This is a genomic window from Lysobacter sp. BMK333-48F3 (genome assembly GCF_019733395.1).
GTDB lineage: Bacteria > Pseudomonadota > Gammaproteobacteria > Xanthomonadales > Xanthomonadaceae > Lysobacter.
The window spans coordinates 4,124,440-4,182,110 of record NZ_JAIHOO010000001.1; the positions used below are offsets into that span (position 1 = coordinate 4,124,440).

The window sequence follows — 57,671 nt, forward strand, 5'->3', positions numbered from 1 at the left end:
TCGGCACTTCGAACCGGATCCGGCCGCGGTACATGGTGAACAGCCAGTTGAAGATCTTCGCGCCCGTCGGGATCGAGATGATCATCGTGGTGATGCCGAAGAACGAGTTGACGCTGGCGCCCGAGCCCATGGTGAAGAAGTGGTGCAGCCACACCAGGTAGGACAGGATGGTGATCACCACCGTCGCGTAGACCATCGAGGCGTAGCCGAACAGGCGCTTGCCGCTGTAGGTCGAGACGACCTCGGAGAAGATGCCGAAGCAGGGCAGGATCAGGATGTAGACCTCCGGGTGGCCCCAGATCCAGATCAGGTTCACGTACATCATGGGGTTGCCGCCCAGATCGTTCGTGAAGAAGTTGGTGCCCGCGTAGCGATCCAGCGACAGCAGCACCAGCACCGCGGTCAGCACCGGGAACGCGGCCACGATCAGCACGTTGGTGCACAGCGAGGTCCAGGTGAACACCGGCATCTTCATCATGCTCATGCCCGGCGCGCGCATCTTGACGATGGTCGCGATCAGGTTGATGCCGGATAGCAATGTGCCGACGCCTGCGATCTGCAGCGCCCATATGTAGTAGTCGACGCCGACCCCTGGACTGTAGGCGATGCCCGACAGCGGCGGATAGGCCAGCCAGCCGGTGGTGGCGAACTCGCCGACGAACAGCGAGACCATCACCAGCGCGGCGCCGCAGGCGGTCATCCAGAAGCTGAAGTTATTGAGGAACGGGAAGGCCACGTCGCGCGCGCCGATCTGCAGCGGCACCACGTAGTTCATGAAGCCGGTGACCAGCGGCATCGCCACGAAGAAGATCATGATCACGCCGTGGGCGGTGAAGATCTGGTCGTAGTGGTGCGGCGGCAGGTAGCCGGCGTTGTCGCCGAACGCCATCGCCTGATGCAAACGCATCATGATCGCGTCGGCGAAACCGCGCATGAGCATGACCAGCCCCAGCACGATGTACATGATGCCGATCTTCTTGTGATCGATGCTGGTGAACCACTCGTTCCAGAGGTAGCCCCAGAGCTTGTAGCGGGTAAGCAGGGCGACCACGCCGATGCCGCCCAGCGCGACCATGGCGAAGGTCGCGATCAGGATCGGTTCGTGCAGCGGGATCGATTCCCAGCTGAGCCGGCCGAAGATCAGGTGGGCGGGGTGGGGTTGTTCTGTCATCTTGACTCCGAAGGTCCGCTGCCGGACCTGGCGCCCGCGGGCGCGCTGGCTAAACGAATGCGGTGGCTGAGCGGCGGCTGCGCGGCTTAGGGCGCGAGAGTGGCGACGCCCCAGTTCGGGGTCGCGGCGTTGGGCGAGGTCAGGCACATCGCCGACGCCACGTACGGACCGCCGCGCAGGTCGCCGATGCGGCGCTGGGCGAGCGCGTCGGTGCTCAGGCCGAGGCCGCCGGCGGCGTCGATCGCCATCATCTCGTCCATGCACATCCGGCTGGAGTCGACGCAGCGGTTGAGGATCGCCTGGTACAGGCCCGGCGCGACCGCGCCGTAGCGGCGTACCGGTTCCTTCTCGCTGGGCTTTTCCAGCTCCAGGTAGCCGGCGCGCTCCAGGGTCGTGCCGCTGGCGCGGTTCTTCGCCACCCAGGCGTCGAAGCCGGCCTGGTCCAGACCGTGGAAGCGGAAACGCATGTGCGAGAAGCCGGCGCCGCTGTAGTTGGCGGAGAAGCCCTCGAAGTCGCCGGGCTTGTTGATCACCGCGTGCAACTGGGTCTGCATGCCCGGCATGGCGTAGATCTGGCCGGCCAGGGCGGGAATGTAGAAGGAGTTCATCACCGTCGAGGCGGTGATCTTGAACTGGATCGGCCGGTCGACCGGCGCGGCCACTTCGTTGATCGTGGCGATGTTCTGTTCCGGGTACAGGAACAGCCACTTCCAGTCCATCGCCACCACTTCGATCACCAGCGGCTTGACGTCGGCGGCGACCGGCTGGCCGGGCTTGATCCGGTCGAGCGGACGGTAGGGATCCAGGGTGTGGGTGCTGACCCAGGTGATCGCGCCGAGGACGATGATGATCAGCAGCGGCGCCGACCAGATCACCAGCTCGAGCTGGGTGGAGTGGTCCCAATCCGGCTTGTAGGTCGCCTTGGTGTTCGAAGCGCGGTAGCGCCAGGCGAAGAACAGCGTCAGCGCGATCACCGGCACGATGATCAGCAGCATCAGCACGGTCGAGATCACGATCAGGTTGCCTTGCTGCTGGGCGATATCGCCCGACGGGTTCAGCACCACGGTGTTGCAGCCGGCCAGCGCCAGCGCGGCGCCGGCGACGAGCAAGGGTCGGAACAGAGTCTTGAGAGCGTTCATTAATCTGACGCGTAGGCACGAGCGGGGCCGCGACGGCCGCGGCGATGGGCGCGATCCTAAAGGCCGGGCGCGGCGCGGACGATTGGACGTTTTGTCCCATGCGCTGCGCTGCAGCATCGACGAGGCGGGCGGCGGGCGAGGGCGGGGCCGTCGCGCCGTCTTCACGAAACCCAACAACGGCGCGGCCTGGCGCTGAACAGGGCGTCCGCGGGACGGTATTGGCGTCGTCCGCAGACCGGAGTAACGTCGGAGAGGCGGGTTAAGCGACCCGCCCGTTCCGGCACAGCCGCCGACCACGGACCGCAACCCGTACCGAGCGCCCGCCTATGATGCCTATGCCCAGCCATGCCCTCCCGGAGTCGTCCCGCACCGTTTCCGTCCATGGCCCCGAGCCGCACGGCGAGGTCAAGCCGGGCGAGATCGCGGTCGGGGTGGTGATCGGGCGGGCCTCGGAGTACTTCGACTTCTTCGTCTACGGCATCGCTTCGGCGCTGGTCTTCCCCTCGGTGTTCTTCCCCTTCCTCGACAAGCTCGAGGGCACCCTGTGGTCGTTCGCGATCTTCGCCCTGGCCTTCGTCTCGCGGCCGCTGGGCACGGTGCTGTTCATGTGGATCCAGCGCCGCTGGGACCGCAGCACCAAGCTGACCGCGGCCCTGTTCCTGCTCGGCAGCTGCACCGCCGGCATCGCCTTCCTGCCCGGGTTCGCCAAGATCGGCAGCCTGTCGATCGTGCTGCTGGCCCTGTTCCGGCTCGGCCAGGGCGTGGCCCTGGGCGGCTCCTGGGACGGCCTGCCCTCGCTGCTGGCGCTCAACGCGCCCAAGGAGCGGCGCGGCTGGTACGCCATGCTCGGCCAGCTCGGCGCCCCGGTCGGCTTCATCATCTCCGCGGCCCTGTTCGCCTACCTCTACGGCGCGCTGTCGCCGACCGACTTCTTCGACTGGGGCTGGCGCTATCCGTTCTTCGCCGCCTTCGCGATCAACGTGGTGGCCCTGTTCGCCCGCCTGCGCCTGGTGCTGACCCACGAGTACGAACGCGAACTGGGCGAGCACGAGCTGGAGCCGACCCCGGTGCTGGAACTGGTCGGGGCCAAAGGCCGGCACGTGGTGATCGGCGCCTTCGCCGCCCTGGCCAGCTATGCGCTGTTCCATATCGTCACCATCTTCCCGCTGTCGTGGATCCTGCTGTACTCGGACCAGTCGGTGCCGCAGTTCCTGGCGGTGCAGATCGTCGGCGCCTTCCTCGCCGCCGGCGCGGTGGTCGCCTCGGGCTCCATCGCCGACCGTTTCGGCCGGCCGCGCACCCTGGCCGCGCTGGCCGCGGCGATCGCGATGTTCAGCGGTTTCGCGCCGACCCTGCTCGGCAGCGGCGCGATCGGGCAGGACGCCTTCATCCTGATCGGCTTCGTCCTGCTCGGCCTGTCCTACGGCCAGGCGGCCGGCTCGGTGACCGCGAACTTCGGCTCCAAGTACCGCTACACCGGCGCCGCGCTGACCTCCGACCTGGCCTGGCTGATCGGCGCCGCGTTCGCGCCGCTGGTCGCGCTGGGCCTGTGCGCCCGCTTCGGCCTGGCCTTCGTCGGCGTCTACCTGCTGTCGGGCGCGGTCTGCACGATGGCCGCGCTGGCGGTCAACCGGGCGCTCAAGCTGCGCAGCTGATCCCGCCCGCGCCGGCGACGCCGGCGGATCGACCACGACGGCCTGCGCTTGCGCGGGCCGTCGTGTTTTGCGAGGTCGTCAAGGCATGAGTTGCGGAACGGGCCGGAGCCCGGCGCTGCAGCGGATCGGCAACGGCCGGTAGTGCCGCGCGTCGCCATGCGTCTTCGCATATATATATATAGGCCTACGTCGCGCGACGCCCGGCGTAACCCGGCGCCGATTTTCTTTTTGCCGAATTTGGCGGATTGCGCTCGCGGGTTCATGCCGTCTCGACGGCAGGCTGAGACGGCGATGCGTCGCATGCCCCGTCGCTCGAACTCGCGATCGTGGCGGCGATGCGCGTTGCGGGCCGTCGCCGAATCCGCTGGCGACGTTCGCTTCGTCGTTGCGCATACGTCGGCGTACGCGATCGTGCGCCCGCTGTCGGCGTGGCTGGCGCTCCAGAGCAGCGGCTGCGCGTCGCAACGGCGGCCCTCGCGCGCAACCGTATCGTTCGCCGGTCGCGCAGCGACCGCGTGTGACGCGCATTCGTGGCGAACGGTCCGCGCAATCGCCGAAGCGACGGCTGCGGCGAAGAATGCGGCGCCGCATGTCGCGCCGACGCGGCGCGAGAAACCGGCCGTTAATCGCCGATAACGAATCGCATGCACATGCATTGCGGTCGAGGCAGGTGCGGTGCGACCGGATATTGCAGGTCATCGGCAAGCGATACGCGCATTCGAGTTGCGCAAGAATTGCCGCGAATTCGCGGGGTTTGCGCAGTGGCGTCGACGTTCTCTGTCCGAGTGCGCGTTCGGTTCGCACCTGAATGTGACGAAGCCACGCGAACGAGTTGAATGGAAACAAGCCGTCCGCGCAGAGTTTGATCGGGTACTCCGTTTGCAAACTTGCACCGCATCGTGCGTAAAGAATTTTCAACACGACGATATATGTTATCGGCGCAGTCAGCGTACCCAAGCCTGTTGCGCTAGCCGGATTCACGAAGCGCCACGCGCTTCCAAGCCACGCGACCGAAGCTCGCCACGAGTAGTACCCGCGACGCATGGCGCGCGGGAACCAGAGAGAGCGCACGTATGCAGGAGGCGACCGTCGAGCAAGCGCCGACATCGTCGAGCGAACAGCCGAGCACGCCATCGCCGCAAGCGCCGTCGCACGCGCGCTCGACATTCGGGCTGCTGTGGCTGAGCGAGACCGCGTTCGACCTGGGCACCACCCTGGTCAGCTTCGCGGTCGGCGTATGGATTTTTTCGCAATCGGGATCGACCCAGGATTATTCGTTGTCGGTGCTCGCCGCGGCCTTGGCGGCGATGCTGGCGACGCCGTTCGCCGGCGCGTTCGCCGACCGCTACGACCGGCGCTGGGTGGTGCTGTGCTGCGATCTCGGCGCGATCGCAGGCACCTTCGCGATCGCGCTGGCCCTGGTGTACGGACGCATCGGCATCGCCGCGCTGTATCTCTATGCGGCGGCGGCCTCGGCGCTGGGCGCTTTGCGCAGACCCGCGATCCGCGTCGCGATCAGCCGGTTCGTGCCCAAGGACCGCTTCGCCCAGGTCGGCGGCCTGACCGGCATTTCGCGCGCCTTGGTCCAGGTCGGGGCGCCCACCGCGGCCGGCTTCCTGATGGCGCGCCTGGGCCTGCAGGGCGTGATGGCGACGCAGCTGTGCCTGCTGTTGGCCGGCGCGGCGCTGGTGTTCGCGGCGTTGACCCGCGCCGGCGACGGCGTGCGCGGCGGCGAGGCGGTCGCGGCGGCGACGCTGCTGGGAGGCGCCAGGAACAGTCTCGGCGGCGCGTTCGACTATCTGCGCGAGCAGCCGCTGATGCGCGCCTTGCTGCTGTACGGGGCGCTGGTGCAATGCCTGATGGTGCTGGCGACGACGCTGCTGACGCCGATGGTGCTGTCGACCCATTCCAGCGACGTGCTCGGCCTGGTCATGTCGGTCGGCATCGTCGGTGGGTTGCTCGGCTCGGTGCTGGTGGCGACGGCCTGGATCCGTCGCGAGTTGATGCGCTGGATCCTGGTCTGCGACGCCCTGCAATGCGCGGCGGTGTTGGTCGCGGGCTACGCCACCGGCCCGGCATGGTGGTGTGCGGCCGCGTTCGTCTGCCTGTTCTGCGGCAGTACGTCGGTGGCGTGCTCGCATGCGCTGTGGATGCGCAAGGCGCCGTTATCGCGCCAGGGCAGCGTGTTCGCCCTGATCGCCGCCAGCAACATGCTGGTGATGTGCGTCGTGCTGCTGTTCGGCGGCTGGCTGGCCGACGCGGTGCTGGAGCCGGCCTTGCGCGAAAGCGGTGCGCTCAGCGCCACGGTCGGCGGCTGGTTCGGCACCGGGCGAGGGCGCGGCATCGGTTTTCTGTTCTTCCTTAGCGGTGCGATCGGCCTGACGTTGACCTCGATCGCGCTGGGCAATCGCCGCCTGCGCCGGCTCGAAACCCTGGTGGCGGACCGCAGCGATCCCTGATCGCGCCGGCGCCGCTCCACCCACGCGATTCCGCCAGGTACGCGACGGCACGGCGCGCATCGGCAACCGACTCTTCCGACTTTCCATTCAATCGACCCCATGAGCAGCGAAGTCCTCCATCCTTTAAGCTCTCCCCAGCACGCCGTGTGGCTGGACCAGTCGCTGGCGCCGGATCTGCCTTGTTACAACATCGGCACCGCGGTGCTGTTCGAGGGGCCGGCCGACCCCGATCGTTTCGAGGCGGCCGTGCGCCAGGTCGCGCAACGCCATGCCGCGTTGCGGATCGTGCTCGAACGCAGCGGCGACGGCGTCCGGCAGCGTTTCGCCGACATCGCCGGGGCTAGCCTGCAGCGGATCGACCTTTGCGGCCGCGCCGATGCCGAGGAGCTCGCCTGGCAGCGCATGCGCGCGGCGTTCGATGCGCCGTTCGACTTGTACGGCCAGCCGTTGTGGCGCATGCAGTGGTTGCAGGTGACGCCGCAGCGCGCCTATTGGCTGCTGTGCTTCCATCATCTGGTCGCCGACGGCTGGGCCGTGGCGCTGATCGGACAGGCGGTCAGCCAGGCCTACAACCGTCTGTCGCGCGGCGAAGCGCCCGAGCCCGAAGACGGCTCGGACGACGAAGCCGACTATCGCGATTTCATCGCCCGCGACGCCGAGTACCTGGCTTCGCCGCGCTACGCCAAGGACCGCGAGTTCTGGACCCAGCGCTACGCTCGGCTGCCCGATCCTCTGTTCGAGCAAGCGCCCGGGCGGCGCGGCCGCTTCGATCGGCGTTTCGGCCAAGCGGTGTGGTCGCTGGAGCGCGCGCGCTACCAGCGTCTGAGCGACGTCGCCGCCGCCCAGGGCGGATCCGGCACGCACTTCATCGCCGCCGCGCTGGCCGTGTACTTCGCCCGCATCGCCGGCCGCGAGGACGAAGTGGTGATCGGCATGCCGGTGCACAACCGCACCGGCGCCGCGCAACGGCGCACGGTCGGCATGTTCGCCGCAGCGATGCCGGTCGGCATCACGGTCGATGCGCGGGCGCCGTTCGCTGCGGTGTTGGCGCAGACGGCGGCGGAGACGAAGCGCTGCTACCGGCACCAGCGATACCCCTTGGCGGACCTGCATCGCGAGCTGCTCAGCGGGGTCGGCGACCGTCGCGGCCTGTTCGACCTGTCGCTGTCGATGGAAGGGTTCCAGGGCGATCTCGAAATGGACGGCGCCGCCAGCACGGCGTATCCGTTGCACAACGGCTACGAGCGCCAGCCGTTGGCGGTCTACGTGCGCGATTACGAGCAGCAGCGCCCGGTCCGGATCGAGTTCAACTACGACCCGGACGCGTTCGGCGAGCACGACATGGCCGCGCACTTGCGGCGGTTGGAGCGGCTGGTCCTGGCCGCGATCGAGACCCCTGAAGCCGCGGTCGGCGACCTGCCGCTGATGGACGAAACCGAGCGCACACTGGTCCTGCATCGGTTCAACGAACCGCAGTTGGACACCGGTGCGCCGCAGCCGATGCATCGGATGTTCGAAAGGCATGCGCAGGCCACGCCCGACGCGATCGCGGTGCAGCACGAAGACCAGGCCCTGAGCTACGGCGAGCTCAACCGGCGGGCCAATCGCCTGGCCCATCATCTGCGCGGGCTCGGCGTCGGCCCGGACGCGCTGGTCGCGATCGGCCTGGAGCGCGGGCTGGACCTGGTCGTCGCGATCCTGGCCACGCTCAAGGCCGGCGGCGCTTACGTGCCGCTGGACCCGGTCTATCCCGACGAGCGCCTGCTGCACATGTTGGACGACAGCGCGCCGGTCGCCTTGATCGGCGATGAGGACTTGATCCGGCGCCTGCAGCCTTCGGCCGACTGCCGCCTGGTGCGGATGGACTCGGCCGAGGCGGAGCGGCCGTGGGCGCGCGCGAGCAGCGACAACCCCGAAGTCGAGGGGCTGACCCCGGCGCACCTGGCCTACGTGATCTACACCTCCGGTTCGACTGGCCTGCCCAAGGGGGTGATGGTCGAACACGCCCAGGTCAGCCGCCTGTTCGCCGCGACCCAGGCCGATTTCGGTTTCGGCCGCGACGACGTCTGGACCCTGTTCCATTCCTTCGCCTTCGACTTCTCGGTGTGGGAACTGTGGGGCGCGCTGATCCACGGCGGACGCCTGATCGTGGTGCCGCATGCGATCAGCCGGGCGCCGGCCGAGTTCCATCGCCTGGTCTGCGAGCAGGGCGTGACCGTACTCAACCAGACCCCGAGCGCGTTCCGCCAGTTCGTCGCCGCCGGCCAGGCCGCGCCGCGCCCGCATGCGTTGCGCTACGTGATTTTCGGCGGCGAAGCGTTGGAGATGGCGAGCCTCAAGCCGTGGTACGCGCAGCCGCACAATCTCGCCACGCGCCTGGTCAACATGTACGGCATCACCGAGACCACGGTGCACGTGACCTACCGGGCGCTGCAGCCGGCCGATGCGGAGCGACCCGGCGCCAGCCCGATCGGCACGCGCATCGGCGACCTCAGTCTGTACGTGCTAGACCCGCAGGGCCGGCCGCTGCCGGTCGGCTGCACCGGCGAGATGTACGTCGGCGGCGCCGGCGTGGCCCGCGGCTATCTGCGCCGCCCGCAACTGGATGCGCAGCGTTTCCTGCCCGACCGGTTCAGCGGCGCGCCGGGGGCGCGCATGTACCGCACCGGCGATCTCGGCCGCTACCTGGCCGACGGCACGCTGGAGTACTTCGGCCGCAACGACCAGCAGGTCAAGATCCGCGGCTTCCGCATCGAGCTGGGCGAGATCGAAGCGCAGCTGAGCCAAGTCGAGGGTGTCGGCGAAGCGGTCGTGGTCGCGCGCGCGGACGTGCCGGGCGACCAGCGCCTGGTCGCTTACCTGGTCGCCGGCGACGACGCGCCGCTGCCGGAACCGGCGCGTCTGCGCGAGGCCTTGCGCGACCGACTGCCCGATTACATGCTGCCGGCGGCGTATGTGCGCCTGCCGGCGTTGCCGCTGACCGCAAACGGCAAACTGGACCGCAAGGCGCTGCCGGCGCCGGACGACCAGGCTTATCGGCAGCGCGCCTACGAAGCGCCGCGCGGCGGCGCCGAACAGGCCTTGGCGCGGATCTGGGCCGAGCTGCTCGGCGTCGAACAGGTCGGTCGCGACGACAACTTCTTCGAGCTCGGCGGCCATTCCATCCTCGCCGTGCAGCTGGTCGAACGCCTGCAGCGCGAAGGCCTGCCGACGACCATCCGCGATCTGTTCTCGGCGCCCAGCCTGGCCGCGCTGGCCGCGAACCTGGCCGGGCAAGGGCAGGGCGAGCCCGTCGCGGTGCCGGCCAACGCCATCGCCGAGGGCTGCGAGCGCATCGTCCCCGAGATGCTGCCGTTGGTGCGCCTGGATCAGGCCCAGATCGACCTGGTCGCCGCCGCAGTGCCGGGCGGCATGGCCAATATTCAGGACATCTATCCGCTGGCGCCGCTGCAGGAAGGCATCCTGTTCCACCACCTGCTGCAACGCGACAGCGATGCCTACGTTCTGCCGGCGCTGCTGCGCTTCGACGACCGCGCCCGCCTGGACCATTTTCTGGACGCATTGCAGCGGGTCATCGCACGTCACGACATCTTGCGCACGTCGGTTCAATGGGAGGGGCTGGACGAACCGGTGCAGGTAGTCTGGCGCCGCGCCGAAATGAATCTGCACACGCTGGCGCTGGACCCTGCCCGCGGCGACGTGCAGGCGCAGTTGCAGGACCGGGCCGATCCGCGCCGAGCCCGACTGGACCTGCGCCGCGCGCCGATGCTGCAGGCCTATGCCGCTTTCGATCCGGCAGGCGGGCATTGGCTGCTGCAGTTGCTGCATCACCACCTGACCCTGGATCACACCACCACCGAACTGATCCTGCACGAAGTGGTCGCGCTGCTGCAGGGGCGTGGCGACGAGTTGCCGGCGCCGGTGCCTTTCCGCGACTTCGTCGCGCGGGCGCGCCATGGCGTGGGCGAGGCCGAACACGAGGCTTACTTCCACGCCATGCTCGGCGATCTGGACGAGCCGACCGCGCCGTTCGGCTTGCTCGACGTGCAGGGCGACGGCTCGCAGGTCGAGCAGGCGCGGCGCACGTTGCCGGCGGAACTGTCGGCGCGGTTGCGACGCCTGGCCCGCGCCCACGGCGTCGGCGCGGCCAGTCTGTTCCATCTGGCCTGGGCCCAGGTGCTGGGGCAGTGCAGCGGCCGCGACGACGTGGTGTTCGGCACCGTGCTGTTCGGACGCATGCAGGGCGGCGCCGGCATCGACCGCGCCATGGGTATGTTCATCAACACCTTGCCGGTGCGCATCGTCCTGGGCGGACGCGACGCGGCGCAAGCGTTGCGCGAAACCCACGAGCGCCTGAGCGGGTTGTTGCGCCACGAGCAGGCCTCGCTGACCCTGGCCCGCCGTTGCAGCGGACTCGGCGCGGGCGCGCCGATGTTCTCGGCGCTGCTCAACTACCGCCATAGCCGCGCCGAAACGTTCGGCGAGAGCCGCATCGCCGACGGCATCCAGTACCTCGGCGGGCGCGATCTGACCAATTATCCCTTCAGCCTGTACGTCGACGACCTCGGCAGCGACTTCGTGCTGACCGCCGAGATCCATGCCTCGGTCCGCGCCGAGCGCATCGCCGATTTCGTCGAGCAGGCGCTGACCGCCCTGGCGCAGGCGCTGGAACGATCTTCCGATGCGCCGCTGAGCGCGCTCGACGCGCTGCCGGCGGCGGAGCGCCAGTGCGTGCTCTACGGTTACAACGACACCCGCCGCGACTATGCCGCGCCGGCCTTGGTCCACGAAGCCTTCGAGCAGCAGGCCGCGGCGCATCCGGAGCGGATCGCGCTGGAACTGGACGGTGCGCAACTGAGCTATCGCGCGCTCAACGAACAGGCCAACCGCCTGGCGCGGCATCTGCGCGGCCTCGGCGTCGGCCCCGACCAACGCGTGGCGATCTGTGTCGAACGCAGTCTGGCGATGGTGGTGGCGATCCTGGCCACGCTGAAAGCCGGCGGCGCTTACGTGCCGCTGGATCCGGCCTATCCGGACGAGCGCCTGGCGCAGATGCTGCGCGACAGCCGGCCGGCGGCAGTGCTGAGCCAGCACCGGCTGTTGCCGCGGCTGGCGCCGGGCGAGGCCGCGCTGGTGCTGCTCGACGAGGCGGCGCCGGCCTGGGCCAAGGCCTCGGCCGCCAACGTGCACGGCGGCGAGCTGGGGCTGAAGCCCGAGCACCTGGCCTACGTGATCTACACCTCCGGCTCGACCGGCGTGCCCAAGGGCGTGGCGATGCCGCATCGCGGCCTGGTCAACCTGCTGGCCTGGCAGCGCGAACAGTTGCCGGAACCGGCGCGGACCCTGCAGTTCGCCGCGCTGGGCTTCGATGTCGCGTTCCAGGAAATCTTCAGCACCCTGGGCAGCGGCGGCACCCTGGTGCTGCTGCACGAAGAACTGCGCCAGGATCTGCCGGCGCTGGCCGAGTGGTTGGCGCAGGAGTCGATCGAACGGCTGTTCCTGCCGTACATCGCTCTGAGCACGCTCAGCGAACTGTGGTCGCAGCGCGCCGAGCCGCTGCCGATGCTGCAGGACCTGATCACCGCCGGCGAACAACTGCGCATCACCCCGGCGATCCGGCGCATGTTCGCCAAGCACCCGCAGGCGCGGCTGCACAACCACTACGGCCCGACCGAAAGCCACGTGGTCAGCGCGCATACCCTGGACGGCCCGGCCGAACACTGGGAAGACCTGCCGCCGATCGGCCGGCCGATAGGCAACAGCCGGGTCTATCTACTCGATGCGCAGCGGCGGCCGGTGCCGGTCGGCGTCGCCGGCGAGCTGTACCTGGGCGGGGTGCAGGTCGCGCAGGGCTATCTGCAGCGGCCAGAGCTGAGCGCGCAGCGCTTTCTGGCCGACCCCTTCGACCGCCGCGGCGGCGGCCGCATGTACAAGACCGGCGATCTCGGCCGCTGGCGCGAAGACGGCACGATCGAGTACCTGGGCCGCAACGATTTCCAGGTCAAGGTGCGAGGCTACCGGATCGAGCTGGGCGAGATCGAGGCGCAGCTGACGCGCGCCGACGGCGTGCGCGAGGCGGTGGTGATCGCCCGCGACGGGCGTCCGGGCGAAACCCGGCTGGTCGCCTATCTGATCGTCGAGCCCGGCGCAGCGAAGCCGGAGGCGGCGCAACTGCGCGCGCAGCTGAGCCAGCGCCTGCCGGACTACATGCTGCCGGCCGCTTACGTGGTCCTGGAGGCCTGGCCGCTGACCCCGAACGGCAAGCTCGAACGCAAGGCGCTGCCGGCGCCGGACGGCGAATCCTACGGCCGCCGCGCCTATGCCGAACCGCAGGGCGAGGTCGAACAGGCCCTGGCCGCGATCTGGTCGCAGTTGCTGGGCGTGGAGCGGGTCGGACGCGACGACGACTTCTTCGAACTCGGCGGACATTCCTTGCTGGCGATCCGGTTGTTGGAACAACTGCGCCGCCGCGGCTGGTCGACCGATATCCGTTCGCTGTTCGCTCATCCCACCTTGGCCGCGCTCGCCGCTGCGGTCCAGGGCGAGGGCGGAGAGGCGAGGGTGGCGGTGCCGCCGAACCGGATCCCGCCCGGCTGCGAGGCGATCGCGCCGGCGATGCTGCCGCTGGTCGCGCTCGACGCCGCGGCGATCGAGCGCATCGTCCGCGCCACGCCGGGCGGCGCGGCCAATATCCAGGACATCTATCCGCTGGCGCCGCTGCAGCAGGGCATCCTGTTCCACCACCTGCTGCAGAGCGAGACAGATACCTACGTTCTGCCGACCCTGCTGGAGTTCGACGACCGCGCCCGCTTGGACCGCTTCGTCGCCGCTCTGCAGCGGGTCGTCGCGCGCCACGACATCCTGCGCACCGCCGTGCATTGGGAAGGCCTGGCCGAGCCGGTGCAGGTGGTCTGGCGCCGCGCCGGGCTGGAGCTGCGTACGCTGGAGTTGGCGCCGGGGCCGCAGCCGGCCGAGCAGCGTCTGCGCGAACATCCGCAGGTGCGCGGCTCGCGCATCGACGTGCGCCGCGCGCCGATGCTGCACGGCTACGCCGCCCGCGCCGAGCGCGGCGAACGCTGGCTGTTGTTGCTGGCCTATCACCACCTGGTGATGGACCACACCACCCTGGAACGGCTGGTCGAGGAGATCGCCGCGATCGAACGCGGCGACGAGGCCGAGCTGCCGGCGCCGGTGCCTTTCCGCGACTTCGTCGCCCAGGCCCGGCTCGGCATCGGCGAGCGCGAGCATGAGGGCTTTTTCCGCGCCATGCTCGGCGATCTGGACGAGCCGACCGCACCGTTCGGCCTGCTCGACGTGCAGGGCGACGGTTCGCAGATCGAACAGGCGCAACGCCGCTTGCCGGCCGAGCTGGCGGCGCGGCTGCGTCGGCAGGCGACGGCGCACGGCGTCGGCGCGGCCAGCCTGTTCCATTTGGCCTGGGCCCAGGTGCTGGGGCAGTGCAGCGGCCGCGACGACGTGGTATTCGGCACCGTGCTGTTCGGGCGCATGCACGGCGGCGCCGGCGCCGACCGCGCGGTCGGCATGTTCATCAACACCTTGCCGCTGCGCTTGCGGTTGGGCGGACGCAGTGCGCGCCAGGCGTTGCGCGAGACCCACGAGCGCCTGAGCGGCTTGTTGCGCCATGAGCACGCCTCGTTGGCGCTGGCCCAGCGCTGCAGCGCGATGGAAGCGCATACACCGCTGTTCTCGGCCCTGCTCAATTACCGCCACAGCCAGGTCGGCAGCGGCGCCCACACCCGGGTCCTCGACGGCGTGCGCCTGCTGGACGTGCGCGACCGCACCAATTATCCGTTCGGCCTCTACATCGACGACTCGGGGCGCGATTTCGAACTGACCGTGCAGGTCGCGGCCTCGGTCCGCGCCGAGCGCATCGCCGATTTCGTCGAGCAGGCGCTGACCGCCCTGGCGCAGGCGCTGGAACGATCTTCCGATGCGCCGCTGAGCGCGCTCGACGCGCTGCCGGCGGCGGAGCGCCAGTGCGTGCTCTACGGTTACAACGACACCCGCCGCGACTATGCCGCGCCGGCCTTGGTCCACGAAGCCTTCGAGCAGCAGGCCGCGGCGCATCCGGAGCGGATCGCGCTGGAACTGGACGGTGCGCAACTGAGCTATCGCGCGCTCAACGAACAGGCCAACCGCCTGGCGCGGCATCTGCGCGGCCTCGGCGTCGGCCCCGACCAACGCGTGGCGATCTGTGTCGAACGCAGTCTGGCGATGGTGGTGGCGATCCTGGCCACGCTGAAAGCCGGCGGCGCTTACGTGCCGCTGGATCCGGCCTATCCGGACGAGCGCCTGGCGCAGATGCTGCGCGACAGCCGGCCGGCGGCAGTGCTGAGCCAGCACCGGCTGTTGCCGCGGCTGGCGCCGGGCGAGGCCGCGCTGGTGCTGCTCGACGAGGCGGCGCCGGCCTGGGCCAAGGCCTCGGCCGCCAACGTGCACGGCGGCGAGCTGGGGCTGAAGCCCGAGCACCTGGCCTACGTGATCTACACCTCCGGCTCGACCGGCGTGCCCAAGGGCGTGGCGATGCCGCATCGCGGCCTGGTCAACCTGCTGGCCTGGCAGCGCGAACAGTTGCCGGAACCGGCGCGGACCCTGCAGTTCGCCGCGCTGGGCTTCGATGTCGCGTTCCAGGAAATCTTCAGCACCCTGGGCAGCGGCGGCACCCTGGTGCTGCTGCACGAAGAACTGCGCCAGGATCTGCCGGCGCTGGCCGAGTGGTTGGCGCAGGAGTCGATCGAACGGCTGTTCCTGCCGTACATCGCTCTGAGCACGCTCAGCGAACTGTGGTCGCAGCGCGCCGAGCCGCTGCCGATGCTGCAGGACCTGATCACCGCCGGCGAACAACTGCGCATCACCCCGGCGATCCGGCGCATGTTCGCCAAGCACCCGCAGGCGCGGCTGCACAACCACTACGGCCCGACCGAAAGCCACGTGGTCAGCGCGCATACCCTGGACGGCCCGGCCGAACACTGGGAAGACCTGCCGCCGATCGGCCGGCCGATAGGCAACAGCCGGGTCTATCTACTCGATGCGCAGCGGCGGCCGGTGCCGGTCGGCGTCGCCGGCGAGCTGTACCTGGGCGGGGTGCAGGTCGCGCAGGGCTATCTGCAGCGGCCAGAGCTGAGCGCGCAGCGCTTTCTGGCCGACCCCTTCGACCGCCGCGGCGGCGGCCGCATGTACAAGACCGGCGATCTCGGCCGCTGGCGCGAAGACGGCACGATCGAGTACCTGGGCCGCAACGATTTCCAGGTCAAGGTGCGAGGCTACCGGATCGAGCTGGGCGAGATCGAGGCGCAGCTGACGCGCGCCGACGGCGTGTGCGAGGCGGTGGTGATCGCCCGCGACGGGCGTCCGGGCGAAACCCGGCTGGTCGCCTATCTGATCGTCGAGCCCGGCGCAGCGAAGCCGGAGGCGGCGCAACTGCGCGCGCAGCTGAGCCAGCGCCTGCCGGACTACATGCTGCCGGCCGCTTACGCGGTCCTGGAGGCCTGGCCGCTGACCCCGAACGGCAAGCTCGACCGCAAGGCGCTGCCGGCGCCGGACGGCGAATCCTACGGCCGCCGCGCCTATGCCGAACCGCAGGGCGAGGTCGAACAGGCCCTGGCCGCGATCTGGTCGCAGTTGCTGGGCGTGGAACGGGTCGGACGCGACGACGACTTCTTCGAGCTCGGCGGACATTCGTTGCTGGCGATCCGGTTGATCTCGCAGGTGCGGGAGCGGCTCGATGCCGAGCTGGCCTTGTCGAGCCTGTTCGCCCAACCGCGCTTGGCCGCGCTGGCCGTCGCGGTGGCCGCGGCTGGACGCAGCGCGCTCGCGCCGATCCCGCTCGCCGGCCGCTCGCAGCCCCTGCCCTTGTCGCCGGCGCAGCAGCGGCTGTGGTTCGTCGCCGGCGTCGATCCGCTGGCCAGCGCCGCGTATCACGTCCCCGGCGCGCTGCGTCTGCGCGGCGCACTCGATCGTGCGGCGCTGCGCGCGGCACTGGACCGCGTCGTGGCGCGGCACGAATCGCTGCGTACCCGTTTCGTCGCTATCGACGGTCAACCCTGGCAAACGATCGATCCGCCGCGCGGGTTCGCGTTGAGCGAGCAGGACGCGGGCGGTCTGACTCCGCAACAGATCGAAGATTTGTGCCGCGAAGCCGCGGCGCAGCCCTTCGACCTCGCCGCGGGGCCGCCGATTCGCGGCCGCCTGCTGCGCGTCGCCGCCGACGAGCACGTGCTGCTGGTGACGATGCACCACATCGTGTCCGACGGTTGGTCGCTGAGCGTGCTGATGCGCGAAGTCGCCACCGCCTACAGCGCGTTGCGTGAAAACCGCGACCCGCCGGAGCCGGCGCTGCCGGTGCAGTACCCCGATTATGCGGTCTGGCTGCAGCACCGCCTGGACGCACCGGAGGCGCAGGCGCAGTTGGCGTCCTGGGTCGAACACTTGCGCGGCGCGCCGTCGCTGGTCGAGCTGCCGACCGACCGGCCGCGGCCGCCGTTGCAGGACTACCGCGGCGCCAGCCTCGACGTCGGCTTGGACGCGGCGGCGAGCGAAGCCGTGCGCAACCTGGCCCAACGTCATGGCGCTACTGCGTACATGGTGGTGCTGGCGGCCTGGGCGGCGGTAGTCGCGCGCTACAGCGGCCAGCGCCGGGTAGTGCTCGGCAGCTCGCACGCCGGCCGCGACCGGGTCGAGATCGAGCCGCTGATCGGTTTCTTCGTCAACACCCAGGCGATCCAGATCGACCTGGACGCGGCGGCGAGCGTAGGCGAGCTGCTGGCGCAGGTGCGGCAGGAGGCGCTGCGGGCGCAGGAACGCCAGCAGGTGCCGTTCGAACGGCTGGTCGAGGCCCTGAACCCGCCGCGCTCGATGGCGCACTCGCCGGTGTTCCAGCTGATGCTGACCTGGCACAACACCCCGGATGTGCGCCTGGAGCTGGCCGGGTTGGAGGTGGAGCGGGTCGAGAGCCTGCCCGCCAGCGCCCAGTTCGATCTGGCGCTGGACCTGCAGGAGCGGGACGGGCGCGTGCTCGGCAAACTCAACTACGCGACCGCGCTGTACGACGAGGCGACCGTGCGCCGGCATTGGGAAGGCGTGGCCGCGATGTTGCGCGGCATGGCCGCCGACGACGGTCAGCCGGTCGAGCGGATCGACTTGCTGGACGCGCCGCAGCGCCAACAGTTGCTGCAGGACTTCGCCTTCGGCGGCGCGGCCGTGCCGGCGCATGCGTTCGTGCAGACCGCGTTCGAACGCCAGGCGGCGCAACGGCCGGACGCGGTCGCGATCGAGCACGACGGCGAAGCCTGGACATACTCCGAGCTGGACCGGCGCGCCAATCGCCTCGCGCATTACCTGCGCGGACTCGGTCTGCAGGCCGACGACCGGATCGCGCTGTGCCTGCAGCGCGGACCGGAGCTGATCGTTGCGGTCCTCGCCACGCTCAAGGCCGGCGCGGCCTACGTGCCGTTGGATCCTGCGCATCCGGACCAGCGACTGGCCTGGCTGTTGCAGGATTGCGCACCGGCGGCGCTGTTGACCCAAAGCGCCTTGCGCGGGCGTCTGCAGCCTCCCGCGGGTTGCCGCGCGATCGCGCTCGACGCCACCGCCTGGGAGCATGCGCCCTGGGCGGCGGCGCCGGCGCATGCGCCGGATCTGCGGGCCTGGGCCGGCGACGGCTCGCACTTGGCCTACGTGATCTACACCTCCGGATCGACCGGCACGCCCAAGGGGGTGATGGTCGAGCATCGCCAGTTCGCGCACCAGGTCGCGGCCCTGCAGTCGCTGTACAGCTTCGTGCCGGAAGACCGTGTGCTGCAGTTCTCCGGGCTCAGCTTCGACGTCGCCGGCGAGGAGATCTTCGGTGCGCTCAGCCACGGCGCCACGCTGGTGCTGCGCACCGACGACTGGCTGGCCGAACCGCAGCGCTGGTGCGAGCTATGCGACGGTCACCGCCTGACCGTCGCCAACCTGCCGACCCTGTTCTGGCAGCGCCTGGCGCAGACGCCCGCGGCGAGCCTGCCGGCGCGGCTGCGCCAGATCGTGATCGGCGGCGACGCGGTCGGCGCAGCCGCGCTCGAAGCCTGGTGGCGCCGCGACGGCCATCTTCCGGCGTTGGCCAATGCTTATGGCCCGACCGAAACCACCATCAACGCCAGCGTGGCCCGCTGCCGCGCCGACGACCCGCCGGGCAGCATCGGCCGGCCGGTCGCCAATGCGCGCATCTATCTGCTCGATCCGCAGGGGCAGCCGGTACCGCTCGGCGCGGTCGGCGAAATCTGCATCGGCGGTGCCGGCGTGGCGCGCGGCTATCTGCATCGCCCGGAGCTGACCGCGCAGCGCTTTCTGGCCGATCCCTTCGCGCCGCCCGGCGCGCAGGCGCCGAGGATGTACCGCAGCGGCGATCTCGGCCGCTGGCGCAACGACGGCACGATCGAGTTCCTCGGCCGCGACGACCAGCAGGTCAAGCTGCGCGGATTCCGCATCGAGCTCGGCGAGATCGAGGCCGAACTGGCGCGCCTGGACGGCATCGCCGAGGCGGCGGTGATCCTCGACGCAGGGCAGGGCGAGGACCGCCGTCTGCTGGCCTATGTGGTCGCCGCCGGCGAGCGCCTGGATCCGGCCGAGCTGCGCGCAGGGCTGGCCGAACGCCTGCCGGACTACATGTTGCCGGCAGCGTTCGTGCGTTTGCCTGCGCTGCCGCTCAACGCCAACGGCAAACTCGACCGCGCCGCACTGCCGGCCCTGGAAGGCGCGGCTTATGCGCAGGCCGCATTCGAACCGCCCCAGGGCGAGCACGAGATCGCACTCGCGCGACTGTGGTCGCAATTGCTCGGCGTCGAAGCGGTCGGCCGCGGAGACGGCTTCTTCGAGCTCGGCGGACATTCGCTGCTGGCGGTGCGGATGATTTCGCAACTGCGCCAGCGGCTCGGCGTGGAACTGGCGCTGAGTTCGGTGTTCGCGCGGCCGAGGCTGGCCGAACTGGCGGCGGAGCTGGCCCGGTCTGCGCCCAGCGCGGCCGATCCGATCCCGCAAGCCGACCGCAGCCGGCCGTTGCCGCTGTCGCATTCGCAGCAACGGCTGTGGTACGTGACCCGGATCGACGCTCAGGCCGGCGCGGCCTATCACTTGCCGGGCGCGCTGCGCTTGCGCGGCGAACTCGACCGCGACGCCCTGCAAGCGGCGCTGGATCGCATCGTCGCGCGTCACGAAACCCTGCGCGCGCGGTTCTTCGCCGTCGACGGCCAGCCGCGGCAACGGATCGAGCCGTGGGCGCCGGCGGCGATCGGCTATCGCGTGCTGGAGGGGCTCGACGAGGCCGCACTGCGCGAGCTGTGCCGGGCCGAGGCCGCGGCCCCGTTCGATCTGGAGCGCGAGCCGCCGCTGCGCGTGCAGTTGCTGCGCCTGGCGCAGGACGAACATGTGCTGTTGTTGACCTTGCACCACATCGTCGCCGACGGCTGGTCGCTGAGCGTGCTCGCGCACGAGTTCTCGACCCTGTACCGCGCCTTCCGCGTCGGCCAGGCCGATCCGCTGCCGGCCCTGCCGGTGCAGTACGCGGATTACGCCGCCTGGCAACGGCAGCGTGCGCAGGGGGCGCAATGGCAGCGCCAGTTGCAATACTGGGTGGAGCGCCTGGGCGAGGCGCCGCCGCTGATCGGGTTGGCCACCGATCGGCCGCGGCCGCCGAGCCAGGACTATCTCGGCGCCCGTTTCGACGTCGCCCTCGACCCCGCCCTCGGCGCCGATCTGTCCGCCTTGGCGCAGCGCCACGGTGCGACCTTGTACATGGTCGTGCTGGCGGCGTGGGCGGCCGTGCTGGGCCGACTCAGCGGCCAGTCGCAGGTGGTGCTGGGCAGCTCGCTGGCCGGCCGCGACCGCGCCGAGTTCGAACCGCTGATCGGCTTCTTCGTCAATGCCCAAGCGCTGCGTTTCGACCTCGATCAGAGTCTCGACGTCGCCGGTTTGCTGGCGCAGGCGCGCGAGGTCGCGCTGCAGGCCCAGCACCATCGCGAAGTGCCGTTCGAACAAGTGGTCGAGGCGCTCAATCCGGCTCGTTCGACCGCCTACAACCCGATCTATCAGGTGCGCCTGGCTTGGCAGAACACGCCGCCGACCCAGCTTGCCGCCGACGGGCTGGCGTTCGACAGCCTCGCCTCGCAGGCCGGGCATGCCCAGTTCGACCTGTCGCTCGATCTGGAACCGGCGGGCGAGGGCATCGTCGGCCAGTTCAACTACGCTACCGCGCTGTACGACGAGGCGACGGTGCGCCGGCACTGGGACGCGTTGGTGGCGATGCTGCGCGGCATGGTCGCCGACGAGCGCGCGCCGGTGGCGCGGATCGGCCTGCTCGATGCCGAGCGGCGCGAACAGGTCTTGTACGGCTTCAATGCGTCCGGCGCCGGCGGCCACGACGATCTGCTGCACCGCCTGTTCGAGCGCCAGGCCGCGGCGCAGCCGCAGACCCTGGCTTTGGCCTACGACGGACAGGAGTTGAGCTACGCCGAGCTCAATGCGCGGGCCAATCGCATCGCCCACCATCTGCGCGGGCTGGGCCTGCGTCCGGACGATCGCGTGGCGCTGTGCCTGGAACGCAGCCTCGACCTGGGCGTGGCCTGGTGGGCCACGCTCAAGGCCGGCGGCGCCTGCGTGCCGCTGGATCCGGTGCATCCCGACGAACGTCTGGCGCACATGCTGTCCGACAGCGCGCCGGTCGCGGTGCTGACCCAGTCGCACCTACTTTCCCGCCTGCAGGTGCCGGCCGGCTGCACGGTGCTGTCGCTCGACGAAACGGCGGAACATGCGCTGGAAGCGGCGCCCTGGGCGCAAGCCTCGGCGCAGGATCCGGATCCGGCCGAGGTCGGCTTGTCGCCGGCGCATCTGGCCTACGTGATCTACACCTCGGGCTCGACCGGATTGCCCAAGGGCGTGATGGTCGAGCACCGCAACGTGCTCAATTTCCTGCACGGCATGGAGCAGCGCATCCATGGCCCGGCGCCGGACTGCCGCCGCATCGCCTGGAACTCCTCGTTCGGCTTCGACATGGCGGCCAAGGCCTGGGGGCAGTTGTGCTTCGGCCGCAGCGTGCACCTGCTGTCCGAGTGCATCCGGCTGGACGCCGAGGCCTTGCTCGACTACCTGGAGCGGCATGCGATCGAGGCGATGGAATGCACCCCATCGCATTTGCGCATGCTGCAGGCGGCCGGTTTCCTGCGAGGCCGCGGCGCCGGCCTGCGCAAGCTGCTGCTCGGCGGCGAAGCCCTGGATGCGGCGAGCTGGGCCGCGCTGGTCGAAGCCGACGCGGTCCAGTTCCACAACATGTACGGCCCGACCGAGTGCAGCGTCGACGCCACCTGCGGACCGGTCGCCGGAGCGGTGCCGCAGATCGGCCGGCCGATGCCGGGCGCGCGGGTGTATCTGCTCGACGCGCACGGCGAGCCGGTGCCGATCGGCGTCGCCGGCGAGATCTTCATCGGCGGCGCCGGCGTGGCGCGCGGCTACCTGCATCGCCCCGAACTGAGTGCGGAACGCTTCGTCCGCGATCCCTTCGCCGACATCGCCGGGGCGCGCATGTACAAGACCGGCGACCTCGGCCGCTGGCGCGCGGACGGCACGATCGAGTACCTGGGCCGCAACGACTTCCAGGTCAAGATCCGCGGCTATCGCATCGAGCTGGGCGAGATCGAAGCGCGCCTGGCCGGCCTGGACGGCGTGCGCGAGGCGGTGGTGCTCGCGCAGACGGACCGTCCCGGCGATCCGCGCTTGATCGCCTACCTGCTGCGCGAGCCCGATGCGCAACCGGATCCGGCCGATCTGCGCGCCCGGCTCGGCGCGCAGTTGCCGGACTACATGCTGCCGACCGCCTACGTCGCCCTCGACGCCTGGCCGCTCAACGCCAACGGCAAGCTCGACCGCAAGGCCCTGCCGTCGCCGGACGACGAGGGCTTGGCGCGTCGCGACTACCTCGCTCCCGAGGGCGAAATGGAAGCCCGCCTGGCGGCGATCTGGGCCGGGCTGCTCGGGGTCGAGCGGGTCGGGCGCAACGACAATTTCTTCGAACTCGGCGGCCATTCGGCGCTGGCGATCCAGCTGATCCATCTGATGAGCGAGCAGCAGCTGCAGGTCGACGTGCAGATGGTGTTCAACGCGCCGACGCTGGCCGACCTGGCGGCCGCCACCGCGCAATGGGAGGAAATCGAGCTATGAACGCTATCGAGTTGTTGCGGGCGCTGCAGGCGCGCGGGCTGTCGTTGCGCCTGGACGGCGAAAAGCTGCGCCTGCTCGGCGAGCCGCGTGCGCTGGCCGAGTCCGAGCTGGTGCAGGCCGTTCGCGAGCGAAAGCCCGAGCTGATCGCGCTGTTGCGCGAACGCGATGCCGCCACTGCCGACGACTACCGCATCGACGAGGGCACGACGGCGATCACCCCGAAGATGCTGCCGCTGGCCGGAATCGACCAGGCCGCGATCGACCGTTTGCTGGCCCAAGTGCCGGGCGGGACCGGCAACGTGCAGGACGTTTATCCGTTGGCGCCGCTGCAGGAAGGCATCCTGTTCCATCACCGTCTGCACGGCGAAGGCGAGAGCGATGCCTATGTCATGCCGACCCTGCTGCGCTTCGACAGCCGCGAGCGCCTGGACCGATTCGTAGATGCGCTGCGCGAGGTGGTCGCCCGCCACGACATCCTGCGCACCTCGGTGCATTGGGAGGGGCTGGAGCAGCCGTTGCAAGTGGTGCATCGGCAGGCCGATCCGGTCGTCGAGATCCTGGCCGCTGCGCCGGGCGCGAGCGCGCGAGAGAGTCTGCAGGCCCAGGCCGATCCGCGCCGGTTCCGGCTCGACGTGCGGCAGGCGCCGATGTTGCGTGGCCACGCGGTCCGGGATCCGGCCGACGGCGGTTGGCTGCTGCAACTGCTGCACCATCACCTGATCCTGGATCACACCGCGTCCGAGCTGCTGGTGCAGGAAGTGATGACGATCCTGCAGGGGCAGCGCGAGCGCCTGCCGGTGCCGGTGCCGTTCCGCCGCTTCGTCGCCCAGGCCCGGCGCGGCATGGGCCAGCCGGAGCACGAGGCGTATTTCCGTCGCGAACTCGGCGAGGTCGACGAAACCACCGCGCCGTTCGGCCTGAGCGACGTGCAGGGCGACGGCAGCGGCGTGGTCCGCGCCGGCATCGAGCTCGAACCGGGCCTGGCCCGGCGCCTGCGCGAACAGGCGCGGGCACGCGGGGTCGGCGCCGCCAGCCTGTTCCACCTGGCCTGGGCGCAGGTGCTGGGGCTGTGCAGCGGTCGCGACGAGGTGGTGTTCGGCACCGTGTTGTTCGGCCGTCTGCAGGCCGGCGCCGATGCGGCGCGGGCGATGGGCATGTTCCTCAATACCTTGCCGCTGCGGGTGAAGATCGACGGCCGCCCGGTCGAGGCGGCCCTGCGCGGCGTGCATGCGTCTCTGGCCGAGTTGCTGGGTCACGAGCACGCTTCGTTGAGCCTGGCCCAGCGCTGCAGCGCCTTGCCGGCCAATGCGCCCTTGTTCGCCAGCCTGCTCAACTACCGCTACAGCCAGCGCGGCGACGCCGCGCCGGCGCTGGACGGGATCGAGGCGCTGGGCGGCCACGACCGGACCAACTATCCCTTCGTCCTGCACGTCGACGACTACGGCGACGGCTTCGGCCTCACCGCCGAGGTCGAGCGCAGCGTCGATGCCCAGCGCGTCTGCGGTTTCGCCGAGCAGGCTCTGCGGGCCCTGGCCGACGCCCTCGAGCGCGAACCGCAGCGGCCGTTGGACAGCATCGAACGGCTGCCGGCGAGCGAGCGCGCGCAAGTGCTGCATGGTTTCAACGCCACCGACACCGAGTACCCCCGCGGCTTATTGCTGCACCAACTGTTCGAGCGCCAGGCGGCGCAGCGTCCCGATGCCACCGCCGTGGTGTTCGAGGGGCGTCGCCTGAGCTACGCCGAGCTCAATGCGCGCGCCAACCGACTGGCGCGCCGCCTGCGCTTGCTCGGGGTCGGCCCGGACGCGCGGGTCGGCATTTGCCTGCAGCGCAGCGAACATCTGGTGATCGCGCTGTTGGCGACGCTCAAGGCCGGTGGCGCGTATCTGCCGCTGGACCCGGCGCAGCCGGCCGAACGCCTGCAGCAGTTGCTAGACGAAGCCGCGCCCGTCGCTGTGCTGACCGAAGCGGCCCTGGAAGCGCATCTGCCGGCGAGTTCGCTGCGCTGCCTGGTGCTGGATCGCGACGCCACGGCCTCGGTGCTGGCCGATACCGATTTGGACCCTGCCGATACCGGCCTGGGCGAGCGCCACCTGGCCTATGTGATCTACACCTCCGGCTCGACCGGGCGGCCGAAGGGGGTGATGAACGAGCATCGCGGGATCGTGAATCGCCTGCACTGGATGCAGCAGGCTTACGCGCTGACCCCGCAAGATGTCGTGTTGCAGAAGACTCCGTTCGGCTTCGACGTGTCGGTCTGGGAATTCTTCTGGCCGCTGATGATCGGCGCGCAGCTGGTGCTGGCGAAGCCGGAAGGGCATAAGGACCCGGCCTATCTGGGCGAACTGATCCGCGCCGCCGGGGTGACTACCCTGCATTTCGTGCCCTCGATGCTGCAGGTGTTTCTGGCCCGGCTCGACGCGGTGGCCGGCTGCGCCAGCCTGCGCCGGGTGGTCTGCAGCGGCGAGGCCTTGCCGGCGGCGCTGGCGCGGCAGTGCCGCGAGCGCCTGCCGCAGGTGCGTCTGTACAACCTGTACGGGCCGACCGAGGCGGCGGTCGACGTCACCGCCTGGGACTGCAGCGAGGCCGATGTCGACACGGTGCCGATCGGGCGGCCGATCGCCAACACCCGCATCTACCTGCTCGATGCGTCCCTGCGTCCGGTGCCGGTGGGCGTGGTGGGCGAGCTGTACATCGGCGGGGTGCAGGTGGCGCGCGGCTACCTCGATCGCCCCGAACTGACCGCCGAGCGCTTCGTCGCCGATCCGTTCGAAGCCGGCGGACGTCTGTACCGCAGCGGCGACCTGGCGCGCTGGCGCGAAGACGGCGCGATCGAATACCTGGGCCGCAACGACTTCCAGGTCAAGCTGCGCGGCCAGCGCATCGAGCTGGGCGAGATCGAGGCGCAGTTGCGCGCGCTCGACGGCATCGCCGATGCGGTGGTGGTCGCTCGCGAAGACCGGCATGGCGCGCTGGCCCTGGTCGCTTACGTGGTGCCGGAAGCGGGCGCCGAGGCGTCGCCGGCCGCGTTACGCGAGCGGCTGGCCCAGCGCCTGCCCGAGTACATGCTGCCGGGCGCCTATGTCGCGCTCGAGGCCTTGCCGCTCAGCGGCAACGGCAAGCTCGACCGCAAGGCCCTGCCGGCGCCCGGCGACGCGGCGTTCGGCCGCAACGACTACGAGCCGCCGCAGGGCGAGGTCGAGCAGGCCCTGGCCGCGATCTGGTCGCAGCTGCTCGGCATCGAACGCATCGGCCGCCACGACGGCTTTTTCGCCCTCGGCGGCCATTCGCTGCTGGCGGTGCAGCTGCTGGAGCACCTGCGCCGGCGCGACTGGTCGATCGACGTGCGCGCGGTGTTCGCCCAGCCCGAACTGGCGGCGATGGCCGCCGCCGTGCGCCGCGCGGCCGCGCCCGGCCAGGGCGAGGTCGCGGTGCCGCGCAACGCCATTCCGGAGCGATTCGACGAATCGTCCAACGAACAAGAAACCGAGGAGTTCAGACTGTGAATGCGGAAGTCTCGAGTATGCAGGCCCTGGACGCGAAGGCGCTGATCGGCCTGCTCGAACAGCGCCAGGTGCAGGTGCGGGTGGAGCAGGGCGAGTTGGTGGTAAAGGCGCCGCGCGGAGTGTTGACGCCCGGCGTGATGGCTTCGCTGAAACTGCACAAGCAGGCCTTGTTGCAATGGGCCGCGGCCAACGGCGAGCGGGTCGCGCCGGCGTCGCCGGCGCCGCAGATCACCCCGCAGATGCTGCCGCTGGTGCGGCTGGAGCAGTCCCAGATCGACCGCATCGTCGCGGCCACCCCGGGCGGCGCCGGCAACATCCAGGACATCTATCCGCTGGCGCCGTTGCAGGAAGGCATCCTGTTCCACCACTTGCTGCAGCAGCAGGGCGATGCCTATCTGACCCGGCTGCTGATGAGCTTCGACAGCCGCGAGCTGCTCGAACGCTTCGTCGCCGCGATGGACGAGGCGATCGCGCGCCAGGACGTGCTGCGCACCGCGGTGCAGTGGGACGGCCTGGCCGAGCCGGTACAGGTGGTCTGGCGACGGGCGCGGCTGGAGGTGGAGACGTTGGAGTTCACGGGCGATGCGCAGCCGCAGTTGCAGGCCTACGCCGATCCCGGCCGCTACCGCCTGGACGTGCGCCGCGCGCCGATGATGCGCGGCTTCGCCGCCTACGACGCGCTAGGCCAACGCTGGCTGCTGCAGTTGCTTTACCACCACCTGGTCATGGATCACGTGACCCTGGAACTGCTGGTGCAGGAGGTCGGCCTGATCCTGCAGGACCGCCGCGGCGAACTGCCCGAGCCGGTGCCGTTCCGCAACTTCGTCGCCCAGGCGCGCCTGAACGCGCGCGAGGACGAGCACGAACGTCATTTCCGCGCGGAACTCGGCGACGTCGACCAGCCGACTGCGCCGTTCGACCTGCTCGACGTGCAGGGCAACGGCGCCGATGCGGTGCAGGCCAAGCTGCGCCTGGACCCCGGGCTGAGCGCCGACCTGCGCCGGGTCGCGCGCAATCGCAGCGTCAGCGCGGCGAGCGTATTCCATCTGGCCTGGGCGCAGGTGCTGGCGCGCTGCAGCGGCCGCGACGATGTGGTGTTCGGCACCGTGCTGTTCGGCCGCCTGCAGGGCGGCGCCGGCGCCGACCGCGCGATGGGCATGTTCATCAATACCCTGCCGCTGCGCGTGCGCCTGCAAGGCCGCAGCGCCGGCGAAGCCTTGGCCGACACCGCCGCCGGCCTGGCCGAACTGCTGCGTCACGAGCACGCGCCGTTGACCCTGGCCCAGCGTTGCAGCGGCATCGCCGCCAACACGCCGCTGTTCTCGGCCCTGCTCAACTACCGTCATAGCCGCGACGAGGGCGCGGCTGAGGCCGATGAGGGCATCGCCGGCATCCGCCATCTCGACAGCCGCGACCGCACCAACTATCCGTTCGTGTTGCATGTCGACGACTACGGCGACGGTTTCGGCGTCACCGCCGAGATCGTCCAGCGCGTCGAGGCCGCGCGCATCGCCGAGTGGGTGCGCGAGGCGCTGGTGCATCTGATCCAGGCCCTGGAGCAGGCGCCGGATACGCCGGTGCTGGCGCTTGAAGTGCTGCCCGCCGGCGAGCGCGAGCAAGTGCTGCAAAGCTTCAACGACCGCCGCCGCGATCACGCCGGGCAGGGCGAGCTGGTGCATGTGCTGTTCGAACGCCAGGCCGCGGCGACGCCCGACGCGATCGCGCTGGAGTTCGGGCCTGAGCGGCTGAGCTACGCCGAGCTGGAGGCGCAGGCCAATCGCCTCGCCCGGCATCTGCGCGGGTTCGGGGTGGGGCCGGACCAGCGCGTCGCGGTCTGCCTGGAGCGCGGCCCGGCGATGGTGATCGCGATCCTGGCCGCCTTGAAGGCCGGCGGCGCCTACGTGCCGTTGGATCCGACCTATCCGGACGAGCGCCTGGCGCACATGCTGCGCGACAGCGCGCCGCGCGCTCTGCTGACCCAGGAACGGCTGCGAGATCGCCTGAGCGTCGCCGACGGATGCGAATGCGTACTGCTCGACGATAGCGCCGATGCGCCCCGGGGCTCGTCGGACGCATCGCCGCCGCAGACCCCGGAGCTGGGCGGCGAGCACCTGGCTTACGTGATCTATACCTCCGGCTCGACCGGCCTGCCCAAGGGCGTGGCGATGCCGCACCGCGGCCTGGTCAACCTGCTGGCCTGGCAGCGCGGACCGCTGCCGGAGCCGGCCCGGACCCTGCAGTTCGCCGCGCTAGGCTTCGATGTCGCGTTCCAGGAGATCTTCAGCACGCTCGCCAGCGGCGGCACCCTGGTGCTGCTGCACGAGGAGCTGCGCCAGGATTTGCCGGCGCTGGCCGACTGGCTCGGCGAGCAGTCGATCGAACGCTTGTTCCTGCCCTACATCGCGCTCAACGCGCTCAGCGAACTGTGGTCGCAGCGCGAGACGCCGCTGCCGGCGCTGCGCGACCTGATCGTCGCCGGCGAGCAGTTGCGCATCACCCCGGCGATCCGGCGCCTGTTCGAGGGCCGCAGCGGGGCGCGCCTACACAACCATTACGGTCCGACCGAAAGCCACGTCGTCACCGCCCACACCCTGTCCGGCCCGGCCGGACAATGGCCCGACCTGCCGCCGATCGGCGCGCCGATCGACAACAGCCGGATCTACCTGCTCGACGCGCAGGGCCGGCCGGTGCCGCGCGGTGTGGCGGGCGAGATCCACATCGGCGGCGTCCAGGTCGCCCGCGGCTACCTGCAACGAGCCGACCTCAGCGCCGAGCGCTTCCTCGCCGACCCCCATGCGGCGGCCGAGCCGGGCGCGGCGGCGCCGCGCCTGTACAAGACCGGCGACCTGGGCCGCTGGCGCGACGACGGCACGATCGATTATCTGGGCCGCAACGACTTCCAGGTCAAAATCCGCGGCTATCGCATCGAGCTGGGCGAGATCGAGGCGCGTCTGGCCGAGGTCGATGGCGTACGCGAGGCAGCGGTGATCGCGCGCGAGGACGTGCCCGGCGACAAGCGCCTTGTCGCGTACTGGGTCGGCGACGCCGGAGCGGCGCTGGACCCGGCCGAGCTGCGGGTGCGACTCGGCGCGGTGTTGCCCGACTACATGCTGCCGGGCGCGTTCGTGCCGCTGGAGGCGCTGCCGTTGACCCCGAACGGCAAGCTCGACCGCAAGGCCTTGCCGGCGCCGGACGGACTGGCCTTCGTCCATCGCGCCTACGAGGCGACCATCGGCGAGATCGAAACCACGCTGGCGCAGATCTGGTGCGAACTGCTCGGGGTCGAGCGGGTCGGCCGCCACGACAATTTCTTCGAACTCGGCGGGCACTCGTTGCTGGCCGTGCGCTTGATCTCGCAGTTGCGCGAGCGGCTCGGCATCGAGCTGCCGCTGTCGGCGTTGTTCACCCATCCGCAGTTGGCCGAGTTGGCCCAGGACGTGGCCGAAGCCGGGCAGAACACGCTCAGCGCGATCGCCCGCGCCGACCGATCCAAGCCGCTGCCGATGTCGTTCGCGCAGCAGCGGCTGTGGTTCATCGCCCGGGTCGACCCCGAGGCCAGCAAGGCCTACCACGTGCCCGACGCAGTGCGGTTGCGCGGCCCGCTCGACGTGGCCGCGCTGCAGGCCGCGTTCGACCGCATCATCGAACGCCATGAGGTGCTGCGCACGCGTTTCGTCGGCATCGCCGGCCAGGCGCTGCAGGTGATCGACGAACCGCGCGGCTTCGCCCTGCGTCGCGAAGACCTGCGCGGCGCCGGCGACGCCGAACTGGAAGCGATCTTGCGCGAAGAAGCGCTGCGTCCGTTCGACCTGGCGCTGGGGCCGCTGATCCGCGGCCGCCTGCTCGAGTTGGGCCAGGACGATCACGTGCTTTTGGTCACGATGCACCACATCGTCTCCGACGGCTGGTCGGGCGGGGTGCTGGCGAACGAGTTTTCGAGCCTGTATCGCGCATTCCGCGAAGGCCGCCCCGACCCGCTGCCGCCGCTGGCGATCCAGTACGCCGATTTCGGCATGTGGCAGCGCCAGTGGCTGCAAGGGCCGTTGCTGCAGCAGCAGCTGCAGCAGTGGGTGCAGCAGTTGCGCGGCGCGCCGAGCCTGCTCGACCTGCCGACCGACCGACCGCGTCCGCCGATCCAGGACTACCGCGGCGCCAATGTCGAAATCGCCCTCGACGCCGAACTCGGCGACGGCCTGCGCGCGCTCAGCCAGCGCCACGGCACCACCTTGTACATGACCATGCTGGCGGCCTGGGCGGCGGTGCTGAGCCGGCTCAGCGGCCAGGACCAAGTGGTGATCGGCAGCTCGCATGCCGGCCGCAGCCGGGTCGAGGTCGAGCCGCTGATCGGCTTCTTCGTCAACACCCAGGCGCTGAAGATCGACTTGTCCGGCAGTCCCAGCGTGCGCGCCTTGCTGGCCCAGGCGCGGCAGACCGCGGTGCAGGCGCAAAGCCTGCAGGACGTGCCGTTCGAGCGCCTGGTCGAAGCCTTGAATCCGCCGCGTTCGCTGGCCCACCATCCGGTATTCCAGGTCATGCTGTCCTGGCACAACACGCCCAAGGCCGAGCTCGATCTGGCCGGCTTGCAGGCGCAAAGCCTCGGCGGCGGCCCGGACAGCGCCCAGTTCGAACTGTCGCTGGAGCTGCGCGAAAGCGAGGACGGCATCGGCGGCCAGCTCAACTACGCCAGCGCGTTGTTCGACGAGGCCACCATCCGCCGTCAGTGGCGCTGCCTGGAGGCGATGCTGCGCGGCATGGTCGCCGACGACAGCCAGCCGGTCGACCGGATCGACTTGCTCGACGCGGCCGAGCGCGAGCTGGTGCTGGAAGGCTTCAACGAAAGTCATGTCGCCGCCGCCGAGCCGGTGCTGGTGCATGCGCTGATCGAGCGCCAGGCCGCGGCGCAGCCGGGCACGACAGCGATCGAATACGGCGGCGAGCGCCTGAGCTACGCCGAACTCAACGCACGCGCCAACCGGCTCGCCCATCATCTGCGCGGGCTCGGCATCCGCCCGGACGACCGGGTCGCGGTCTGCGCCGAGCGCAGCCTGGAACTGGTGGTGGCCTTGCTGGCGGCGCTCAAGGCCGGCGCGGCCTATGTCCCGCTGGATCCGGTGTATCCGGACGAGCGTCTGGCGCACATGCTCGAAGACAGTGGAGCGGTCGCGTTGCTGACCCAGCAAGGCCTCAGCCACCGCCTGCAGGCGCCGCCGGTCTGCAGGCGGCTGCTGATCGACGATCCGCAACCAGCCTGGGCGCAGGCTTCGGCCGAGAATCCGGACCCGGCCCAGATCGGCCTGACTCCGGCGCACCTGGCCTACGTGATCTACACCTCCGGTTCCACCGGCACGCCCAAGGGGGTGATGGTCGAGCACCGCAACGTCGGCTACTTCCTGCACGCGATGGAAGCCTGCATCCACGGCCTGGCGCCGGATTGCCGGCGGGTGGCGTGGAACTCCTCGTTTGGCTTCGACATGGCGGTCAAGGCCTGGGGCCAACTGGCCCAGGGGCGCAGCGTGTACCTGTTGCCGGAAGCGGCGCGACTGAGCGCGGACGACTTGCTCGGCTTCCTCGAAACCCACGCCATCGAGGCGATGGAATGCACGCCTTCGCATCTGCGCCTGATGCAGGGCGCGGGCCTGCTGCAGGGACGCGCACCCAGCCTGCGTAAGCTGCTGCTCGGCGGCGAAGCGATCGACTCGGCGACCTGGGGCGCGCTGGCCGCGGTCGAGGACCGGCTGTTCTTCAACATGTACGGCCCGACCGAGTGCAGCGTCGACGCCAGCTGCGGCGTGATCGACGGCCGCCGGCCGCATATCGGCCGGGTCATGCCGGGCGCGCGGATCTATCTGCTCGACGAGGCCGGCCATGCGGTGCCGGTCGGCGTGGCCGGCGAGATCCACATCGGCGGCGCCGGCGTGGCCCGCGGCTATCTGGATCGCCCCGAACTGACCGCCGAACGCTTCCCGCGCGACCCGTTCGCGGCCGATCCGCAGGCGCGCATGTACAAGACCGGCGACCTCGGCCGCTGGCGCGAGGACGGTACCCTGGAGTATCTCGGCCGCAACGACTTCCAGGTCAAGCTGCGCGGGTTCCGGATCGAGCTCGGCGAGATCGAGGCGCGTCTGGCCTCGCAGCCGGGCGTGCGCGAGGCGGCGGTGATCGCCCGCGAGGACAGTCCCGGCGACAAACGCCTGGTCGCCTACGTGGTCGGCCTCGCCGGCGCGCCGACGCCGGATCCCGCGCTGGATCCGGCGCAGTTGCGCGCCGGGCTGGCGTCGCAACTGCCCGAGTACATGCTGCCGTCGGCGTTCGTCAGCGTGGACGCGTTGCCGCTGACTCCGAACGGCAAGCTCGACCGCAAGGCCTTGCCGGCGCCGGACGGGCAGGGGCTGGCGCTGAGCCGCTACGAGCCGCCGCAGGGCGACGCCGAACTGGCGATCGCGGCCTTGTGGTCGGAGCTGCTCGGCGTCGAACAGGTCGGCCGCCACGACAATTTCTTCGATCTCGGCGGCTATTCGCTGATGGTGTTCCAGGTCATCGAAGGCCTGAAGCAGAAGGGTTATGAAGTCGCGCTGCAGGACGTGCTGTTGGCGCAGCGGCTGAGCGAACTGGCGGCGCTGATCGACCGGCCGCGCGGCGGCTTCGCCCACGAGCAGTGGGTGACGATCCGCAAGGGCGGTGCGGCGCGGCCGCTGATCTTCGTCCACGAGCCCAGCGGCGAGGTGCTGGCCTACGAGCGTCTAGCCCGGCACATCGGCGCCGAGGTCGGCCTGTACGGCATCCGCGCGGACTACCGCCAGGTCCACGCCGACAGCCGCAGCGAAGACATCGCCGCCGGCTATGTGCGGCTGATCCGCGAAGCGGTGCCGCAAGGGCCGTACCGCCTGGCGGGCTGGTCGGCCGGCGGCGCGCTGGCCTACGAGGTCGCGCAGCAGTTGCTCGCCGCCGGCGAACGGGTCGAATTCCTCGGCCTGATCGACAGCTGGTACCGCGGCGACGGCGAGCGCGGCGTGTCCGAGCTCGGCCTGCACGACAAGAAGCTGTTGCTGGTCGCGTTCGCCGAATACTACGGGCGCAAGCTGCAGGCGGCGGAAGTCGAACGCCTGCTCGGCGCCGAGGATCTGCCGGCGGCAGTGGCGCTGGCGCGGCGCGAGGGCTGGCTGAAGAAGGACATGAGCGCGCAGGAGTTCGAACAGCGCGCGCAGCTGTGGTTCGACCTGCGTGCGGCCGCGCATCGCTACTACGCGCAGCCGCTGGCGGTCCAGGCGCATCTGTTCGCGGCGCACCCGACCGAGGCCGGCGACCCGGCCAACGGCTGGGGCGACGTGCTCGGCGACCGCTTGCAGGTGCATCCGATCGGCGGCGATCACTGGAACATCATGATGCGGGCCGAGCTCGCGGATCGGGTCGGCGCGGCGATCGGCGCGCAACTGGCCCGGCTCGACGGCGCCGAACCCGCGCCGGTGCCGGAGCCGCCCGCGGCCGGCGTCGCGGTCGTCATCCGCCACGGCCGCGCCGGCGGGCGCAAGGTGTTCTGCCTGCCGGGCGCCGGCGCCAACGCGACCTCGTTCCTGGATTTCGCCGCGCTCAGCCCCGGCGACGCCAGTTACATCGGCCTGGAGGCGCCGACCCTGATCGGGCGCGAGGGCGAGCCGCCGACGCTGAGCGAAGCGGCGCACCGTTACGCGCAGGCCATCCGCGCTTTGCAGCCGGACGGGCCGTATCACCTGATCGGCCATTCCTTCGGCGGCTGGGTCGCGCTGGAAGTCGCGCGGATCTTGCTCGAGGCCGGGGCCGCGGTCGCGCCGGTGGTGTTGGTCGACAGCGAAGCGCCGCGGGTCGAAGGCCACGGCGGCCGCGAGCACGCGCTGGGCGAGTACTTGAGCCTGATCGGCCTGCAAGGCGCGCACGGGCACGGCCTGAACGCGCAGTCGCTGGCCGCGTTGACGCCGGAACGGCAAGCCGAGAGCGTGTTCGAGGCCATGCGCGGCGCCGGTCTGTTGCCGGCCACGGCGCGCCTGGAGGACTTCGCGCCGGTGCTGGAGATGTTCTGCCGCCAATGCGCGATCGGTTACCGCCATGAGCGTCCGTTCGGCGGTCTGGCGGTGCTGGTGCGGGCGGTGGACGGCGACCGCGACGAGGCGGTCGATGTCCAGGCCTGGCGCCGCTTCGAACCGGAGCTGCGCGGTTTCGACCTGAGCGGCAGCGATCACCTGTCGGTGCTCAAACCGCCGCATGCGCAGCGGTTGATCGAGATCGTCGGCCGCCACTGGTACCTGGGAGGATGAGCATGAGCGAAGCCGCCAGCTCGCAAGCCGCCGGCCCGATCGAAACGCCGCCGTCGGCGGTCGCCGACGGTCTCGGCGAGGGCTTTCCGCATCTGGTCCGGGCCGAACCCGGCGCGGAGGACGCCGTGGCCTGGCTGGAACAGGCCATGCCGCGGCTGGAACCGCAGCTGCACCGTTGCGGCGCCCTGTTGTTCCGCGGCTTCGCCCTGGGCGACGCCGAGGACTTCCGCCGCGCGGTCGCGGCGATGGCGCCGCAACTGCGCGACTACACCGGCGGCACCTCGCCGCGCAGCCGGGTGGCCGAAGGCGTCTACACCTCGACCGAGTATCCCAAGCACCTGGAAATCCCGCTGCACAACGAGATGTCCTACAGCGTCCGCTGGCCGCAGCGGCTGTACTTCTTCTGCGCGGTCGCGCCGCAGACCGGCGGCGAAACCCCGATCGCCGATTCGCGCCGGATCCTGCAGGCGATGCCGGCGCAGATCGTCGACGAGTTCGAACGCAGGCAACTGACCTACGTGCGCAATCTGGCTTCGGCGCAATCGCCGTACAACGCCTGGAGCAAGGCCTTCGAGACCCAGGACCGCGAGCAGGTCGAAGCCTATTGCCGCGAGATGGATATCGGTTACGAATGGCAGCGCAACGGCGGCCTGCGCATCCACGAGCGACGGCCGGCGACGCGTCTGCACCCGGCGACCGGCGAGCGGGTGTGGTTCAACCAGGTGCATCTGTTCCACGCCTCGAACACGCCGATGGGCGGCGCGCTCAGCGCGCAGATCGAGGCCGGCTTGCCGATGGCCGCGTACTACGGCGACGGCGGCCGGATCGACAACGCCACCCTGGCCAGCGTACGCGAGGTGCTCAATGCGCACCGGCGCGGCTTCCGCTGGCGGCAGGGCGACCTGCTGGTGGTCGACAACCTGCTCGCCGCGCACGGCCGGCTGCCGTTCGACGGCCCGCGCCGGATCCTGGTCGCCATGTCCTGAACCGCTTTCTTTCGACTCTCCTTTCTCACCGACGCGAACACGACCATGAAGATCACCTCCGCCAAACGCGAAGCGCTCGCGCCCTGGATCCGCCAGAACCGCCAGATCATCGACGACGCATTGTGGGACGACGGCTACGTGCTGTTCCGCGGCTTCGATGTCGGCGGCCTGGACGGTTTCGAGGAAAGCGCGGCCAGCGCCTGCGATTCGCTGTACAAGCATTACGGCGACCTGCCGCTGGCCAGCGCCAGCGAGAACGTCTACTTCGCCACGCCGTACCCCAAGCACCTGGAAATCCAGTTCCACAACGAGGCCTCGCACACCCATACCTGGCCCTCGCGGCAATTGTTCTTCTGCCTGGAGCCGGCGCCGGAAGGCGGCGAATGGACCCTGTCGGACGGGCGCCGGGTGATCGAGCGTCTGCCGGCGCAGATGCTGGAGCGCTTCCGCGAGTTGGGGCTGGTCTACCGGCGCCGCTTCATCCGCGGCCTGGACGCGTCCTGGGAGCAGTTCTTCAAGGTCGGCAGTCTGCAGGAGTTGCGCGACAAGATCTCTCCGACCGGCCACGAGATCGATGCGCCGTCGGAGAACGACGTCACCGTGTCCTACCGCACCCACGCCTTGCTGCATATTCCCGAGCGCGGCACCGAGGCCTGGTTCAACCAGATCCTGCTGCATCATCCCGACGCTTTGCCGGCCGAGGTCGACAGCCTGCTGCGCAAGCATTTCCAGCGCGATCAGTTCCCGCGCACGGTGTTCTTCGGCGACGGCAGCCCGATTCCGGCCGAGTGGGTGCGCACCATCGACCGGGTGCTGAGCGAATGCTCGGTGCGGATCCAGACCCAGACCCACGACGTGCTGTTGGTCAACAACCTGCTGTTGGCGCACGGGCGCCTGCCGTACAGCGGCAACCGCCAGATCCGCGTCGCCCTCGGCGACATGCGCGACCACGCCGTCGCATCCGCAGCCGCATCGGCCGCCTGAGCCGCGGCCGCCCACCCTCGGAATCACCGCATGAGAACCCCGGCATGATCAAACGCCAGCACGTCGTCAACGACTTCTTCCCCGAGGCCGAAGCCATGCGCACGGCCTACGACGGCAAGGTCAAGAACGCCTACCAGCAGACCGTCCATTGGCAGTACTTTTGCGAGCCGCAGATGTACACCTACCTGCGCACGGTGCCGCAGCAGGTGATCCCGGAGGCGCTGTGGGGCCGCTTCAGCCAACACCTGAAGCAGTGGTGCATCGACCACGTCGGCCTGATCCCGACCGGCGCGCCCAATCTGCACCTGATGGTCAACGGCTGTACCCTCGGCCTGCACAGCGATTTCCACAACGGCACCTGGGGTTTCGTGTTCTCGCTGACCCGCTGGGACACGCGCAAGTTCTCCGGCGGCGAGACCTTGCTGATGCGCGACGGCGTGCCCAGCTACAAGAAGCACCACGTCCAGGGCGAGGTGCTGTACGAGCTGGTGCCGGCGCAGTTCAACCAGTTGCTGCTGTTCGACGACCGCATCGTCCACGGCACCCAGACCATCGAAGGCAGCATGGATCCGCTCGAGGGGCGCCTGGCCCTGGTCGGCCATCTGCGCGCGACCTCGCCGGTGGTGGCCGGTCCGCTGGATGCCGCCGCCGCGCGCAAGACCGTGTTCGAGTTCCACCGCGCCCTGGCCGAACCGGTCAAGCCCTACAAGGACGTGCAGGGGGTGATGACCTTCCGCCTCGGCGTCGGCGCCGACGGCGCGGTGGAGTCGACCACGGTGCTGACCGACAACTTCGTCACCGCGCACAGCGGCTACGAAGCCAACGAGGACGTCGCCGCGGTGCGGGCCTTGGTGCTGGAGGCCGCCGCCAAGCTGCACTTCGCCGCCGCTTCCGGGCCGTCCAAGGTCACCGCCGCGGTATTGCTGCCGTTGCCGGACCTGCGCCCGATCGAGATCTCGATCGCCCATGCCGGACGTCCGGCCAAACTGCAGGAATCGCTCAAAGCCCAGCTCAAGCAAGGCGAGGCGCTGGGGTTCCAAGTCGACGTGCAAGGCGACGGTTTCGCGGTGCGCGAACCCCTGGCCGGCACGATCCGGATCGAACCCGGCCGCATCGTCGCCTCGTTCGATCCGCCGATGTGGGTGCCGTCGCAACGCGATCACTTCCAGGCCGCGCTCAGCGAGAACCTCGGCATGCTCGCCAAGTACGGCGGTTGAGCGGGTCGGGCAGGGCATGACGCCGATGTCGTATCCGGATCTGGCGATTCTCGCGCTGGCCCTGGGCGCGGCCTGGTTGGCGGCGCTGTCGTCGCGGCCGGGGCCGCGCGGTCTGGCCGCTGTGGCGGCGCTGTCGGGGCTGGGCATGGCGGTGCAGGCATGGCGGCTGGGGCCGTGTTGGCAGTACGCGCCGTTGTGCGCGCTGGTCCTGGCGCTGGCCGCGTTGGCCTGGCTGCGGCGGCGACCGTCGCCGCGGCATCGCGCCCTGGTCTGGACCGGACGCGGCGGGCTGCTGGCGCTCGCGGCGGCTGCGGCCTTGCCCTGGGCCTTGTTGCCGGTGCCGGAGCTGCCGCCGCCGCGCGGGCCGTATCCGGTCGGCAGCCGGGTCTTCCGCTGGGTCGATCCGCAGCGCCTCGAAGCGGCCACCGCCGATCCGCGCGATCGGCGCAATCTGGTCGTCCAGGCCTGGTACCCCGCCGCCGCCGGCGGCGCGGTGCCGCCGCCGTATCTGGATGGCCTCGGCCGCCTGCCGGAAACGGTTTCGTTCATTCCCTCGTTGGCGATGGCGCGCTACGGACGCATCGACACCCACGCCCGCGGGCAGGCGCCGCCGCTGGCCTCGACGCGGCCCTGGCCGGTGGTGCTGTTCTCGCCGGGCTACGGCGCCTCGCGCGGGTTCTACAGCGGTTTGCTCGCCGATCTGGCCAGCCGCGGTTTCGTCGTGCTGGCGCTGGATCATCCCTATGAAGTCTCGGTGACCCAACTCGCTGATGGACGCCTGGCGACGCCGATCGAACGCTTGCCGCCCGACGATCCCGGCCAACTGCACTACATGGCGATGCGCATGGAGGTGCGCGCCGAAGACTTGCGCGGGGTGCTCGACCGGGTCCAGCGCGGCGACGGTTTCGGCGCGCTGTCGGCGCGGATGGATCGCACTCGCGTCGCCGCGATCGGCCACTCCTTCGGCGGCGCCGCGGCGATCGCCGCGGCGATGGCCGACCCGCGCCTGCGCGCGGCGGCCAATCTGGACGGCACCTTGTACGGCCGCGCCTTGCGCCAACGCCTGGAAGTGCCGTTGCTGCTGCTGGAAAGCGACCGCCGCGAGACCGGCCACTCCGAACGCTATTTGCAGGGAACCGCGGCGCTGATCCGGCATCTCCGCGCCGGCGGCTACCGCTACCAGATTGCCGCGGCCAACCATTACAGCTTCACCGACGTGCCGCTGTTTCTGGCGCCGCCGGCGCGCTGGTTGCTGGGCCGCTTGGTCGGCGGCTCGCGCGGCGCGGCCGCGACCCAGGCGCTCAGCAACGACCTGCTGACCGCGTTCCTGCACGACGCCTGGCGCGATGCCCCCGGCGACGTCGCCGCGGCGGCCGCGCATCACTCCGGCCTGAGCGGGGGAGCGCTGTCGCCGGCCGCGGCGGCGGGAGCGAAATGAGCGCAGGCCTCGCGACGGCAACGGCCCCGGGACGGAGGTCGCCGGGGCCGTCGCGGGTGGCGCCTGGATCGGTGCGGCCGAGGCCGCGACCGGTCAGGACCGCAGGAAGGCCAGCAGGTCCTGGTTGAGCTTGTCCTTATGGGTGTCGGTCAGGCCGTGCGGAGCGCCCGGATAGATCACCAGCTTGTGGTTCCTGACCAGCTTGGCCGCGGCGTGGGCGGCGGCGTCGATCGGCACCACCTGGTCGTCGTCGCCGTGCAGGATCAGGGTCGGCACGTCGAACTTCTTCAGGTCTTCGCTGAAGTCGGTTTCCGAGAACGCGGCGATGCAGTCGTAGGTGTTCTTGTGCCCGGCCAGCATGCCCTGCATCCAGAACCAGTCGATCATGCCTTGCGACGGCGTCGCGCCGGGGCGGTTGAAGCCGAAGAACGGGCCGCTGGCGAGGTCCTGGTAGAGCTTGGAGCGGTCGGCGATCGAGCCGGCGCGCAGGCCGTCGAACACGTCCTTGGGCAGGCCGCCGGGGTTGGCTTCGGTCTTGAGCATCTGCGGCGGCACCGCCGAGATCAGCCCGGCCTTGGCGACCCGGCCGGTGCCGTGGCGGCCGATGTAGCGCGCGACTTCGCCGCCGCCGGTGGAGAAGCCGAACAGCGCGGCGCCCTTCAGATCCAGGTGTTCGATCAACTGGGCCAGATCGTCGGCGTAGTGATCCATGTCGTTGCCGTGCCAGGGCTGGCTGGAGCGGCCGTGGCCGCGGCGGTCGTGGGCGATGGTGCGGTAGCCGCGATCGGCCAGGAACAGCATCTGCGCTTCCCAACTGTCGGCGTTGAGCGGCCAGCCGTGGCTGAAGACGACCGGCTGGCCGTCCTGCGGGCCCCAGTCCTTGTAATAGATCTGCACGCCGTCTTGGGTGGTGAAGGTGCCCATGGTGTCGCTCCTGTTGCGTTGGGGGTAGGTAGGTCGAGTCAAGGCGAAGGCGAAGGCGAGTCGACGCCGCGCCCGCATCCGCCTTGCCCTTGCCGTTCCCCCCTTTGAAAAAGGGGGGTAGGGGGGATTTGCTGTTTGCTTCTATGCGCCAGCCCGCTCAATCGCGTGCCCGCAGTTGCCCCTCAGCGGGTCAACCGCTGCGCCGTCTCGGCGACCACGCGGCCCTGATAGCGCGCGCCTTCCAGTTCGTTCTCGCTGGGCTGGCGCGAACCGTCGCCGCCGGCGATGGTGGTCGAGCCGTAGGGCGATCCGCCGGTGACCTCGTCCAGGCGCATCTGCCCGGCATGGCCGTAGTCCAGGCCGACCACCACCATGCCGAAGTGCAGCAGGTTGGTGATGATCGAGAACAGGGTGGTTTCCTGGCCGCCGTGCTGGGTCGCGGTCGAGGTGAAGGCCGAGCCGACCTTGCCGTGCAACGCGCCGCGCGCCCACAGCCCGCCGGCCTGATCGAGGAAGTTGGCCATCTGCGAGGACATCCGGCCGAAGCGGGTGCCGGTGCCGATCACGATCGCGTCGTAGTCGGCCAGGTCTTCGACCTTGGCGATCGGCGCGGCCTGGTCGAGCTTGTAGTGCGAGCGGCGGGCGACTTCTTCCGGCACCAGCTCGGGCACGCGCTTGATGTCGACCTGGGCGCCGGCGCCGCGGGCGCCTTCGGCAACGGCTTGCGCCATGGTTTCGACGTGCCCGTAGGCGGAGTAGTACAGCACCAGAATCTTGGCCATGAATTGCTCTTGAAAGTAGGAATGCGTTGCCGGGAGTCGACAACGCCGGACACCTTGCCGGCGTTGGCTTGGAAAGCGTGAGTCGCGTCGTGTGTCTGCCTGCCGACTTGCGACGCCGGTCTCAGGGCGCGGTGTCGACCAACACGATTTCGGCGTCTTCCAGCGCGGTCACCCGCAGCTGCGCCTCGTTGCGGATCGCCGCACCGTCGCGGGCGTCGATGCGCAGGCCGTTGACTTCGACCGCGCCCTTGGCCGGCACCAGATAGCCGTAGCGGTCCGCGCCGAGCGCGTAGTCGGCCGACTCGCCGGCGGCGAGGGTCAGGCCGAGCACGCGCGCATCGGCGCGGATCGGCAGGGCGTCGTCGTCGCCGGCCTTGCCGCTGGCCAGGATCACGAAGCGGCCGGCGCGCTCGCCCTTGGGGAAGGGCTTGCTGCCCCAGGTCGGCGTGCCGCCGCGCTGGTCGGGAATGATCCAGATCTGGAAGATCCGGCTGGTGTCGGCTTCCAGGTTGTACTCGGCGTGCTGGATGCCGCTGCCCGCGCTCATCACCTGCACGTCGCCGGCCTCGGTGCGGCCGCGGTTGCCGAGGTTGTCCTGGTGGCTGATCGCGCCGTCGCGGACGTAGGTGATGATCTCCATGTCGGCATGCGAATGCGGCGGGAAGCCGGTATTGGCCTGGATCGCATCGTCGTTCCACACCCGCAGCGCGCCCCAGCCCATGCGCTCGGCGTCGTGGTAGTTGGCGAAGGAGAAATGGTGCTTGGCGTCGAGCCAGCCGTGGTTGGCGCCGCCGAGGCTGGCGTAGGGGCGATGCTGGATCATGTCGTGGCTCCCGAAGTCGTCGTTGCGTGGTCGATGGACGGCACGATAGACCTCGCCGACCGGCTTTAAAATGGAACCAATCGAATAGGATTCATTCCAAAAGCGTTATAGTCGCCAGGCCATGCAGAAACTCCCCGACCTCGAAGCCTGGGCGATCTTCGCCAAGGTCGCCGAAACCGGCTCCTTCGCCCGCACCGCGGCCGAGTTCGGCCTCGCCCAGGCGACCGTATCCAAGGCCATCGGCCGGCTGGAGGCGCGGCTCAAGACCGTGCTGTTCCATCGGACTTCGCGGCGCATGTCGCTGACCGAGAGCGGGCGCGGCGCGCTCGAGCGCGCCAGCCGGATCCTCGCCGAGGGCGAGGCGGTCGAGGCCGAGATCACCGCCCAGGCCAAGCACCCGCGCGGGGTGGTGCGGATCGCCGCGCCGATGTCGTTTGGCGTCGCCCACCTGTCGCCGGTGCTGCCGGAGTTCATGGCCAAGTACCCGGACATCGCCCTGGAGATCGCCTTCGACGATGGCGTCACCGACCTGGTCGGCGGCGGCTACGATCTGGCGCTGCGGATCTCGGCCCTGGCCGATTCCAGCCTGTTGGCGCGGCGCCTGTGCGGCGTGCGCGTCCTGCTGGTCGGCGCGCCGGCCTATTTCGAACGCCACGGCCGTCCGCGCCACCCGCGCGAACTGGCTGCGCATCACGGCCTGTCCTACACCTATTCGCGTTTCGGCAGCGCCTGGCGCTTCCAGCACAAGCGCCACGGCGACTTTTCCATCGCCGTGCCGTCGCCGTTGCGGGTCAACAACGCCGAAGCCTTGAATCCGGCCTTGATCGCCGGCCTCGGCCTGGCGCTGCAACCCGAGTTCCTGGTCTGGCGCGAATTGCGCAGCGGCAAGCTGGAAGCGGCGATGGCCGACTGGGCGCCGCCGCCGATCGCGTTGCACGTGGTCACGCCGCCCGGCCGGGTGCGGCCGGCGCGGGTGCAGTTGTTGATCGACTATCTGGTGCGCAAGTTCGAGAAGGCGCCTTGGGCGGAGCCCTAGATTCGCGGTTGGCGTCGCGGCGCCGGCGGTAGCCGGCAGCGGTCGTCGCCGCTCGCTATGGCAGTGTCCGATCGAGGGCAGATTTAGTGTTTTATTTCAAGTCTTTATAGGCGCTTCGTGACGCATCACCATAGCGCGCCGCGTAGCCCACCCGCCGCCATGAAGCACGCCGACGACCCCGGCACCCTGGAGCTGGATCTGCCCAAGAAACGCGGCCGGCCGACGCTGTACACCAGCGCGCTGACCCCGGCCGAGCGCGCCCGCCGCTATCGGCGGCGCAAGGCCGATCGTTTCGATGCGGCCTGGAGCGACCCGGCCGGTGCCGAGACCGGCATCCTGTGCCAGGCTCTGGCCTGGTTGGCGGCGAACCCGGATGCGGTCAGCGAACGCACCGCACAGCAACTGGGCTGGAAGATCGCCAAGGAGCTGGCGCGGCGCTTCCCGTCGCCGGCGAAGTAGGGCAGTCCGGCGCCGCGCGCCCTGCGCGCATCGGTCGCAACCCGCGCCGGCCGGCCCGGCGCAGACTGATGTCGGACGCCGCCGACGCCGCGCCCGACGCCACGCATGGGGCGTGGCCCGCCAGGAGCGAACATGCCGTTGCCCAGCCATACCGTCCACGCCGTGCCCTTGCCGCGCGAATGCAGCGTGGCCGACCGCTATCCGCATCCCGATCTGGCCGATGCTTATTCGATCGAACTGCCGCCTGGAGCCTCGCAAAATCCGGAGGAGCTGGCCCGTTTCGTATTCGCCCACGTGCCGGGCTGGTCGCGCGCCCTGATGGGTCTGCGCGACCTGCTGGTCGCCGGGCTCGGCCTCAAGACCGGAGCGCAACTGACCGCGACGACGCCCGCGCAGGCGGCGGAGCGGGTCGGCTTCTTCAGGATCTATACCCGCCGCGCCGACGAGATCGTGCTCGGCGAAGACGACAAGCACCTCGACTTCCGTCTGTCGATGCTGTGCTCGCCCTCGACGGCGACCCCGCGCGGACGGCGCCTGACCTTGTCGACGGTGGTGCATTGCCATAATCGGCTCGGCCGCGCCTACATCTTCGCGATCGCGCCGTTCCATCGCCGCATCGTCCGCGCCTGCCTGCGTCGTGCGGCACGGATCGGCTGGCCGGCGGCCGCAGCCGCTTGACCATGCGCTGAGCGGCGCAGTGCAGTTTGGGGCGGAGCGGCGAAACGCGCGCTTCGCGACCACCCACTCCAGCCGCGTCGATCCAGCAGACCGGCCCTTCCGGGGAGGGCTCTTGCCTCCCGGATGAGTTCGCCGTCACACCTTGGCGTCCAATCGGCGGATCGCCGACGATCGCGCCGGCAAGGGCCGGTCGGGTGAAGCCTCATAATGCGTATCGGACGCGGTGCGGGTTCGCACCGGTGCGCGTCGCCGGCCCGCATGCCGCGAGCGAAACCTCGCATTGACAGGCATGTAACCGGTTACATATGATGCTGAACGATAATTTCACGCTAGGGTGCAAGCCGTAATGACTGGCCGCGTTGATGTCGATGCGCTGCTCCAGCGCATGACGCTGGAGGAAAAAATCGGTCAGCTGTCGGTGCTCGCCGACTCGATCCGCCCCTTCGCGTTCGACGTCAATCCCGACTCGTTCCAATGGGGCCCGGAGCGCACCCGCGAGATGATCCGCGCCGGCCAGGTCGGCGCCTTGTTCAACGGCGTCGGCGCGGCCGAGGGGCGCGAACTGCAGCGCGTCGCGGTCGAAGAGAGCCGGCTCGGCATTCCCTTGCTGCTCGGCGCCGACGTTATCCACGGCATGCGCACCGTGTTTCCGATACCGCTCGGCGAGTCGGCCAGCTTCGAACCGGAACTGGCCGAGCGCACCGCCCGCGCGGCCGCGATCGAGGCCACCCGCGAGGGCCTGCACTGGACCTTCGCCCCGGTGGTCGACGTGGCCCGCGACCAGCGCTGGGGCCGGGTCGCCGAAACCAGTGGCGAAGACACTTATCTGTCGTGCGAGTTCGCCCGTGCGCGGGTGCGCGGCTTCCAGGGCGAGGACCTGACCGCCGACGACTCGCTGCTGGCCACGCTCAAGCACTTCGCCGCCTACGGCGCGGTGAGCGCGGGCCTGGACTACAACGCCGTCGACCTGTCGCCGCAGACGCTGCACGAAGTGCATCTGCCGCCGTTCAAGGCCGCAATCGAGGCCGGCGCGCTGACGGTCATGAGCTCGTTCAACGACATCAACGGCGTGCCCGCGACTGCCAACCGCGAGCTGCTGACCGGGGTGTTGCGCGAGCAGTGGGGCTTCGAAGGCTTCGTGGTCTCCGATTACACCTCCGACTTCGAACTGATCGCGCACGGCTATGCCGCCGACGAGCGCCAGGCCGCCGAGTTGAGCCTCAACGCCGGCCTGGACATGAGCATGCAGAGCGGCGTGTTCATGGATCACCTGCGCGAGTTGGTCGGGCAAGGCCGGGTCAGCGCGGCCGCGATCGACACCGCCGCCCGGCGGATCCTCACGGTCAAGGCGCGGATGGGGTTGTTCGAGAATCCGTACCGGTCCTTGAACGAACCGGCGCCGGGCCCGGCGCCGTACCTGGCCGCGCACGACGCCTTGGCCCGCGAAGCCGCGCGGCGTTCGGTGGTGATGCTGAAGAACCAGGGCGACCTGCTGCCGCTGCGCAAGTCCGGCCAGCGCATCGCCCTGATCGGCCCCTTCGCCCGCGACCGCGAAAATCTCGCCGGCTGCTGGAACATCTTCGGCGACGCCAGCCGCGAGATCGACCTGGAAACCGGCCTGCGCGCCGCGCTGGCCGACCCGCAATCGCTGCAGGTGGTCGAAGGCTGCGCCATCGAGGCCTCGATCGAAGGCGGCATCGAGGCGGCCGTGGCCGCGGCGCGCCAGGCCGAGGCGGTGCTGCTCGCGCTGGGGGAACCTTCGGTTTACTCCGGCGAGGCGCAGTCGCGCACCCAGATCGTGCTGCCGCCGGCCCAGCAGGCGCTGGCCGAGGCGGTGATCGCGACCGGCACGCCGGTGGCGGTGCTGCTGCGCAGCGGCCGCGCGCTGGCGCTGAGCCCGGCGCTGCAATCGGCCGATGCGATCCTCGCGACCTGGTTCCTCGGCACCCAGACCGGCCACGCCATCGCCGACCTGGTGTTCGGCGACCACAGCCCGTCGGCGCGCCTGCCGGTGAGCTTTCCGCGCGACGCCGGCCAGCAGCCGTACTACTACAACCATCCCTCGACCGGCCGGCCGTACACGCCGGACGGCCTGCAGGCGTTCCGCACCCGCTGGCGCGAAGTCGATCATTCCGCGCTGTATCCGTTCGGTCACGGCCTGACCTATACCCGTTTCGAATACGGACCGGTCGAGCTCGACCCGGCCGGCCTGGCCTGGGACGGGCGATTGACGGTTCGGGCGCGGATCGCCAATGCCGGCACCCGCAGCGGCGAGGAAGTGGTGCAGTTGTACGTCCGCGACCGCGTCGCCAGCCGGGTGCGGCCGATCCGCGAGCTCAAGCGCTTCCATAAGATCGCCCTGGCCCCGGGCGAAGCGCGCACGGTCGAGTTCACCCTCGAGCGTAGCGATCTGGAATTCCGCGGCGTCGACAACCGCCTGCTCGCCGAGCCGGGCGCGTTCGACCTGTGGGTGGCGCCGTCGGCGACCGCCGGCGTGGCCGTGTCTTTCCAACTCCATCCGGCCTGAGTCGCGCTGCCGCGGCGGGGAGGGCGCATGAAACTATTGCTGCTGGGCGCCACCGGGCTGGTCGGGCGCGAAGTCCTGCAACTCGCCCTGGCCGAGCCGGCGGTGAGCGCGGTCGTCGCGCCGGGCCGCCGTGCGCCGGCGCCGCACCCCAAGCTGCAGGCGCCGCTGATCGACTGGGACGCCTTGCCCGAGCAGGCCGATTGGTGGCGCGCGGATGCGGTGATCTGCGCCCTGGGTACGACCATGCGCGTAGCCGGTTCGCAGGCCGCGTTCCGTCGCGTCGACCTCGATTATCCCTTGGCCGCCGCGCGCCTGGCCCGGCGCCACGGCGCCCGCGCCTACGCGCTCAATTCCGCGCTCGGCGCCGATCCGCAATCGCGGATCTTCTACAACCGGGTCAAGGGCGAACTGGAACAGGCACTGCAGGCGCAGGGCTACGCATCGCTGACCCTGGTCCGCCCCGGCCTGATCGGCGGACAGCGCGAGCAATTCCGCGCCGGCGAACGCGCCGCGACCTGGGCGCTGCGCCTGGCCGGCCCGCTGTTGCCGCTGCGCTGGCGGATCAACCCGGCGCGCAACATCGCCCGCGCCTTGCTCGACGCCGCGCTGCGCGCCGAACCGGGCGTGCGCATCATCGAGTCTGATCGCCTGGCGTGATCGCGGTCGGATGCGCCGCGTCCGACCGCGCTCGGACAAGCGCAATGGCTTCGTCATAGTTTTCGTGACCGCGGATGTAGATCCCACGGGTCAGCATCGCTGACGCCAGGTCGTACAGCCGCGCTGACGCCGCGTGCGCAACCCGCACGAATCGAATGGAATTCGCGCGCCCGTCAGCGCCGCGAACCCTCGCGGGCGATGTTGCGGGATTGAAGCCGATACAGCGCGATGGAAGCTATCGCCCGACGGACGGGCCGGTCCGATCGGGCGATCCGGGAAGGGAAGGGCATCGTGCGGGCCGCCATGGCTGGCCGGCCGTATCCGCGCGCCTCCCCGCAACCGGACTCACGCCGGCAGGGGCCCGCCGACGTTTGGCGCCGGGCGGCTTGGCCCGCTTCGGTTTCGCGACCCATAGCAACCGACGAGGTGGAAGATGAAGACCGCAGCGCAATACCTGACCTGCGCGACGATCGCGCTGGCTTCCTGTGCCGCATCGGCCGCAGAACCGGCGCGCAGCATCGGCAACGTCGCGGACCCGGACAGTATCGGTGGCGGCGGGCGCAACATCATGCGCACCGCCGAGGGCGCCTTGGTCAGCTCCTTCACCGGCTCGTCGCAAGGCAAGACTCAGTTGTATTTCTCCAGCTCGAATGACGGCGGCAAGACCTGGTATACGGTCAAGCCGATCGATGTCGGCCGCTCCAGCGACGTGCTGTATCCCTCGATCGACTCCAACTTCGTCGGCGCCTATCTGGGCTATGTGGACGAGAGCGACGGCCGCCGCACCGGGCGCGTGCTGTATTCGCGCAATCCGCTGGCCAAGGACAAGCAATTCGTCGCCTCCGAGGCGCTGACTCCCGCGCTGGCCGGAATCGAAGGCAGCTTCATCGCCGCCTCGCGCACCGGCTGGGGCAACAAGCCCAACCGGGTGCCGAACACGGTGGCCTACGGTTGGTCCGATCGGGCCAAGGGCGATCTCTACGTGGGCGTTTCGCCGGACGGCGTGAGTTTCCCCAAGGCCGCGGTGGCGTACTCCAGCCCGCACGTGAAAAGCGCGCCGGCGGTGACCGTGCACGGCGATTACGTGTTCCTGACCTTCCTGACCGACGACCCCGCGCTGTCGCCCGGCGATCTCAACGGCAGCGTCAAAGGCAAGCTGTATCCGGCCTGGATCGAATCGCGCGACCAGGGCCGCAGTTGGTCCAAGCCGGTGCCGATGTTCGGCCGCTCGGTGAAGGACTTTCCCAAGCTCAGCGCGGCGCAGGCCCGCGCCGACGGCTTGACCGTCAAGGGGTCGGTCTATGCGGCCGGCGGCAGCGGCGGATGGCTGACCCAGAATCTGGTGTGGATGACCACCACCGGCGGCGAGGAGATCATTTTCTCGATGAACTCGATGTCGCCGGTGGCGGCCACGGAAGCGCTCGAATCGGCCTCGATCGAAGACCCGCAGAACCTGATCGGCGTGGTCAGCTTCCGCAAGATGAAGCCCGGTTCGGAGTGGACGCATGTGCCGGCCAATCTGGATCTGTTCAGCTCGCCGGAAGGCCGCAACCAGCTCGACCGTCGCCTGAGTCCGTTCGGAATCCGCCTGGCCGACGCCAGCGGTCGCGGCGGCCAGCACCAGTACAGCGCCCTGGTCGACACGCCGATCCGCGCCACGACCTATGTCGAACGCGGCTCGGACGATCCGGCCAGCGATATCTCGATCGTGGTGGTGTCTTCCGTCGATACCGGCAAATCGTTCGACCATTTCGTCAAGTTCGACGAGCCGGCGCTGCGCAGCCTGGGTTTGCCCGACCTCGGCGACGAGGTCCGGATCGACGTCAGCCAGTGCCTGTTCGAAGACCGCGACGGCCAGGTCTATGTCGACGTGCTGGTCCACGACGTCGGACGCAGCAACGACATCCGTTACCTCAAGCTGCCGTTGGGCGTGAATGCGCAGCCGCTGCGCGCCAAGGAGCAGCGCGCTCTGGCCGCCGCGGCGACTGCGGCCGCCGCGCCGCGTTGATCGACACCGTTCCGCGGCGGCGATGTCCGGTTCGGACGTCGCCGCCGGCGGGCGGCCCGGCACCGCGGAGGCGGCGCATGGCGAAGCAGCGCAATGCAATGGCCGCCGTGGCGGCGACCGTCTTGCTGTCGGCCGCCGCGGCGACGCTGCCGATCGCGGCGACGGAAGATCCGGTTCCGGTTTGGGCGGCGGTCGAAGCCCTCGGCGGCGAGGCGACGGTGCTGAGCTTCGCCGGCGCGGCCTTCTCCACCACCTTGTCCGGCTTGTCGGGCGAAGAGCGGGAACGCGCCGGGCAGGGCAGCGCCTTGTTCTCGCGCCGTTGGAGCGAAGGCGCGCCGGCCGTTCTCGGGCCGCGATTCGTCGCCGAGGGCTGCGAGGCCTGTCATCGCCGCGACGGCAAGGGCGCGGCGCCGCGCGAAGCCGGTGCGGCCGGCGGCCTGGGCGGAGCGATCGTGTTCCTGGTCAGCGATGTCCTGGCCGGCGATGCCGGCTTCGACCGCGTGCGCCCGTTCGCGGTGCCCGGGGTCGCGCCCGACCCGGCGGTCGGGCTGCATTGGCGGACGGTGGCATCGCGGGCCGCCGGTGCGGCCGGAGCGAGCTTGCGCCGGCCGGTGGTGCGACTGGCCCGGCTACCGACATCGGCAGGCGCGCCGGCGGCGACGCCTTCGTTGCGCGCCGCGCCGGCGATGTTCGGCCTGGGCCTGCTCGAAGCGATCGCGGACGCCGACATCGTCGATGGCGCGCGGGCCTGCCGCGATTGTCGGTTGGGCGTCCGCGGCCGCATCGCGCTGGTGCGGGACCCCGCCAGCGGCAAGGCGACGGTGGGCCGTTTCGGCTGGAAGGGCAGCCATGCCACGATCGCCGCGGTCAGCGCCGAGGCCTTGCAACGCGACCTGGGAATCGAGCCGCCCGGTCGCGCCGACAGCGAGATAACGCAGGCCGAGCTCGATCGGCTGGTGTTCTATCTGCAGACCCTCGGCGTGCCGGCGCGACGGCCCGGCAGCGCGGCCCGGCGCGGGGCCAGCGTGTTCCGCGCCAGTCATTGCGATGCCTGCCACCGGCCGCAATGGACCACCGGTTCCGAGCACCCGGTGGCGGCGCTGCGCAACCAGACCATCTATCCGTTCACCGACCTGCTGCTGCACGACATGGGGCCGGATCTGGCCGCGCCGCACCCGGCCGGCGCCGCCGGGGCGCGCGAGTGGCGCACCGCGCCATTGTGGGGGCTGGGCCTCAACCGCGATGTCAGCGGGCGCGAGGACTACCTGCACGACGGCCGCGCCGGGTCGATCGAAGAAGCGATCCTGTGGCATGGCGGTGAAGCCCGGATCAGCCGCGACGCCTATCTGCGCCTGGACCCGGCCGGGCGGCGCGATCTGCTGGCGTTCCTGCGCTCGCTATGAACGCCCGGTCGGCTCAGATCAGGTCAGGTTAGATCCAGCCCTGGTCGGCCAGTTCGCGCTTGATGTAGGCGTAGTAGATCGGCGCCACGATCACCCCGGGAATGTGGAAGGCCGCTTCCATCACCAGCATCGCCAGCAGCAGCTCCCAGGCGCGGGCCTGGATCTCGCCGCCGACGATGCGCGCGTTGAGGAAGTACTCGAGCTTGTGGATCAGCACCAGGTAGGCCAGCGCGGCGATCGCGGCATACAGCGAAATCGACAGCGCGGCGACGGTGATCAGGGTGTTGGAGACCAGGTTGCCGAGCACCGGCAGCAGGCCCAGGACGAAGGTGATCGCGACCAGGGTCTTGGCCAGCGGCAGGTGCACCCCGAACAGCGGCAGCACCACCAGCAGGAAGGCGCCGGTGAAGGCGGTGTTGAGCAGGGAAATCTTGAACTGGGCGAACACCACGCGCTTGAACGCGGCCGAGAAACGCGAGCTGCGGCCGAGCAGTTCGCGCCCCAGCGGCCCCAGCCGCGGCAGTTGCAGTTCGTCGTACAGCGCGATCATCGCGCCCAGCACCATGCCGACCAGCAGCCGCGCCGCGACCTGCGCCGCTTCGGCACCGGCCAGGCTCAGCTCGCCGCGATGCGCCTCCAGCCAGTCCTTGACCGCGGTGCGCAGCTCGGACAGGTCGGCGGGCAAGTAGGGCTGGGCCCAGGGCGGGATCTGCCCGCGCGAGGCGTCGATGATCTCCATCATCCGCGCCAGCAGAGCCTGCTCGCCGCCGGTGTCGGCGCGGAAGAACGCCGCCAGGCCGAGCACGGCCAGGATCAGCGCGCCGACCACCACCGCCGCCAGCAAGGCCACCGCGATCACCCGGGCGCGATGGCCGCGGACCATCCGCTCGACCAGCGGCGCGGTGGCGTGAATCAGTTGGAACACCAGCAGGCCGGCCAGCAAGGCGCCGACCAGGCCGAGCTTCAACACCAGAACCATCGCCAGCAGGGTCAGCAGCCAGGAGGCGATGCGCGCCGGCGGCGCGCATCGCCTCCTGGCTGCTGACCCTGCTGGCGATGGTTCTGGTGTTGAAGCTCGGCCTGGTCGGCGCCTTGCTGGCCGGCCTGCTGGTGTTCCAACTGATTCACGCCACCGCGCCGCTGGTCGAGCGGATGGTCCGCGGCCATCGCGGTACCGAGCTCGGCATCGCTCCACGGCAGCGGAATGTCGAGAAAGGCCGCGCCCGCGCGCAGCCGGGCCAGATGCCGCTGCAGATGCCGGGCCTCGCCGCCGGACCAGCGCAGGGTCTCGAACAGGCCGTCGCCCAGGGTGAAGCCGCGGTCGCCGGGCTCGATCGCCGCGCCTTGCCGCATCGCTCCGTTGCACCACACCCGCATCGCACGCCTCCCGCCTGGGTAAGGGACTGTACCGCAAGCCGCCGCGCGGCCGGACGCCGGCGGCGGCGCCGGGCAGGGCGTCGCGCCTGGCGCTCAGTTTCCCCGCAATCGCTCCGGCTGGGAATGGTGTCGACGGCGCTCGAGCCTGCTGCGGTGCCGCTGCCATGCCGGTTCGGCGGCCGCCGCCGGCGTCCGGCCGCGCGGCGGCTTGCGGTACAGTCCCTTACCCAGGCGGGAGGCGTGCGATGCGGGTGTGGTGCAACGGAGCGATGCGGCAAGGCGCGGCGATCGAGCCCGGCGACCGCGGCTTCACCCTGGGCGACGGCCTGTTCGAGACCCTGCGCTGGTCCGGCGGCGAGGCCCGGCATCTGCAGCGGCATCTGGCCCGGCTGCGCGCGGGCGCGGCCTTTCTCGACATTCCGCTGCCGTGGAGCGATGCCGAGCTCGGTACCGCGATGGCCGCGGTGGTGCACGAAGCCGGGCTGGACCAGGCCGCGATCCGACTGAGCCTGAGCCGCGGGCCCTCGTCGCGCGGCGTGCTGCCGCCCAGCGATCCGCGACCGACGACGATCGTCTCCGCCGGTCCGCTGCCGCCGGCCGGCGACGTTTCCGCGGTCGTCGCCCGCTCGACCCGGCGCAACGAGCATTCGCCCCTGTCGCGGATCAAATCGCTCAGCTATCTCGACAACGTGCTCGCCGCCCGCGAAGCCGCGCAACGCGGCGCCGACCAGGCGCTGCTGCTTAACACCGCCGGCCGCCTGGCCGAAGCGGCGGTCGCCAACCTGTTCCTGGTCCGCGCCGGCGAACTGATCACGCCGCCGATCGTCGACGGCGCCCTGCCGGGGATCGCGCGCCAGTTGCTGATCGAACGCTGCGGCGCGGTCGAGCGTCCGGTCGAGGTCGAGACCCTGCTGTCGGCCGAATCGGCATTCCTCAGCAACAGCCTCGGCCTGCGCGGCTTGACCCGGATCGACGAGCGGACGATGAGCGTCGATGCACAGCGACTGAGCGCGCTCGCGACCCAGATAGAACACTAGCGAGCCTCGTCGGCGTCGCCTGGGGCGGCGACAGCCGATTCGGACGGTCCGGCGCCTGCGCAGGCCGCCAGCCGGTGCGCGAGGTAGCGCCGGTACAGCGTCGTGTGCAGATTGTGCAAACCCAGTTCGATCCGGAACGGCGTGCGCGGGTTGCGGTCGAGCAGGCGGACGATGTGGTAGCCGACCGGCTTGACCCCCTGACGGTGCACGTAGATCTCGAAGCCGCGGTAGAACGGGTCGTCGAGTTCGGCATCGAGCTGCGCCAGCGCCGCTCGCGCATCGGCGGGCAATTGCGCGCGCAGGACCGGGTCGCGCCGGTACAGCAGGCGTTCGTAGTAGCGATGCAGCGGACGCGGATGCAGGCTACGCGCCAGCGACCAGATCTGGCGGTTGCGGCGGTTGTAGTGCTCGAACCCGCGCTGGCGGCGCAGCGCGTTCGCCGCGGCTTCGCTGACGTCGTAGACCACGAAGTTCTCGGCCTGGTTGTTGAGGTCGTCCAGCGCGCTGCGTTCGAACACGTGGTAGATGAAGCCCGGCAGGCCCATGAACGCCTGGCGTCCGCTGCGCGAGGCGAGGGCGGCGTCGCCGTCGCGGCTGAACTCGCCCGCCGAACTGCCGAGCAGGATGCTGCGGCTGCGCCGGATGCGGTTGAAGCTGCCGATGACGATTTCGTCGGCAGCGAATTCGCGGTCGAATCCCTCGCGCCCGTAAAGCTCGGCCTGGGTCGCGTACTGGGCGATCTGCCGGCCCAGGCCGCATTCGCCGCGCACCTGGCCGCGGTAGAACGCGTCGATGGCGCGCGAATTCGCGCCGCTGGGGCGATAGCCGCGACCGAACCAGGCGATCGGGCGCCATCCGTCGTGTCGCGCGCCGGTCGGGCCGAAGCCCACCCAGCCCAGTTGCACGGCGGTGAAGCGGAAGCCGCGATTGGCCGTCAAACGGTCGACGGCGCGGCGGGTGGCGACGCCCAGTTGGTAGCCGTAGGCGCAGACCGTGGCGGGGTGGCGCAGCAGCGCATCCAACTGCCGCTCGCGTTCGGCCGGGCCGATCCGGTTCGGCCATCGCACCAATAGGTCGCCCTGCGCCTGCGCCTGGGCCAGATCGGCCCGATCGCAGGGCGTGCCCGCCTGCACCGCGGTTTCGGCGTCGGCGGTGGGCTCGAAGCGCCAGCCCAGGTCTTGCAGCAGGGCGCGCTTGCAGGTCGCCGACGCGGGATCCGCGGCGAATGCGTCCGCCATCGCGAACGCCGCAAGCAGGAGCAACGCAGCGGCAGCGCAACGGCGCCTTCCGCGCGGCTGGATTCGCATCCACGCAAACATGCCGGCAGCCTAAGCGCCCGGCGTTAAGCGCGCATCAACGCCTCGATCGCGAGGCGGGGCCGTGCCGGAGCGTGCGGACGGAGGTCCGGATCAGCGCAGCGCGCCCTTGCGCGGCATGCGTTGCAGTTCGTCGATCACCCGTTGCGGCGCGCGCAGGCGGATCTGCACCGGGAACGACTCCATCACCGTCACGTCCTCGACCACGCCCTGTTTTTCCAGCTCCATGACCCGCTGCAGCACCGGGTCCGGCGATTCCGCGCTGCCGACGATGGTGGCGCCGAGCAAAGGTTCCGCCCGGCTCGACGCCGGCGGCGCGCGATCGGCGGGCGGCTGTTTGTGCTCGCCGCCGCAAGCGGCCAGCAGCATCAGCGCGATCAGTAGCGGGCTCATGGTTGTCGCCTTGGACATGGGGTCATCCGTCGTGAACGTGGCGCACCAGCGAACCGGTGCGCCACGGATGGGACTGCGGATCAACGACCGGCGCTTACGGGTAGGTCGAGATCCAGCTCTGCAGCGTGTTGTAGACGGTGCTGGTCAGACGGGTACCGCAGTTCTGGCTCGACGAACCGGTGGTGTGGATGCCGCGCACATAGACGCCGCCGTCGCTGGAGATGCCGCTGCCGCTGTTGCCGCCGCTGGTGTCGATGGTATAGCACAGGCGGTAGGAACCGCTGGTCCACGGCGTTCCGGAGTGGGTCCACATCGTGCCGAAGGGCTTTTCGCCCGGATAGCCGGTGATGGTGTGGGTGCCGCCGGAGTACACGCCCCAGCCCGAGTTGCCGCCGTGCGGCGCCGAGCTCAGCACGATCAACGCATAGTCGTAGTTGGTGTCGGCGCTGTTGTGCCAGGCGCTGGTGGTGACGGCGCGGGCCCAGCTGGTCGTGCCCCAGGGCTGGTAGCTGCCGTTCTGGGCGACGGTGAAGTTCAGGCTGGAGTACCAGGTGCCGGCGCCGTTGGAGACGCAGTGGCCCGCGGTCAGCACGTGCTTGGGCGTGATCAGGGTGCCGGTGCAGCCGATGCCGATGCGGCCGATGTGCCAGTACGGCGAAGCGACGGTGTTGGTGATCTGGACGCGATCGTCCGTGCCGATCACCACCTTCGGCGCGAAACGCACGTCGCCGCCGCCGAGGGCCGGCAGCATCGGCGCGTTGCCGGGGGTCGACGCGTTGCGGCCGAGCAGTTCCAGATCGCGCAGCGCCTTCTCGAACACGGCGACGTCTTCCGGGTGCATGCTGGCGGCGTACTGGTCGCCGTTGGGAGTGACCATGACCGCGCTCAAACCGGCGGCCTTCTGGCGCGGGCTCTGCAGACGGGCGTCGATCGAACCGCCGCGTTCGGGCAGCACGTCGCGCACTAGGTTGTCGCCGTGGATGAACTTGGCCTTGGCGCCCATCTTCTGGAACGGACGCTCCTTGGCTTCGGCGGTGTTGGCCAGCGGGGCCGAAACCAGCAACGCCAGGCTCAGTGCGACTAGACTCTTCATAACTAGCTCCTTGTTGGTTGAAAGTCCTGACTACCGCCGGGCAAGCGCGTCCTGCGCTTCCCGGCCGACCGAGCGGGCAGGATGCCCGGTCGATATGCGAACGGCACGGACGCACCGGTTCGCGACGCGGCCGTCCCGGGCCGCGCTGAGCGAGCGCCTGCGGCGCCCGTCATGTCGGGTTGTTCGCCTCGCCATCGCAAGGGCGAGCGCGTTCGCGGCGCGGCGGATGCCGCGCCTGCATGCTCGTGTCCAAACGCCGCGAATCCCGCGGCGCGGCGCCCGGCCGCTAGTCGGTGCGGCGGGGCAGGGAGCGTCCGGCTCTCACCGAAGGCGGGGACTGCGCGGGTTTGGCGCTCGCCCGTTCCCGGCTCGAGTGGACGCTCGTATCGATGCGCATTGCGACCTCCATGTTCGCGAATCGGAAAAACTTTCGGCGGCGGCCAGCCGCTGTGCTCGATCATCGGTCGCACGTCGCGCCGCGATGCGGACTGCCGTTCGTGCGCCGTTTCACGCTATCTGAGCGTGTCGCGCGGGTTGCGACACGTCCTCATGTCGGCATGGCCCGCTGTTCTCCAACGTCGTTTGCATTTTCGGTGGGACAAAAAATTTTGTTGACTGGCTGCGCGGCGCGGTTCCATTCCCTAGCAGCCTCGTAGGAATACGCGGCATCGCATCGGAAGCGGACAGAACATCGGCCACGAATCGAATGCGTGACCGCGTCGTCGGATCGTCTCAGCGGGAACTGGCGCATGCTCGATGCCCGATCGAGCGTGGTTCAAGCGCGCATCGTCCGTCGCGAATGCAGCGCAAGCGCTGGGCCGATCCATTCGTCACGCATGCATATGCGATGCGCGACCACGGCCGCATGCAATGCCTATCGCTGAAGCCGTTCGAGGGCGTCGCCAACCGCTGCGGCGACAGCAGGATTCATGAATCTCTCGATCCGCATTGGCCGGATCGCCGCTCGAACGTCGTTCAAGCAGGCTGAATGCCCAACGGACGGAAAGTGCAGGCCTCATTCGTTTGAGGCGGCCATCACATGAATCTCGACGTTCGGACCATCGCCAGCAAGCCGCCTGCCGTCGTGGTCGTGGAGGACGACCGCTATCTGCGCGAAGAACTGCTGGTGCCGGAGTTGCTCCACGCCGGATTCGCCGCGATCGGCGTGGCCAGCGCGCTGGAGCTGTACCGGGTGTTGACGGCGCAGTCCTTCGATCTTGTGCTGCTCGATCTGGGCTTGCCGGATGAAGACGGCTTGCGCATCGCTCAGCATCTGCGCAGCTTGCCCGCACCAGTGGGCATCGTCATGCTGACCGGCTACGACAGCGAGCACGACCGGATCAGGGGGCTGAACGCCGGCGCCGACGCCTATATCGCCAAACCCGCGGACATGGACCTGATCGTGGCGACGCTGAAGAATCTGGCGCGCTGGGCGGTGCCTGCGGCGGCAGCCGGCGCGCAAAGCACGGGCAGAAGCGGCGGATGGCGGGTGGACGAAGGGGGCTGGCGAATCCTGTCGCCCACCGACGCAGAAATCCGGATGACCAAATTCGAGCGGCAACTGATCGAGGCCTTGTCCGCGGCCGCCGGCAAGGCCGTTTCGCGGGAAGACTTGATCGCGCGTCTGGCCGAGAACGTATACGACTTCGATCCGCACCGGCTGGACATGATCGTGCATCGGCTGCGCAGGAAGTGCCTGCAGCGCAGCGGCCAGGAGTTTCCGCTGTTGTCGGTACGCAATGTCGGTTACGTCCTGGCGTGGTAGGCGCGCGTCCGCCGCACGCCGGGAATCGGCGCGCGCTTGCGTCACTCGGTCCCACCTGCGCTGTCGTTCGGCGGCCGCTGCGATCCGGCCAGCGGCAGCGATATCCGGATGCGCGTTCCGGCGCTGGGGCGGCTGTCGATCGCGATCGTGCCGGCGCAGTCGGTCACGAAGCGGTGCACCATCGCCATGCCCATGCCGGTGCCTCGCTCCCGCGGCTTGGTGGTGAAGAACGGCTCGAATACGCGCTCCATCACTTCCGGCGCCATGCCGATGCCGGAGTCCTCCATGCGCAGAACCGCATGCTCCCGTTCGATCTCAACGGACAGGAGAAATTCGCCTTT

The 57,671-nt window shown here is 70.0% G+C and carries 30 protein-coding genes (2 of these 30 only partly in view); 19 read left to right on the forward strand and 11 right to left on the reverse strand.

Annotated elements, in window-relative coordinates; all coding sequences use genetic code 11:
- Both cyoB and cyoA read right to left on the reverse strand, forming a co-directional pair.
- Nucleotides 1-1,141, reverse strand: partial view of a cytochrome o ubiquinol oxidase subunit I gene (gene cyoB / locus K4L06_RS17885; protein WP_221673678.1) — the 5' portion only. 836 nt of this gene lie to the left of the window's left edge; only the first 1,141 of its 1,977 coding nucleotides appear in the window; it begins with the start codon at nt 1,139-1,141; its stop codon lies off the left edge, out of view.
- A 116-nt stretch (nt 1,142-1,257) separates the two neighbouring features.
- The gene (cyoA, locus tag K4L06_RS17890) at nt 1,258-2,310 is read right to left on the reverse strand and encodes a ubiquinol oxidase subunit II (protein ID WP_221672681.1); all 1,053 of its coding nucleotides are present in this window, start codon (nt 2,308-2,310) and stop codon (nt 1,258-1,260) included.
- Between the two features lie 326 nt (nt 2,311-2,636).
- Between cyoA and K4L06_RS17895 the strand changes: the two genes are divergently transcribed.
- From K4L06_RS17895 to K4L06_RS17935, 9 genes are all read left to right on the forward strand, one after another.
- Nucleotides 2,637-3,965 (forward strand): MFS transporter, encoded by a 1,329-nt coding sequence (locus K4L06_RS17895; RefSeq protein ID WP_255595209.1) that lies wholly within the window; start codon nt 2,637-2,639, stop codon nt 3,963-3,965.
- A 1,073-nt stretch (nt 3,966-5,038) separates the two neighbouring features.
- Complete coding sequence (locus K4L06_RS17900) at nt 5,039-6,424, forward strand: MFS transporter (RefSeq protein ID WP_221672682.1); 1,386 nt, start codon at nt 5,039-5,041, stop codon at nt 6,422-6,424.
- A gap of 99 nt (nt 6,425-6,523) precedes the next feature.
- Nucleotides 6,524-22,633 (forward strand): non-ribosomal peptide synthetase, encoded by a 16,110-nt coding sequence (locus tag K4L06_RS17905; RefSeq protein ID WP_221672683.1) that lies wholly within the window; start codon nt 6,524-6,526, stop codon nt 22,631-22,633.
- Complete coding sequence (locus K4L06_RS17910; protein WP_221672684.1) at nt 22,630-26,139, forward strand: non-ribosomal peptide synthetase; 3,510 nt, start codon at nt 22,630-22,632, stop codon at nt 26,137-26,139. The genes K4L06_RS17905 and K4L06_RS17910 overlap by 4 nt, the downstream gene beginning before the upstream one ends.
- On the forward strand, nt 26,136-34,427 hold the full coding sequence (locus K4L06_RS17915; RefSeq protein WP_221672685.1) for a non-ribosomal peptide synthetase: 8,292 nt from the start codon (nt 26,136-26,138) through the stop codon (nt 34,425-34,427). The genes K4L06_RS17910 and K4L06_RS17915 overlap by 4 nt, the downstream gene beginning before the upstream one ends.
- Nucleotides 34,428-34,429: 2 nt before the next feature.
- Nucleotides 34,430-35,413, forward strand: a complete 984-nt coding sequence (locus K4L06_RS17920) for a TauD/TfdA family dioxygenase (RefSeq protein WP_221672686.1) — start codon at nt 34,430-34,432, stop codon at nt 35,411-35,413.
- A 45-nt stretch (nt 35,414-35,458) separates the two neighbouring features.
- The gene (locus K4L06_RS17925) at nt 35,459-36,397 is read left to right on the forward strand and encodes a TauD/TfdA family dioxygenase (protein WP_221672687.1); all 939 of its coding nucleotides are present in this window, start codon (nt 35,459-35,461) and stop codon (nt 36,395-36,397) included.
- 44 nt (nt 36,398-36,441) lie between these two features.
- Complete coding sequence (locus tag K4L06_RS17930; protein WP_221672688.1) at nt 36,442-37,614, forward strand: hypothetical protein; 1,173 nt, start codon at nt 36,442-36,444, stop codon at nt 37,612-37,614.
- Nucleotides 37,615-37,639: 25 nt separating this feature from the next.
- The gene (locus K4L06_RS17935; RefSeq protein WP_221672689.1) at nt 37,640-39,052 is read left to right on the forward strand and encodes a hypothetical protein; all 1,413 of its coding nucleotides are present in this window, start codon (nt 37,640-37,642) and stop codon (nt 39,050-39,052) included.
- A gap of 93 nt (nt 39,053-39,145) precedes the next feature.
- Here the strand turns inward: K4L06_RS17935 and K4L06_RS17940 are convergent, their stop codons facing one another.
- From K4L06_RS17940 to K4L06_RS17950, 3 genes are all read right to left on the reverse strand, one after another.
- Entirely contained in the window at nt 39,146-39,976 is an 831-nt protein-coding gene (locus K4L06_RS17940; RefSeq protein WP_221672690.1) for an alpha/beta hydrolase, read from the reverse strand.
- Nucleotides 39,977-40,158: 182 nt separating this feature from the next.
- Nucleotides 40,159-40,758: an NAD(P)H:quinone oxidoreductase gene (wrbA, locus tag K4L06_RS17945; RefSeq protein WP_221672691.1), complete on the reverse strand. Its 600-nt coding sequence runs from the start codon at nt 40,756-40,758 to the stop codon at nt 40,159-40,161.
- Between the two features lie 121 nt (nt 40,759-40,879).
- Entirely contained in the window at nt 40,880-41,581 is a 702-nt protein-coding gene (locus tag K4L06_RS17950; protein WP_221672692.1) for a pirin family protein, read from the reverse strand.
- 121 nt (nt 41,582-41,702) lie between these two features.
- Between K4L06_RS17950 and K4L06_RS17955 the strand changes: the two genes are divergently transcribed.
- The 7 genes from K4L06_RS17955 (at nt 41,703) to K4L06_RS17985 (ending at nt 50,349) form a co-directional block, all read left to right on the forward strand.
- On the forward strand, nt 41,703-42,617 hold the full coding sequence (locus K4L06_RS17955; RefSeq protein WP_221672693.1) for a LysR family transcriptional regulator: 915 nt from the start codon (nt 41,703-41,705) through the stop codon (nt 42,615-42,617).
- A 159-nt stretch (nt 42,618-42,776) separates the two neighbouring features.
- Nucleotides 42,777-43,076, forward strand: coding sequence for a hypothetical protein (locus K4L06_RS17960; RefSeq protein ID WP_221672694.1), 300 nt, complete (start codon nt 42,777-42,779; stop codon nt 43,074-43,076).
- 132 nt (nt 43,077-43,208) lie between these two features.
- Nucleotides 43,209-43,754, forward strand: a complete 546-nt coding sequence (locus K4L06_RS17965) for a DUF2867 domain-containing protein (RefSeq protein ID WP_221672695.1) — start codon at nt 43,209-43,211, stop codon at nt 43,752-43,754.
- Between the two features lie 346 nt (nt 43,755-44,100).
- Nucleotides 44,101-46,281 (forward strand): beta-glucosidase BglX, encoded by a 2,181-nt coding sequence (bglX, locus tag K4L06_RS17970; RefSeq protein WP_221672696.1) that lies wholly within the window; start codon nt 44,101-44,103, stop codon nt 46,279-46,281.
- Nucleotides 46,282-46,308: 27 nt separating this feature from the next.
- The gene (locus tag K4L06_RS17975; RefSeq protein ID WP_221672697.1) at nt 46,309-46,938 is read left to right on the forward strand and encodes an NAD-dependent dehydratase; all 630 of its coding nucleotides are present in this window, start codon (nt 46,309-46,311) and stop codon (nt 46,936-46,938) included.
- A gap of 433 nt (nt 46,939-47,371) precedes the next feature.
- Nucleotides 47,372-48,946, forward strand: a complete 1,575-nt coding sequence (locus K4L06_RS17980; protein WP_221672698.1) for a hypothetical protein — start codon at nt 47,372-47,374, stop codon at nt 48,944-48,946.
- Between the two features lie 77 nt (nt 48,947-49,023).
- A complete protein-coding gene (locus K4L06_RS17985) occupies nt 49,024-50,349 on the forward strand; it encodes a di-heme oxidoredictase family protein (protein WP_221672699.1) in 1,326 nt (441 codons plus the stop codon).
- 28 nt (nt 50,350-50,377) lie between these two features.
- Here K4L06_RS17985 and K4L06_RS17990 read toward each other — a convergent pair whose 3' ends face one another.
- The gene (locus K4L06_RS17990) at nt 50,378-51,328 is read right to left on the reverse strand and encodes a hypothetical protein (RefSeq protein WP_255595212.1); all 951 of its coding nucleotides are present in this window, start codon (nt 51,326-51,328) and stop codon (nt 50,378-50,380) included.
- Nucleotides 51,329-51,339: 11 nt separating this feature from the next.
- Complete coding sequence (locus K4L06_RS17995) at nt 51,340-51,726, reverse strand: aminotransferase class IV (RefSeq protein ID WP_221672700.1); 387 nt, start codon at nt 51,724-51,726, stop codon at nt 51,340-51,342.
- A gap of 245 nt (nt 51,727-51,971) precedes the next feature.
- Here K4L06_RS17995 and K4L06_RS18000 point away from each other — a divergent pair, with 245 nt between their 5' ends.
- On the forward strand, nt 51,972-52,763 hold the full coding sequence (locus tag K4L06_RS18000; protein ID WP_221672701.1) for an aminotransferase class IV: 792 nt from the start codon (nt 51,972-51,974) through the stop codon (nt 52,761-52,763).
- Here the strand turns inward: K4L06_RS18000 and K4L06_RS18005 are convergent.
- The 3 genes from K4L06_RS18005 to K4L06_RS18015 all read right to left on the reverse strand — a co-directional run bounded on the left by K4L06_RS18005 (nt 52,760) and on the right by K4L06_RS18015 (nt 55,565).
- Nucleotides 52,760-54,001, reverse strand: a complete 1,242-nt coding sequence (locus K4L06_RS18005) for a hypothetical protein (protein WP_255595214.1) — start codon at nt 53,999-54,001, stop codon at nt 52,760-52,762. The genes K4L06_RS18000 and K4L06_RS18005 overlap by 4 nt on opposite strands.
- A 171-nt stretch (nt 54,002-54,172) precedes the next feature.
- Nucleotides 54,173-54,472 (reverse strand): hypothetical protein, encoded by a 300-nt coding sequence (locus K4L06_RS18010; RefSeq protein WP_221672702.1) that lies wholly within the window; start codon nt 54,470-54,472, stop codon nt 54,173-54,175.
- A 94-nt stretch (nt 54,473-54,566) separates the two neighbouring features.
- The gene (locus K4L06_RS18015) at nt 54,567-55,565 is read right to left on the reverse strand and encodes a trypsin-like serine protease (RefSeq protein ID WP_221672703.1); all 999 of its coding nucleotides are present in this window, start codon (nt 55,563-55,565) and stop codon (nt 54,567-54,569) included.
- A 706-nt stretch (nt 55,566-56,271) separates the two neighbouring features.
- On the opposite strand from K4L06_RS18015, the gene K4L06_RS18020 reads away from it, so the two are divergent.
- Nucleotides 56,272-56,553 (forward strand): hypothetical protein, encoded by a 282-nt coding sequence (locus K4L06_RS18020; protein ID WP_221672704.1) that lies wholly within the window; start codon nt 56,272-56,274, stop codon nt 56,551-56,553.
- 51 nt (nt 56,554-56,604) lie between these two features.
- Entirely contained in the window at nt 56,605-57,330 is a 726-nt protein-coding gene (locus tag K4L06_RS18025) for a response regulator transcription factor (RefSeq protein ID WP_221672705.1), read from the forward strand.
- 41 nt (nt 57,331-57,371) lie between these two features.
- Here the strand turns inward: K4L06_RS18025 and K4L06_RS18030 are convergent, their stop codons facing one another.
- On the reverse strand, nt 57,372-57,671 hold the end of the coding sequence (locus K4L06_RS18030) for an ATP-binding protein (RefSeq protein WP_221672706.1). It continues 1,077 nt past the right edge of the window; only the last 300 of its 1,377 coding nucleotides appear in the window; its start codon lies beyond the right edge, outside the window; its stop codon occupies nt 57,372-57,374.

Coding starts and splice junctions, on each gene's coding strand:
- K4L06_RS17985 (WP_221672699.1), top strand. CDS start 49,024: ATGGCGAAGCAGCGCAATGCAATGGCCGCCGTGGCGGCGACCGTCTTG.
- K4L06_RS17965 (WP_221672695.1), top strand. CDS start 43,209: ATGCCGTTGCCCAGCCATACCGTCCACGCCGTGCCCTTGCCGCGCGAA.
- K4L06_RS17960 (WP_221672694.1), top strand. CDS start 42,777: ATGAAGCACGCCGACGACCCCGGCACCCTGGAGCTGGATCTGCCCAAG.
- K4L06_RS18010 (WP_221672702.1), bottom strand. CDS start 54,472: ATGAGCCCGCTACTGATCGCGCTGATGCTGCTGGCCGCTTGCGGCGGC.
- K4L06_RS17940 (WP_221672690.1), bottom strand. CDS start 39,976: ATGGGCACCTTCACCACCCAAGACGGCGTGCAGATCTATTACAAGGAC.
- wrbA (WP_221672691.1), bottom strand. CDS start 40,758: ATGGCCAAGATTCTGGTGCTGTACTACTCCGCCTACGGGCACGTCGAA.
- K4L06_RS18015 (WP_221672703.1), bottom strand. CDS start 55,565: ATGAAGAGTCTAGTCGCACTGAGCCTGGCGTTGCTGGTTTCGGCCCCG.
- K4L06_RS18000 (WP_221672701.1), top strand. CDS start 51,972: ATGCGGGTGTGGTGCAACGGAGCGATGCGGCAAGGCGCGGCGATCGAG.
- K4L06_RS17950 (WP_221672692.1), bottom strand. CDS start 41,581: ATGATCCAGCATCGCCCCTACGCCAGCCTCGGCGGCGCCAACCACGGC.
- K4L06_RS17925 (WP_221672687.1), top strand. CDS start 35,459: ATGAAGATCACCTCCGCCAAACGCGAAGCGCTCGCGCCCTGGATCCGC.
- K4L06_RS17995 (WP_221672700.1), bottom strand. CDS start 51,726: ATGCGGGTGTGGTGCAACGGAGCGATGCGGCAAGGCGCGGCGATCGAG.
- K4L06_RS17905 (WP_221672683.1), top strand. CDS start 6,524: ATGAGCAGCGAAGTCCTCCATCCTTTAAGCTCTCCCCAGCACGCCGTG.
- K4L06_RS17900 (WP_221672682.1), top strand. CDS start 5,039: ATGCAGGAGGCGACCGTCGAGCAAGCGCCGACATCGTCGAGCGAACAG.
- K4L06_RS17955 (WP_221672693.1), top strand. CDS start 41,703: ATGCAGAAACTCCCCGACCTCGAAGCCTGGGCGATCTTCGCCAAGGTC.
- cyoA (WP_221672681.1), bottom strand. CDS start 2,310: ATGAACGCTCTCAAGACTCTGTTCCGACCCTTGCTCGTCGCCGGCGCC.
- K4L06_RS17895 (WP_255595209.1), top strand. CDS start 2,637: ATGATGCCTATGCCCAGCCATGCCCTCCCGGAGTCGTCCCGCACCGTT.
- K4L06_RS18005 (WP_255595214.1), bottom strand. CDS start 54,001: ATGGCGGACGCATTCGCCGCGGATCCCGCGTCGGCGACCTGCAAGCGC.
- K4L06_RS17920 (WP_221672686.1), top strand. CDS start 34,430: ATGAGCGAAGCCGCCAGCTCGCAAGCCGCCGGCCCGATCGAAACGCCG.
- K4L06_RS18020 (WP_221672704.1), top strand. CDS start 56,272: ATGCGTGACCGCGTCGTCGGATCGTCTCAGCGGGAACTGGCGCATGCT.
- K4L06_RS17910 (WP_221672684.1), top strand. CDS start 22,630: ATGAACGCTATCGAGTTGTTGCGGGCGCTGCAGGCGCGCGGGCTGTCG.
- K4L06_RS17990 (WP_255595212.1), bottom strand. CDS start 51,328: ATGGTTCTGGTGTTGAAGCTCGGCCTGGTCGGCGCCTTGCTGGCCGGC.
- K4L06_RS17980 (WP_221672698.1), top strand. CDS start 47,372: ATGAAGACCGCAGCGCAATACCTGACCTGCGCGACGATCGCGCTGGCT.
- K4L06_RS18025 (WP_221672705.1), top strand. CDS start 56,605: ATGAATCTCGACGTTCGGACCATCGCCAGCAAGCCGCCTGCCGTCGTG.
- K4L06_RS17930 (WP_221672688.1), top strand. CDS start 36,442: ATGATCAAACGCCAGCACGTCGTCAACGACTTCTTCCCCGAGGCCGAA.
- K4L06_RS17975 (WP_221672697.1), top strand. CDS start 46,309: ATGAAACTATTGCTGCTGGGCGCCACCGGGCTGGTCGGGCGCGAAGTC.
- bglX (WP_221672696.1), top strand. CDS start 44,101: ATGACTGGCCGCGTTGATGTCGATGCGCTGCTCCAGCGCATGACGCTG.
- K4L06_RS17935 (WP_221672689.1), top strand. CDS start 37,640: ATGTCGTATCCGGATCTGGCGATTCTCGCGCTGGCCCTGGGCGCGGCC.